Below are 57,301 nucleotides of genomic sequence, written 5' to 3' on the forward strand. Positions count from 1 at the left end.
ACTCCTTCCAAGCCAGGGGACCCGCTTAAGAGTTGGCGGTTTGAGCTGTCTTCTTTGCCTACTTTCTTTGCAGCAGCAAAGAAAGTAGGTGCCGCCCCGCACAGGGGCAACGCTAATAGACCGATAACAAAGCAAGGAAAGGCCAACCAAGCCAGAACAACGAAAAAAGCATAACCCCTGTCCACACCGGCCGCCGGCCGGCAAAAAACCTCGTCCAGCTATAATCAACCCTTCCCCGCCTCCAAAATCCTGCCTTTAACAGAAACATGAGCGACACCCCGAGCGACCCGACCTCGACGCTTGCAAAAAGCTTCGAACCCCACACCATCGAAGCCCACTGGGGCCCTGAATGGGAAAAGCGCGCCTACGCCGCGCCCTCCTTCGACGCGAACCGCAAGGATTTCTCGATCCAGCTGCCGCCGCCGAACGTCACGGGCACGCTGCACATGGGCCACGCGTTCAACCAGACCATCATGGACGGCCTGACCCGCTATCACCGCATGCTCGGCGAGAACACGCTGTGGGTGCCGGGCACCGACCACGCGGGCATCGCCACGCAGATCGTCGTCGAACGCCAGCTCGACGCGCAGGGCGTGTCGCGCCACGACCTCGGCCGCGAGAAGTTCGTCGAGCGCGTGTGGGAGTGGAAGCAGCAATCCGGCTCCACGATCACGAATCAGGTGCGTCGTCTCGGTGCATCGATCGACTGGTCGCGCGAATACTTCACGATGGACGACAAGACGTCGGCCACCGTGCGCGACGTGTTCGTGCGTCTGTATGAACAGGGCCTGATCTATCGCGGCAAGCGCCTCGTGAACTGGGACCCGGTGCTGCTCACCGCCGTATCCGACCTCGAAGTGGTCAGCGAAGAAGAAAACGGCCACCTGTGGCACATCCACTATCCGTTGACCGACGGCTCGGGCCATCTGACCGTCGCCACCACCCGTCCGGAAACCATGCTCGGCGACACCGCCGTGATGGTCCACCCGGAAGACGAACGCTACGCCCACCTGATCGGCAAGACCATCACGCTGCCGCTGTCGAACCGCGAAGTGCCGATCATCGCCGACGATTACGTCGACCGCGAATTCGGCACAGGCGTCGTCAAGGTCACGCCCGCGCATGATTTCAACGATTATCAGGTCGGCCTGCGCCACAAGCTGCCGCAAATCGAAATCCTCACGCTCGACGCGAAGATCAACGACAACGCGCCCGAAAAATACCGCGGCCTCGACCGTTTCGAAGCCCGCAAGCTGGTGGTCGCCGATCTCGAGGCGCTCGGTGCGCTCGAATCGGTCAAGCCGCACAAGCTGATGGTGCCGCGCGGCGACCGCACCGGCGTCGTGATCGAGCCGATGCTGACCGACCAGTGGTTCGTCGCGATGAGCAAGCCGGCGCCCGAAGGCACGTTCTATCCGGGCAAGTCGATCACCGAAACCGCGCTCGACGTCGTGCGCAACGGCCAGATCAAATTCGTGCCGGAAAACTGGACCACCACGTACTACCAGTGGCTCGAAAACATCCAGGACTGGTGCATCTCGCGTCAGCTGTGGTGGGGTCATCAGATTCCGGCGTGGTACGGCGAGAACGGCGAAGTGTTCGTCGCCAGGACCGAAGAGGACGCGCGCGCAAAGGCCGCCGCGGCCGGCTACACGGGGGCGTTGAAGCGCGACGAAGACGTGCTCGACACGTGGTTCTCGTCCGCTCTGGTGCCGTTCTCGTCGCTCGGCTGGCCGAACGAAACCGAAGAGCTCAAGCACTTCATGCCGTCGTCGGTGCTCGTCACCGGCTTCGACATCATCTTCTTCTGGGTCGCGCGCATGGTCATGATGACCACGCACTTCACGGGCAAGGTGCCGTTCGAAACGGTCTATATGCACGGTCTGGTGCGCGACGCCGAAGGCCAGAAGATGTCGAAGAGCAAGGGCAACACGCTCGACCCGATCGACATCGTCGATGGCATCGACCTCGACGCGCTCGTCGCGAAGCGCACCACCGGCCTGATGAATCCGAAGCTGGCCGCGTCGATCGAGAAGAAGACCCGCAAGGAGTTTCCGGACGGCATTGCGGCGTTCGGCACCGACGCGCTGCGCTTCACGATGGCGTCGATGGCCACGCTCGGCCGCAACGTCAATTTCGACCTCGCGCGCTGCGAAGGCTATCGCAACTTCTGCAACAAGCTGTGGAACGCCACGCGCTTCGTGCTGATGAACTGCGAAGGCCACGACTGCGGTTTCGGCCAGCCGGCGCAATGTGGCGAATGCGGGCCAGAAGGCAATCTGCATTTCTCGCAGGCCGACCGCTGGATCGTGTCGCAACTGCAGCGCGTGGAAGCGGAAGTCGTCAAGGGTTTTTCCGACTATCGTTTTGACAATGTGGCCAACGCCATATACAAGTTCGTATGGGACGAATATTGTGACTGGTACGTCGAACTCGCCAAAGTGCAGATCCAGACGGGGCAGCCGAACCAGCAGCGTGCCACGCGGCGGACGCTTTTGCGTGTGCTCGAAACGGTGCTGCGCCTCGCGCATCCGGTGATCCCGTTCATCACCGAAGCGCTGTGGCAGAAAGTGGCGCCGCTCGCGGGACGCTACCCGGAAGGCAAGGCCGAGGGCGAGGCGTCCATCATGGTGCAGCAGTACCCGGTCGCGGAGCCGTCGAAGCTCGATGAAGACGCCGAGCGGTGGGCGACCGATCTCAAAGCGGTGATCGATGCATGCCGTAATCTGCGCGGTGAAATGAACCTGTCGCCGGCGGTGAAGGTGCCGTTGCTCGCCACCGGCAATGCGGAGCGTCTTCGTACTTTCGCGCCTTACGCTCAGGCACTTGCGCGTCTGTCCGAGGTGCAGATCATCGCCGACGAGGCCGCGCTCGACGCCCAGGCGGATGGCGCGCCTATTGCTATCGTAGGAACGGACAAGCTCGTGTTGAAGGTCGAAATCGACGCAGCGGTCGAACGCGAACGCCTGTCGAAAGAGATCACGCGGTTGAGCGCCGAAATCGTCAAGTGCAACGGTAAGCTACAGAATCAGGCCTTCGTTGCGAAGGCGCCGGCGGCGGTCGTGGAACAGGAGCAGAAGCGGCTGGCCGATTTCGAAGCCACGGTCGGCAAGCTGAAAGCCCAACTGGCCCGCTTGCCGGCCTGACCGACGCGCCCGCCCCCCTCAACGGCGGGCAAGGATTTAACCAGAGGACTCAGGGTATTCACATGCTAAAAGTTACGAAGGCGGTCTTTCCGGTAGCCGGTCTTGGCACCCGCTTCCTCCCCGCCACGAAGGCTAGCCCGAAGGAGATGCTGCCGATCGTCGACAAGCCGCTGATTCAGTACGCGGTCGAAGAGGCGATGGCGGCCGGCATCACCGAAATGATCTTCGTCACGGGCCGCAGCAAGCGCGCGATCGAAGACCATTTCGACAAGTCCTATGAGATCGAGGCCGAACTCGAGGCGCGCGGCAAGGACAAGCTGCTCGAACTCGTGCGCAGCATCAAGCCGAGCCACGTCGACTGCTTCTACGTGCGCCAGGCCGAGGCGCTGGGCCTCGGCCACGCCGTGCTGTGCGCCGAGAAGCTGGTCGGCGACAACCCTTTCGCCGTGATTCTCGCGGACGACCTGTTGTACGGCACGCCGCCCGTGATGACGCAGATGATCGAGGTGTTCGATCACTATCACAGCTCGGTGATCGGCGTCGAAGAGATCCCGCCGCAAGATACAAAATCGTACGGCATCGTCGACGGCAAGGAATGGGAAGACTCGATCATCAAGATGTCGGGCATCGTCGAAAAGCCGGAGCCGGGCGTGGCGCCGTCGAACCTCGGCGTGGTGGGCCGTTATGTGCTGAAGCCGCGCATCTTCGATCACCTGCGCTCCATCAAGCCGGGCGCGGGCGGTGAATTGCAACTGACGGACGCGATCCAGTCGCTGCTCGCCGACGAACAGGTGCTCGCGTACAAGTATCACGGCACACGTTTCGACTGCGGCAGCAAGCTGGGCTACCTGAAGGCGACCGTCGAGTTCGCCCTGCGTCACCCGGAAGTAGCCGCCGATTTCGAAGAATATCTGCGTACCCGCTCGCCGGTTCTCGAAGGCTGACGTCGAAAGTCCGGCTGAAACGAAGAAGGCGCTGTACCCCGAATAATGGGGACAGCGCCTTCTTTTTTACATCGGACCGACAGTTTTACCGAATGCAGCTCATCGACGCCGCATCAGAAACGTAAACACCTTGTCATGCGCCGAGCTTTCGACGATCTCGTTGCCGGTCTGCTTCGCGAACGCGGCGAAATCGCGCTGCGAGCCGGGATCGGTGGCGAGCACCTTGAGAATCTGGCCGCTTTCCATGTCGGCGAGCGCCTTTTTGGCGCGCAGGATGGGCAGCGGGCACATGAGCCCGCGCGCATCGACTTCCTTGTGAATCTGAATTTGCATCGACGATGACCTTCGGGACGGGGCGTCGCTGACGACGCCGGACAGAGGGTCAAATTCTACAGCAGGCGGAGCGGCGGCGCCGGGCATCGCCACGACGCCCATTTCCACGCGCGAGCCGTGCCGCGCGCCGTTACAGCGTCACCGCCTCACCGCGTTGCAGCGACTCGCGCAGCGCCACGCCGATACGCGTCGCTTCGAGCGCATCGGCGAGCGTCGCGCCACTCTGTGCCGCATCGCCCTTCCCCGGCCCTTGTTGCACCGATGCGACGAACGCGCGTGCCTCGTGCAGAAACGCGTCCTCGAACCGGTCGAAAAAGTTCGGCGTGCACTCGTTGCGAATGCCGGTCGCGTCGTAGATCTCGACGCGGTTCGCGCGCGGATTGCGGCCGATCGTCAGCGCGCCCGCCGTGCCGATCACTTCGCTATGCGTATCGTTGCCGTGCGCCTGGGTGCGCGACGCGTAGAACATCGCGAGCTTGCCGCCCTCGAATTCGCAGATCGCGACACCGTTGTCGACGTCGCCGAATTCGCGCAGACCCTCGTGCAGCGCGACCGTGCCCGCCGCGAACACGCGCGTCGCGCGCGGCTTGCCGAGCAGCCAGCGGGCGACGTCGATGTCGTGCACCGTGCAGTCGAGAAAGATGCCGCCCGAGGTCGCCGCGAAGCGCACGAAGAAACCGTCGTCGTCGTTTTTATCGGTGGTTTGCGAGCGCACGAGGAACGGCCGGCCGATCTGGCCGGCGGCGATTTTATCGAACGCGTCGCGGTAGCTCGGATCGAAGCGGCGCATGAAGCCGATCGTCGCCTGCAGGTGCGGATAGCGCGCCGCTTCGGCCAGCACGCGCTCGCATTCGGCGACATCGAGCGACAGCGGCTTTTCGCAGAACACATGCTTGCCGGCGCGCAATGCGTCGACGATCTGCTGCGCGTGCAGCGACGACGGCGTGACGAGCCATACCGCGTCGACGTGCGGATCAACGAGCAGGTCCGCGTAATCGGTGTAGAGACGCGGCTCATGCAGCGACCCATGCATCGCATCACGCGCCCATGCGAGTTCATCTTCGAGCGGACTGCACGCGGCCGTGAGCGTCGCGCCCGGCACGCGATACGCGAGATTCTCCGCATGCCGCTTGCCGAGCCGCCCAAGGCCGACCACGCCAAGCCGCAAGCGCTCCGTGGCGGGCTTCATCACGCTGCCTCGCCGAGTTTGACCGCGCGGCCCTCGCGCCACGACCGCGTCGCGGCTTCCGCGAGTTCGAGCGCTTTCAGGCCATCCGCGACGGTCGTGCGCACCGGCTTGCCATGCGTGACCGCGTCGAAGAAATGCGCGATTTCGAGCGCGTAGGCCGCGCGATAGCGTTCGAGAAAAAACGCCTCGGGCACGTCGGTCGATACTTCCGTCTTCGAGTACGCGGTGACTTCGGTGGGCCGAACGTTGCCTGCTTGCAGCATGCCGGTGCTGCCGAGCACTTCGAAGCGCTGGTCGTAGCCGTAGGCAGCGCGCCGCGCGGTGTTGATCTGGCACAGCCGCCCGCGCTTCGTGCGGATCGTCACCGCGGTCGAATCGATGTCGCCCGCGTCGGCGATCGCGGGGTCGGTGAGGCAACTGCCGGTGGCGTGCAGCGTGTCGGCTTCGTCGTCGAGAATCCAGCGACAGATGTCGAAGTCGTGAATCAGCATGTCCTTGAAGATGCCGCCCGAGTGCCGGATGTACTCGAGCGGCGGCGCGCCCGGATCGCGGCTCGTGACGACGAGCATTTCCGGCGTGCCGATCTCGCCCGCGTCGAGACGCGTTTTCAACGCGGAAAACGTCGGATCGAAGCGCCGCTGAAAACCGATCATGCACACGACACCGGCGCGCTCCACCGCTTCTGCGCACATCCGCGCGCGCTCCAACGTGAGATCGACCGGCTTCTCGCAGAACACGTGCTTGTTCTGCGCGGCCGATTTGACGATCAGGTCCGCGTGCGTGTCGGTGCTCGAACAGATCACGGTCGCGCCGATCGATGCATCGCCGATCGCGCCGTCGCTATCCGCAACCTGCGCGCCATGCTGCGCGGCGAGCGCGGCGGCCGCCTCGCGATTCACGTCGACCACGTATTTGAGCCGCACGCCGGGCTGCCGCGCGAGATTCGCCGCATGGATCTTGCCGATGCGCCCCGCGCCGAATACGGCGACGTCGATCGTGTTTACCGCGTCAGTCATCGTAGCCTCCAGTGTCGTTGGATTCTTCAACGTTCAGTTCGAGCTTGTACGCGAGCGCGATGAAGAGCGCCTGGCACAGGCAGATCGTGCTGGTCAGCGAGCGGAACGCGAACGCGCTGCCCTCTTTCACGTACAGCTGCGTGCTGGCGTAGCGTGCGAGCGGCGATAGTTGGCTATCCGTAATGACGAGCGTCTTCGCCTGATGATGATGCGCGACGCGCAGACAGTACTGCGTCTCCTTGCCGTACGGCGCGAAGCTGATCGCAATCACCACGTCGCCCTTCCTCACACTGCGGATCTGCTCGCGATACATGCCGCCGAAGCCAGACACCAGATGCACGCGCTTGTGCGTGTGCTGCAACGCATAGACGATGTAGCTCGCGACCGGAAACGAGCGCCGCACCCCGATCACGTAGATGTTGTCGGCCTGCTGCAGCATCTTCACGGCGGCGTCGAACTGCTTGTCGTCGAGGCCCGCTTCGAGTTCTTCGAGGCCGCCGCGCGACGCGGCGATGAACTCGCGCGCGACCGCGCCGCCCGACAAGGTGCCGGGCTTCTCGTCGATCAGCTTGCGGATGCGCTGCTGATAGCTCGACGACGACACGCCCTGCCCCGTATACGCCTGACGAAACACCGCCTGCAGATCCGAAAACCCGGAAAAGCCGAAACGCTGCGCAAAGCGCACGACCGCCGACGGATGCACGCCGCAGCTCGCGGCGATATCGCTCGTGCGATCCATCATCACGCTCGCGCGATGCTGCTCGATGTACGTCGCGACGCTTTTCAACTGCCGCGGCAGCGACTCGTAGGTATCCGCGATGCGCTGCATCAATTCGTCGACGCTCGGCACCGCTTCTTCGGTGATCTGTTCCGCCATGACAGCCTCTCGGGGTTTCCTGCAATGCGGCAGACGCGCCCGCGGCCCGCCGCAACGTGCATCCGACGTTGCCGAGTATAGGCGGCCGCCCCGTCAAATGGAACGTATTTTCCATTTTTATTTCTTATGAAATTTTCTTTGCAAGGCTTCGGAAGATGACCTACTCTTGGTCGTGAGCGATGGCGCATCGGCCTCGTTGTGTGGGTCATCGGAATGGAAAGCCGCCCGCCAGTCGCTCCCTCAATAACGAACGACAGACCGAGAAAGGTGGAGACAATGAGACTTTGCAGAGGCAAGGCAACGCTCAGGATTCTGGTGACGGCGTTGACGTTGGCGACGGGATTCGGCGCGGCCCCGGCCGCCCGCGCGGCGGACGCCCACTTCGTGCTGATCAGCCACGCGCCGGATTCGGATTCGTGGTGGAACACGATCAAGAACGCGATCAAGCAGGCCGACGAGGACTTCAACGTTCAGACCGACTACCGCAACCCGCCGAACGGCGACATCGCCGACATGGCGCGTCTCGTCGAACAGGCGGCCGCGCGCAACTACGACGGCGTGATCGTGTCGATCGCCGACTTCGACGTGCTGAAGAGCTCGATCGCGAAGGTCACCGAGAAGCACATTCCGCTCGTCACGATCAATTCGGGCACCGAGGAGCAAAGCGCGAAGCTCGGCGCGATCATGCACGTCGGCCAGCCCGAGTTCGCGGCCGGCAAAGCCGCCGGAGAAAAGGCCAAGGCCGCCGGCATCAAGTCGTTCCTGTGCGTGAACCACTACGCGACGAACCCGGCTTCGTTCGAACGCTGCCGCGGTTTCGCCGAAGCGATCGGCGCCAACTTCAAAACCTCGACGCTCGACACGGGCCAGGACCCGACCGGCGTGCAGTCGAAGGTCAGCGCGTTCCTGCGCAATCATCCGGATACCCAGGCGGTGCTGACGCTCGGTCCGCTGTCGGCCGATCCGACGCTGAAGGCGCTGCAGCAGATGGGCCTCGCCGGCAAGATCTGGTTCGCGACGTTCGACTTCGACAGCGACATCGCGAAGGGCATCCAGGACGGCACGATCCAGTTCGCGATCGACCAGCAACCGTACTTGCAGGGCTATATCCCGGTTGCCGTACTCGCGATCGTGAAGAAGGACCACACCACCGATCCGGCCAAAATCCGCGAGATCCTGCAGGCGAATCCGAAGTTCAAGGAGCGTCTTGCCACTTATGGGCTCACGCCGTCCTACGGGCCGCGCAATATCGGCTCGGGCCCGGGCTTCATCACGAAGGCCAACGTCGACAAGGTGCTGAAGTACGCCGGCCAGTACCGCTGAACGCACGGCAACGCATCGCATCGCGCGCCTGAGCCGCCGCGCCGGCGGCAAGGTTGAAAAGACAGTGACCGGCGGGACGCATGGCGTCTTGCCGGCGCCCGCCCGCTCAGCGGATTCGCAAACGCCCACGGCATTGCGCCGACCCGCCGGTCGCGGGCGTATCAAGGAGAGCTTCAATGGGTGTCGCCGACCTGTTTCATCCCCATCACCGCAAGCAACCGCCGCCTGATCCGCAGGACCCGGCGAAGTCTGCTGCGACGACCGCCTCGCAATCCGCTGCCGTCGACGAACGCGTGCGCGAGGAATCCTGGTTCCGCCATCTGCTCGGCCGACCGGAATTCGCAGCGCTCGCCGGCACCGTGATGGTGTTCATCGTGTTCGGCGTGGCGGCCGGCAACTCGGGGATGTTCAACCTCGACGGCGTGATGAACTGGTCGCAGGTCGCCGCCTATCTCGGTCTGATCTCGGTCGGCGCGTGCCTGCTGATGATCGCCGGCGAGTTCGATCTGTCGATCGGTTCGATGATCGGCTTTGCCGGCATGATGGTCGCGCTGCCGACCATGTACTTCCACTGGCCGATCTGGCTGGCGATCGTGTTCGCGTTCGTCGGCTCGATGCTGCTCGGCGCGCTCAACGGCTATCTGGTGATCCGCACGCGCCTGCCGTCGTTCATCGTCACGCTCGCGTTCCTGTTCATACTGCGCGGTCTCACGCTCGCGCTATCGGTGATGTTCGCCGATCGCACCATCATTTCCGGTGTCGGCGACGTCGCGCGTCAGGACTGGTTCGCGCACACGCTCTTCCAGGGCGTCGCGTTCAGAGGCCTGTTCGTATGGCTCGGCCACCTCGGCCTCGTGAAGCTGCTCGACAACGGCACGCCGCTCGTGCCGGGCATTCCCAAGGTGCTGCTGTGGTGGCTCGTGCTCGCCGTGGTCTGCGCGTTCACGCTCGCCAAGACACGCTTCGGCAACTGGATTTTCGCGGTCGGCGGCGATGCCAACGCGGCCAAGAACGTCGGCGTGCCGGTGCGTCGCGTGAAGATTTCGCTGTTCGTGCTGACCGCGTTCTGCTCGGCCCTGTATGCAGTACTTCAGGTGTGCGACATCGGTTCGGCCGCGGCCGACCGCGGTTTGCAGGCGGAGTTCGAAGCGATCATCGCCGCGGTGATCGGCGGCACGCTGCTGACAGGCGGCTACGGCTCGGTGATCGGCGCATGCTTCGGTGCGCTGATCTTCGGCGTCGTGCAGATCGGCATCACGTACACCAACGTCGATTCCGACTGGTTCCGCGTGTTCCTCGGCGTGATGTTGCTGTTCGCCGTGCTGTTCAACCACTACGTGCGCGGCCGCGTCGCGGCATCGCGCTAGACGGAGGTTCACGATGAGCACCCCCGAACAGAACACCGACGACATCATTTTGTCGCTGGAAAACGTCAGCCGTTATTTCGGCAACATCATCGCGCTGAACGACATCACGCTGCGCCTCATACGCGGCGAAGTGCATTGCCTGCTCGGCGACAACGGCGCCGGCAAGTCGACGCTGATCAAGACGCTCGCGGGCGTGTATCAGCCGAGCAAAGGCACCTACCGGGTGGACGGCAAACCGGTGCACTTCACGTCGCCGAAAGACGCGCTCGATCTCGGTATCGCAACCGTCTACCAGGATCTCGCGCTGGTGCCGCTGCTATCGGTCGCGCGCAATTTTTTCATGGGCCGCGAGCCGCAGAAAAAGCTGTTCGGCATTCTGAACGTGATGGACCTCGAAACCTGCGCAACCACCGCGCGCGACAAGCTCGCCGAAATGGGCATCAACGTGCGCGACCCGCATCAGCCGATCGGCACGATGTCGGGCGGCGAGCGTCAATGTCTGGCGATTGCGCGTGCGATCCACTTCGGCGCGCGCGTGCTGATTCTCGACGAACCGACCGCCGCGCTCGGCGTCAAGCAGAGCTTCAACGTGCTGAAGCTGATCCACAAGGCGCGCGCCAAAGGCATCTCGGTGATCTTCATCACGCACAACGTGCACCACGCGTATCCGATCGGCGATTCGTTCACGCTGCTCAATCGCGGCCGCTCGCTCGGCACGTTCACCAAACAGACGATCAGCAAGAACGAAGTGCTCGACATGATGGCCGGCGGCGCCGAGATGCAGAAGTTGATCGGCGAACTCGAAGGCGCGACGATCTGACCGATTCGCGCGGCACGGCCAGCCTCGGCGCGTTTCGCCCGGCTGGCCGACGCGCACCCACCGCGCACTGCTACTCAGGACTATTCATGGCTCACTCCAGCACCTCCAGCGGTAACGCAGCGGACAGCCGGTTCGCGCCGGGGCGCGCCCGCGACATCGTGTGCCTCGGCCGGCTGGCCGTCGATCTGTACGCGCAGCAGGTCGGCGCACGGCTCGAAGACGTGTCGAGCTTCGCGAAGTATCTCGGCGGCTCGTCGGCGAACATCGCGTTCGGCTGCGCGCGGCTCGGGCTTGCCGCGGCCATGCTGGCACGCGTCGGCAACGATCACATGGGGCGCTTCCTGACGGAGACGCTCACGAAGGAAGGCTGCGACGTGAGTCGCGTGCGCATCGATCACGATCGGCTGACCGCGCTCGTGCTGCTCGGTCTGAAGGACCGTGACACCTTTCCGCTGATCTTCTACCGCGAGAACTGCGCGGACATGGCGGTCGACGAGGCCGACTTCGACGAGGCGTTCATCGCGTCGTCGAAAGCCCTGCTGATCACCGGCACGCATTTCTCGACCGAGCAGGTCAATCGCACGAGCCGTCGCGCGCTCGACTACGCGCGCCGCAACGACGTGCGCACCGTGCTCGACATCGACTACCGCCCGGTGCTGTGGGGACTCACGGGCAAGGCCGACGGCGAGACGCGTTTCGTCGCGAGCGAAGGCGTCAGCGCGCATTTGCAGCGGATTCTGCCGCTGTTCGATCTGGTGATCGGCACCGAGGAAGAGTTTCGCATCGCCGGCGGCAAGACCGACCTCGCCGACGCGCTCGCGATGGTGCGCGCGGTGACGCCGGCCACGCTCGTGCTGAAACGCGGGCCGCTCGGCTGTCAGATCATCGACGGCGAGGTGCCTGCGTCGCTCGACGATGCGCCGGTTCATGGCGGCGTCGAAGTCGACGTGCTGAACGTGCTCGGCGCGGGCGACGCGTTCGCTTCCGGCTTCCTGTCCGGCTGGCTGCGCGATCAGTCGCTCGTCGCCTGCGCGCGCGCCGCGAACGCGAGCGGCGCGCTGGTCGTATCGCGGCACGGCTGCGCCCCGGCGATGCCGACATCGGCCGAACTCGACTACTTCCTGCGCGAAGCGCAGGCCGATCCGCAACGCATGCGCCGCCCCGATCGCGATGCGAAGCTCGCAAGACTGCATCGCGTGTCGCCGGCACGCAAGGCGTGGCCCGAAGTGCTCGGCTTCGCGTTCGATCATCGCAACCCGTTCTTCGAACTCGCGCAGCAGACCGGTGCCGACGAAGCGCGCATTGCCCGGTTGAAGGGCTTGTTCGTCGAAGCGGTCGCGCAAACCGAACGTGCATTGAACCTGCAGGGACGCATCGGCGTACTGATCGACGACCGCTATGGTCAGGACGCGCTGAATGCCGCGACCGGTCGCGGCTGGTGGATCGGCCGCCCGGTCGAACTGCCCGGCTCCGTGCCGCTCGTGTTCGATCATGGTCGTTCGATCGGCACCACGTTGATCGCGTGGCCGCAGGAGCACGTCGTCAAATGCCTCGTGCAGTTTCATCCCGACGAGCCGATCGAGCAGCGGCTCGAACAGGAAGCGCAACTGCGTGCGCTGTACGACGCGACGCAGGCAAGCGGCCACGAATTGCTGCTCGAAGTGATTCCACCGAAGCAGGCGTCGCTGCCGCAGGGGCCGGATATCGTGTATCGCGCGTTAAAGCGCATCTACAACCTCGGCATCTACCCCGAGTGGTGGAAGCTCGAACCGATGGACGCCGCGCAATGGCAGGCCATCGACGCGCTGATCGCCGAGCGCGATCCGTATTGCCGCGGCGTCGTGCTGCTCGGTTTGTCGGCGGCGGTCGAGCAGTTGAGCGAAGGCTTTCGCGCGGCCGCGCAAGCGGCGACGTGCCGCGGCTTCACGGTCGGCCGCACGATCTTTCACGAACCGAGTCATGCGTGGCTCGCCGGTGAAATCGGCGACGACGAACTGATCGCGCGCGTGCGCCTCACGTTCGAAACGCTGATCGCCGCATGGCGCGGTGCGCGCGGCGAACCGGCGGCGCATGGCACACCTCATCACGCTCATCAGGAGCAGGCCGCATGAACGAGCGCATCATGGATGACGACACCCCATCCGCCAGCGGCGCGACGCAAGCGCACGCGCCTGCGCGCACCGGCGGCACGATTCGCCTGACGATGGCGCAGGCGCTCGTGCGCTATCTGGCCGCGCAACGCGTCGCCAGCGAAGACGGCACCAACGTCGAACCGCTGTTCGGCGGCGTGTTCGCGATTTTCGGTCACGGCAACGTCGCGGGCATCGGCGAGGCGCTGTATCAGCATCGCGACGTGCTGCCGACCTTGCGCGCGCACAACGAGCAGGCGATGGCGCACAGTGCGATCGCCTACGCGAAGGCGCACTTTCGCCGCCGCATGATGGCCGTGACGACGTCGATCGGCCCAGGCGCCACCAATCTGCTGACCGCGGCCGCGCTCGCGCACGTGAACCGTTTGCCGGTGCTGCTGTTGCCCGGCGACATCTTCGTGTCGCGCGCGCCCGATCCGGTCTTGCAGCAGGTCGAGGATTTCAACGATGGCGGCGTGTCCGCGAATGACGCGTTCAAGCCGCTGTCGCGCTACTTCGACCGCATCGTGCATCCTGCGCAATTGCTGAGCGCGCTGCCGCGCGCGATCCGCGTGCTCACCGATGCCGCGTTGTGCGGCCCCGTCACGCTGGCGCTGCCGCAGGACGTGCAGGCGCAGGCGTGGGACTTCCCGGAGGACTTTTTCACGCCGCATGTCGTGCGCTTTCATGCACCCGCGCCGCGTAGCGACGAGATCGACGCCGCGTGCGCGCGCTTGCGGCACGCGAAGCGTCCGCTGATCGTCGCGGGCGGCGGCGTGCTGTACAGCCGCGCGGCCGATGCGCTGCACCGCTTCGCGAGCGCACATGGCGTGCCGGTCGCGGAAACGCAGGCCGGCAAAAGCTCGCTCGCGTGGAACGATCCGCTGAATGCCGGCGCGCTCGGGGTGACCGGCTCAGCGGCTGCCAACGCGCTTGCGCATGACGCCGACTGCGTGCTCGCGCTCGGCACGCGGCTGCAAGACTTCACGACCGGCTCGAACACGCTGTTCACGCAAGCCGACGTGATCGCGATCAACGCGAACGGATTCGACGCGCTCAAGCATCGCGGCTTCGTCGTCGAAGCCGATGTGAAACTCGCGCTCGATGCGCTAACGGGGCCGCTGCATGGCTGGCACGCCGAGCGCAGCTGGACCGCGCGCGCGCACAAGCTCGCGGCGAGCTGGCGCGACACCGTGCAAACGCTCACCCATGCGCCCCAACGCGACGCGGTACTGCCCTATGAGGGCGACGTGATCGGCGCGGTGCAGCGTTCGAGCGCGCACTCGCCGACCGACGACATCGTCGTCTGCGCGGCCGGCACGCTGCCCGCCGATCTTCACAAGCTATGGCGCGCGGGCCGGCCCGGCGCGTTTCACGTCGAATACGGCTATTCGTGCATGGGCTACGAGATCGCGGGCGGCCTCGGCGTCAAGCTCGCGCGGCCCGAGCGCGAGGTGATCGTGATTCTCGGCGACGGCAGCTATCTGATGATGAACAGCGAGATCGCGAGCTCGGTGATGCTCGGCGCGAAGCTAATCGTCGTCGTGCTCGACAATCGCGGCTTCGGCTGCATCAATCGACTGCAACAGGCTTGCGGTGGCGCACCGTTCAACAATCTGCTCGACGATTGCGTGCACGCACCGGAAGGCGCGCCGCGCATCGACTTCGCCGCGCATGCGCGCGCGCTCGGCGCGCAAGCCGAGCATGCGCGCAATCTCGCCGAGCTCGAAGCGGCACTTCAACGCGCGCGCGCGGCGCGAGGCACGTACGTGATCAGCATCGACACCGACCCGGCTCGAACCACCGAAGACGGTGGCTGGTGGTGGGAAGTCGCGGTGCCCGAAGTGTCGACGCGCACCGAGGTGCGCGAGGCCCGCGCGAAGTACGACGCGCAGCTCGCCGCGCGCGCGGCGCCGCCCGCGACGCCTGCGCCGTCACAGGGCGCCGATCACGACTGAGAACCATGAGGACTCCGGCATGACTGCTTTCGACGTACGCATCGGCATCAACCCGCTGTCGTGGATGAACGACGACCTGCCGTCGCTCGGCGGCGAGACGCCGCTCGAAGTCGCGCTGACCGAGGGTCGCCAGATCGGCTATCAGGGCTTCGAACTCGGCAACAAGTTTCCTCGCGAGCCGCAGGCGCTGAAAACGCTGCTCGCGCAATACGACCTCGCGCTCGTGTCCGGCTGGTACTCGGGACAACTGGCCAGGCGCACCGTCGCCGAAGAAATCGACGCGGTCGGCCCGCATCTGGAGTTGCTCGCGCAGAACGGCGCGACCGTGATGGTGTATGGCGAGGTCGCCGATTCGATCCAGGGCGCGCCGCGCCCGCTGTATCAACGGCCGCGCTTTTTCGGCGACACGCAATGGGCCGGCTACGCGGCACGCGTCGATGAATTCGCGCGTTATACGCTGAGTCGCGGCGTGCGGCTCGCCTATCATCATCATATGGGCGCGTACGTCGAAACGCCTGCCGACGTCGATCAGTTGATGGCGCGCACAGGCGACGCGGTCGGCCTGCTGTTCGACGCCGGGCACATCACGTTGGCGGGCGGCGATCCGTTGGCCGTGCTCGACAAACACATCGCGCGCGTTTGCCATGTGCACTGCAAGGACGTGCGCCCCGCCGTGATGAAGCTCGCACGCAATCGCAACTGGAGTTTTCTGGATGCGGTGATCGCCGGTGCGTTCACGGTGCCCGGCGACGGCGCGGTCGATTTTCCGGCGCTGATCGACCGGTTGAAGCGGCACGGTTATTGCGGCTGGCTCGTCGTCGAGGCGGAGCAGGACCCGGTGGTCGCGCCGCCGTTCGACTATGCGCAGAAGGGATATGGAACTTTGCGGGCGCTCGTCGATGCGCCGCTCGGCAAGGAGGCAGCATGAGCTTATTAGTGAAGGCAGAGCGCGAAGGCCAGACGATCGCGCGCGTGACGCCGCAGTCGGCCTGCTGGCGCTATGTGGGATTCGCCGCGTACCGGCTCGGCGCGAACGAACTCGTCTACGTGTTCGAGCCCGCGCGTGAAGCCTGCATCGTCGTGCTGAGCGGCGCGGTCGATATCGAAACGCCGGGCACGACGTGGAGCTCGCTCGGTTCACGCGACAGCGTGTTCGAAGACGCGGCGCCGTACGCGGTGTATTTGCCGCCGAAGGTGCGCGCGACGGTGCGCGCATGCCGCGACGCGGAGATCGGTGTCGCGAGCGCGCCGGCCAAGGGCGAGTATCCGGCGCGGCTGATCGAGCCGGCGTCGATGAAGCGCTCGACGCGCGGTAAGTCGCTGAATACGCGTTACGTGTGCGACATTCTTCCGCACACCGAGCCGGCGGAATCGCTGCTGGTGGTCGAAGTGAGAACGCCGGGCGGTCACGCGTCGAGCTACCCGCCGCACAAGCACGACACCGACAATATCCCGCTCGAAAGCTCGCTCGAAGAAACCTATTACCACCGGCTCGATCCGCCGCAAGGCTTCGCATTCCAACGCGTGTACACCGACTCACGCGATATCGACGAATCGATGGCCGTCGAGGATCACGACGTCGTGATGGTGCCGCGCGGCTATCACCCGGTCATCGTGCCGTACGGCTACGACTCGTATTATCTGAACGTGATGGCGGGCAGCCAGCGGGTCTGGCATTTCCATAACGATCCGGCGCACGAATGGATCATCAACAAGGATGCTTGACTAACTTGTCCGTAGTCGCGCGTCAGCCAACCCCGAGCCATTCGCGCATCACGTCGTCGCGCGACATAAACGACGCCAGCGCGCCGTCGAACACGATCTCGCCGTGCCCCATCACCGCGACGCGGCACGCGATGTCCCGCGCGATCACGAGCCGCTGCTCGATCAGCAACATCGCGACGCCACGCTCGCGCAGCGTGTGCAGACAGGCGGCGACCTGCTGCATCACGAGACTCGCGAGCCCTTCGCCGGGCTCGTCGATCAACAGCAGATCGGGATCTCCGAGCAGCGCCCGCGCGAGCGCGAGCATCTGTTGCTCGCCGCCTGACAGCGCGCCGGCGCGCGTGCGCTTGCGCCCGGCGAGCACGGGAAAAAGCGCGTACGCGTCGTCGAGCGTGAAGCGCGGCGCGCGGCCGCGCGCACGCGATGCGGTAGCCGGCGCAATGCCGAGCAGCAGGTTTTCATGCACGCTCAGCGCGGCGAACACGTCGCGATGCTCGGCCACATAGCCGAGCCCGAGCCGCGCGATCTCGAACGTGCGCCGACCGGCGAGCGAACGCCCCGCGAAACGCAGTTCGCCCTCGCAGCGCACGAGGCCCATGATCGCGCGTGCGAGCGTCGAGCGGCCCGAGCCGTTGCGGCCGACCAGCGCGACCACTTCGCCGGGCTCGATGCTCAGCGTGACGCCGTGCAGCACCTGGCTCGCGCCATACCACGCATTCAGGTCGCAAATGTCGAGCAGCGCGCTCAACGGCCTGCTCCGTGGTCCGGTTCATCACCCGCCCGCGCGCCTGAGCCGACGTCGAAGCGCTCACCCAGATACGCGGCCCGTACCGCGGCGTCCGCGCGAATCGCGGCCGGCGATCCACTTGCGATGATGCGCCCTTGCACCAGCACCGAAATGCGATCGGCGATCGCGAACACCGCATCCATATCGTGCTCGACCATCAGCAGCGTGCGGCCCGCGGTGGTGTCGCGGATCAGCTCGATCGCGCGTGCCGCTTCCGCGCGGTTCATGCCCGCCGTCGGTTCGTCGAGCAGCAGCGTGTGCGCGCCGCCCGCGAGCGCGATGCCGAGGTCGAGCGCGCGCTGCTCCGCGTAGCTGAGCGTGCCGGCCGCGACGTCGCGGCGCGCGCCGAGGCCGACCGCGTCGAGCACGCCGGCCGCGCGCGCATCGACCGCGGCGGTGCCGGTCAGACGCTGCCACCAGCGCGTGCGATCGCGCTCGGCAAGCTGCGCCGCGCAGCGCAGGTTGTCGAACACGGACAGCCGCGCGAACACGCTGGTGCTCTGAAAGCTGCGCGCGAGGCCACGGCGCGCGATCGCGGCCGGCGCGAGCCGCGTGATGTCCGCGCCGAACAGGTGGATACGCCCCGCGCTCGGCCGCGCGCCGCCCCCGATCAGGTTGAACAGCGTGGACTTGCCCGCGCCGTTCGGGCCGATCAGCGCGTGCCGCTCGCCTGGCTCGATCGCGAGATCGACGCCGCGCAGGATTTGCGTCGATCCGAAACGCTTTTCGATGCCGTGGAGCGCGAGTGCGGGGATCATCGTGCGGCTCCGGGGAATCGCGCCGCGCGTGCGTGGCCCGTGACGCGCGCATGCGCGCGCAGCGCATGGCGCGTGGTCAGCGCAGCCAGAGCGGCGAGCGCAGCGAGCGCCAGCGCAAGAGGAAGCGGCGACAGCGGCGGCGCGACGGTGACATCGGTACCCGCACCTGCACCGGCGCCGAACCATGCGCCGAACAACCCACCTGAAACCGCACCTTCGTCCGCGCCGAACTGCGCCGCATAGGCCCACTGCACCGCGAACACGATGGCCGCGAGCCACAGCAACCCCGCCGCCGCGCTCCACCAATACGCGGCGCGGCAACGTCGCCAGCCGTTGGCGGCAATCCGCGCCGTCTGCCGCGAGGCAAAGCCGGCGAGCCCATCCGGCGCGGCCAGCACGACGACGACGAAGAACAGCCCGAGATAGAACAGCCACGCCCGCGTGACACTGGCGACCACCACGCTGAAAAACGTCAGCACGATTGCCCCCGCGACCGGCCCGAAGAACGCCGCCGTGCCGCCGATCACGGTCGCGATCAGCACCGCGCCCGAGCGCATCATGCCGACGCTCTCAGTCGATACGAGCTCGATATTGATCAGCCCGAGCGTGCCCGCGACGCCCGCGAAAAACGCCGACAGCACGACCACGCCATAGCGAATCCGCCGCGGATAGCAGCCGATCGCCGCCGCGCGCGCCGGGTTGTCGCGCACAGCGTTCGCGAGCCGCATGAACGGTGTGCGCGACAGCGCGAACAGCGCGACACTGGCGACGACGCTCCACACCGCGATCAGCGCATAGGCCTCGCGCGCCGGACCGAAGCTCCAGCCGCCGAAGAGTGGCCCGCTCGCGCGATCGATCGCGACGCCCGCCTCGCCGCCGAACCAGCCCGGCAGCGTCCACGCGGCCGCGACGACGAGCTCGCCGAGACCGAGCGTGATCATCGCGAATGCGGTGCCGGCACGGCGCGTCGCGATGAAGCCGAACAGCACGCCGCACAGCGCGCCGCCGATGCCGCCGAGCAACGGCAGCAGCACGAGCGGCATGCCGCCCGCGTTGAACACCCGCGCGGCGATCAACGCGCCGAGCCCCGCATAAGCGGCGTGCCCGAACGACAGCAGCCCGGTCCCGCCGAGCAGCAGGTTGTACGACAGCGCGAACACGATCATCGTCGCGCTTTGCGCGAGATAGCCGAGCAGCCAGCTGTGCGGCCAGATGAAAGGCGGTACGGCCAGAAAGGCGACGAGCGCGAGCCACGGCGCGAGCGCACGGCCGCCCCCGCGAGGCGGCACCTCGCTTTCCAGCGCGTTTGACGACCCGCTCCGCTTACGCATGATCGTCACGCCGTCCGAACAGCCCGCGCGGCTTCGTCGCCAGCACCGCGACGAGCAGCAGGTACGGCAGCAGCGGCGCCAGTTGCGCGAGCGTCAGCGCGTCCCATTCGGGCGGCAGCACGGCGCCGGCGAGCGACACCACGTCGCCCAACGAGAGATCGCTCGCGACCGCCAGCGTTTGCAGGCACCCCACCAGCAGCGACCCGACGAGCGCCCCGCTCAGCGACCCGAGCCCGCCGATCACGACCACGACGAACACGATCGAGCCGAGCGACTCCGCCATCGCCGGCTCGATGACGAACAGCGGCGCGCCGATCACGCCGGCCAGCGCGGCGAGCGCGGTGCCGGCCGCGAACACGCCGGTGAACACGCGCGGCACGTCGTGCCCGAGCGCTTCGACGGCCTGCGCATGCGTGAGCGCGGCGCGCACGATCAAGCCCGTCTTCGACACGCGCAGCATCGCGACGAGCGCCGCGAGCATCGCGAGCGACACCGCCATCATGAACGCGCGGTAGCGCGTGAAGACCGCGCCGTACAGCGAGAACAGCGGACCGTCGAGCACCGCCGGAATCCTCGCCGACAGCGGACCGAGCCCCCAGCCGAGCTTGACGAGTTCGCCGAGCAGATAGGCGGCGCCGAACGTCAGCAGCAGTTCGGGCAGATGCCCGTGCCCGCGCACGCGCCGCAGCAGCCAGCGTTCGAGCGCCGCGCCGAGCAGACCGACGAGGAGCGGCGCAACCACCAGCGCGCTCCAGAAGCCGGCGCGCGCCGCCACCGAAAAGCCGACGTACGCGCCGAGCATATAGAAGCTCGCATGCGCGAAGTTGAGCACGCCGAGCATGCTGAAGATCAGCGTCAGCCCGGCCGACAGCATGAACAGCAGCAACCCGTAGCTCAGGCCGTTGAGCAGAGTGATGATGAACGACTGCACGCGTCTAGTCCGCCGGCCCGACGACGCACAACGGTTCGAGCGCCGCGCGCAGCTCGGCGGGCAGGTTCACGGGACGGCGCGTCGCGCGATCCACGTAGACGTGCACGAAATGCCCTTGCGCGGCGGGTTCGGCGTCGCCGTCACGAAATAGCCCCACCTCGTAGCGCACGCTCGACGTGCCGAGCCGCGCGACGCGCAAGCCCGCGTCGATGCGATCGGGAAACACGAGCGGCGCGAAGTAGTTGCACTGCGTCTCGACGACCAGCCCGATCGTCGTGCCGTGCTCGAAATCGAGTACGCGCGCGCGGACCAGATACTCGTTCACGACGGTGTCGAAATAGCTGTAGTAGACGACGTTGTTCACGTGGCCGTAGACGTCGTTGTCCATCCAGCGCGTGGTGATCGGCAGGAAGTGCGGATACGCGGCGCGGCCGGCGGGGGCGGGTTTGTTCATCGGACGTGGCGGGGAGGCGAGGATCACAGCGACTCGGTCAGCATGCGGCGATAGTCGTCGGCGCTCGCCTCGCGCGGATTCGTGCGATGACAATGGTCGACCAGCGCGCCCTGCACGACCTTGTCGAACATGCTTTCGTCGACGCCCATTTGCCTGAGGCCGGTCGGCAGTCCAAGCCGCGCCGTCATGTCGAACAGCGCCTGCGCGAGATCCGCATGCTCGGGCACCCCCATCACGCGACGCATGCGCGCATAGCGCCGCTCGGCCACCACGCTCGGCGCGCGCTCGTTGAAGCGCAGCACCGCGGGCAGCACGACCGCGTTCAGCGTGCCGTGATGCAGCGACGTGCGGCCGTTCACCTTCAGGCCGCCCAGCGGATGCGACAGCGAGTGCACACAGCCGAGGCCCTTCTGGAACGCCATCCCGCCCTGCATCGACGCGCTCATCATGTTCAGGCGCGCCTCGCGATCGCGGCCGTCCGCGCACGCGCGCTCGATGTTGTGCCACGCGCGTTCGAGGCCGTCGAGCGCGATACCGTCGGCGGGCGGATTGAAGGCCGGCGCGAGGAAGGTCTCGATGCAATGCGCGATCGCGTCCATGCCGGTCGCGGCGGTCAGCCCCGGCGGCAGGCCGAGCGTGAGACCGGGATCGCACAGTGCCGATTTCGGCAGCAGATTCCACGAGTGAAAGCCGAGCTTGCGGCCGTCGTTCAGGATCACGATCGCGCCGCGCGCGACTTCGCTGCCAGTGCCGGCCGTGGTCGGAATCGCGATCAGCGGCGCGACGGCGTCGGTGATCTTCGCGCTGCCGCCTTCGATCGTCGCGTACTGCGTGAGCGGCCCCGGATGCGTGGCCGCGATCGCGACGCCCTTCGCGAGATCGATCGACGAACCGCCGCCCACCGCGATCAGCCCGTCGCAGCGCTCGTCGCGATACACCTGGGCGGCCGCGAGCACCATTTCCTCGGTCGGGTTCGACGGCGTGTCGTCGAACAGCGGCACGTCGCCGAGCTTCAGCGCGTCGAGTGCCTGCCGCGCAATGCCGGCCGCGACGACGCCCTTGTCGCTGATCACCAGAGGCCGCTCGATGCCGATGCGCGCGCACTCGGACGACAGTTGCGACAGTGCGTCGTAGCCCAGATGAATATGGGTCAGGTAGTAGATGTAGGCCATGCCGTTTTCTCCCTGAGCGTGCGCTCATTGAGCGCCGATTGACGTGGATGATCGGTTCGGTGATGCGTCGATGGATGTGCCGAGTCGTGTGGTGTCGCGTGCGTTGTGGGCTGTCTCCATGTTGGCTGTGATTTCTGCGTCGTCTGTGTGCTGGCTAATGTTGCGGCTCGATGGGCCGAACGCCTCACTGCCCCGGCCGCTCGACGAATTCGAACGGCAACCCGCGTCGCCGCATCCATTCGCCGAGCGCCTGGCCGGTGCCCGCGCGCCACGGCCGCAGCTTCGCGGGCTCGACGAGCCGGTATTCGAGCAGCTCGGGCGACAGCGCGATCGTCCCATGCGCCTTCACGTGATACGCGATGATCAGCTCGTTCTTGCGAATGAATTCGTACACGCCGATCAGCTCGACCGACCCGGCGTGCAGCGACGTCTCCTCCATCACTTCGCGCGCGATGCCCTGCTCCGGCGTCTCGCCGTTTTCGAGGAAGCCGGTGATCAGCGCGAACATGCCCTCGGGCCACGCGGCATTGCGCGCAAGCAGGATCTTGCCCTCGTACTCGACGATCGCCGCGACGACCGGCAGCGGATTATTCCAATGGACGTAGCCGCACTCGGTATCGGGACAGCTCTGACGGACACGGCCGCCCTCGTGGTCGGGGTCGGCGCGTTCGGTCAGGGGTTTCGCGCAGCGGGGACAGAATCGGTACTCGGTCATGGCGGGGAACGTCTCTTGGTTTCGTGTTTTCTGGCGGGGCGTAGTTGGGTGGCTTTGCGCGTGTGCCGAGTGGTGCATCGAGGCGCCGGTGGTAACTCGGGTTCCAGCAACCTCATGCGTCTTCCATCACGCGACGCACAGCTCACGCACGTCGGCGGCGAAACGCTCGACCGTGTCGGGCTGCGTGTCCCACGCGCACATCAGCCGGCAACCGCCCGCGCCGATGAACTCGTAGAACTTCCAGCCGCGCGCGCGCATCGCCTTCGCGGCATGCGGCGGCAACTGCGCGAACACCGCGTTCGATTCGCTCGCAAACATGATGCTCACGCCGGGGATTTCCTGCAACCGCGTCTCCAGCAGACGCGCCATCGCGTTCGCGTGACGCGCATTGCGCAGCCATACGTCGTTGTCGAGCAGGCCGAGCCACGGCGCGGAGATGAAGCGCATCTTCGATGCGAGCTGTCCCGCCTGCTTCAGCCGATAGGCGAAATCGTCGGCGAGCGCGCGGTCGAAGAACACCACCGCCTCGCCGACCGGCAAGCCGTTCTTGGTGCCGCCGAAACACAGCACGTCGACGCCCGCGCGCCATGTGATTTCCGACGGATGCACGTCGAGCGCGGCGACCGCGTTCGCGAAGCGCGCGCCGTCCATGTGCACCTTCAGATGACGACGCTTCGCGATCGCCGCGATGGCGCGCACTTCCTCGACGCTGTAGACGGTGCCGACCTCGGTCGACTGCGTCAGCGTGACGACCTTGGGCTTCGGATAATGGATATCGGCGCGCCGCGTGATGATGGACTCGATCGCATCGGGCGTGAGCTTGCCGGCGATGCCCGGCGCCGTCAGCAGTTTCGAGCCGCCCGAAAAGAACTCGGGACCGCCGCATTCGTCGGTCTCGATGTGCGCGAGTTCGTGGCAAATCACCGAGTGGTACGACTGGCACAGCGACGCGAGCGCGAGCGAATTGGCCGCCGTGCCGTTGAACACGAAGAACACTTCGCAATCGGTCTGAAACAGGCCGCGCAGACGGTCGCAGACCTGGTTGGTCCAGGAGTCGTCGCCGTAGGACGGCTCGTGGCCGCTGTTGTTGGCGGCGATCAGCGCGGCGAGCGCTTCGGGACAGATGCCGGCGTAGTTGTCGGACGCGAAATGTTGCATGGTCGAGCGACGCGCCCGGCGACAGGCGCGAGGGAATGACGGAAAGCGGTCATTTTAGTGCGCTCGTGCGAGATTTGTTTTCGCGTCTTAGCTGCAACCGCAATCCGGCATGCGGCCACGGCGCGGGCCACGCGGCACGCGCGTCACTGCGATCAGGCCCGCCGCCCCCGCCAGCAGCGCGCCCGCGGCAAGCCACAGCGCCAGCGAAAACGACCCCGTGTGCGCGGCAATCGGCGCGGCCACCAGCGGACCCGCGATCTGACCGATGCCATAGGCCGCCGTCGCATAACCCATCAGCCCGGCCGCGTCGTCGCCGCGCAGACGCCGCGCCTCGCGCATCGCGAATAGCGTGATCGCGGTGAACGGCAGGCCGATCAGGATGCTGCCGAGCGAGAACCCGCCCGCCGTCGGCCATATGATGCCCAGCGCGATGCCGAGCGCCTGCAGCACATACGAGCCCGCGAGCAGCGCGCGGTTGTCCCAATGCACGGGCAAACGCGCGGCGAGCAACGCGCCGACGATCAGCGCCGCACCTAACATCGGCCAGAACAGGTCCGGCCACGCCGAGCCCGGCAACGCGTGGCGCGCGATGACCGGCAGAAAGGTCGCGGTGATGATGTAGCCGAAGCCCGGGATACCGTAGAGCAGGACCAGCCAGAACGCGTCGGTACGGTGGACGGCATGGCTCGTCTGAATGCCGGCCGTACGAGGCGGCTGGTTTGCGCTGGCGCGCGATCCGGTGGCGGGCTTTGCGGTTGCGGAGCTTGCAGCGGCAGGCTTCGCTGTTCCCGCACGCTGCGCTTCGCCAAACACCGGCCACACCAGCACCGACAGCACCGCGCCGATCACCGCAAAGCCGATCCATCCGACCACCGCGCCATAGCCGCCCGCGACGCTGACCAGCAAGCCGGTGCCGACGATGCCCACGCCCGGCCCCGTATAGATGACGCCGCTCCACGCCTGCGCGCCGAGTTCGGCGAGCCGCCGCAAGCCCCACTGCGACGCGAACACGAAGGTCCATGCGCTGACCGCGCCGGCGACGAAGCGCACCAGCGCCCACGCCCAGAACTGGCCTGTGACGCCCATCGCGAGCGTCAGCAGCACGGTCGCGGCGAGTCCGACGCGCACCATGCGCGCGGGCTCGACCCGCAGCGCCGCGCACGTCATCGCACCGGCGAAATAGCCGGCGTAATTGAACGACGCGAGCCAGCCGCCATGCTGGATATCGATCTGCGGCTGGCCGAGCGCGGCGCCGTGCAGCATCAGCGGCAGCAGCGGCGTGAATGCGAAGCGCCCGATACCGAGCGCGACGGCCAGCGTGACCATGCAGGCGAGCGCCGCGCGCCGGGCGGCGTGCGGCTCGTGGAAGCGCGGGTGCGCGTGGGAAGCGAGATCGTTCATGATCGGACGGTCAAACGGCGATGGTATGAATTCATACTAGCTTGACCTTTGAATCACGAAAAATGAATAATTAGAATGTTATTCATCGCCAGGAGAGAATCATGGATCTGGCCGCTCTGACCATTTTTCGTGCGGTCGTGCGCGAAAACGGCGTGACGCGCGCCGCGGCGAAGCTCAATCGCGTGCAATCGAACGTGACCACGCGCATCAAGCAGCTCGAGGAGCAGCTCGGCACCGAGCTGTTCATCCGCGACGGCCGCCGCCTCGTGCTGACGCCGGCCGGCGAGACGCTGCTGCCCTACGCGGAACGGCTGCTCGCGCTCGCCGACGAGGCGCGGCACGCGGTACGCGACGATCGTCCGAGCGGGCGTCTGCGTCTCGGCACGATGGAAAGCGTCGCGGCGACGCGTCTGCCGGGCCTGCTCGCGCAATATCACCAGCAATGGCCGGCCGTCGAACTGGAACTGGAGACCGGTACGACCGGCAGGCTGATCGAGCGGGTGCGCGAGTTCGAGGTCGATGCGGCGCTGGTCGCGACGCCGCTAGATCCGGCCACGCTCGGCGATCTGTTCGAGACCGTGCCGATCTTCCGCGAGGAACTCGTGATGCTGACGCCGCGCGGTCATCGGCCGATCCGCGAAGTGCGCGACATCGCGCTATCGACGCTGATCGCGTTCGAGCGGGGCTGCGCGTATCGCGCGTATATCGAGAAGTGGTATCTGGAGCACGGCACGCGGCCGCAACGGGTGCTGGAGCTCGGCTCGTATCACGCGATCGTCGCGTGCGTAGCGGCCGGCGCGGGCGTCGCGGTCGCACCGCGCTCGGTGCTCGATCTGGCGACCGACACGAGCAATATCGCGGTGCACGAATTGCCCGATATCGGCATGATCGACACGCTGCTGGTGTGGCGACGCGGGCATTTTTCGTCGGCGCTCAATGCGCTGCGACGCACGCTGGTGGCGTCGCAGGAAGGGACGGCCGAGGTGGATGCGGTGGCGTCCGCGGATGCCAACGTGGTCTGATCGTCGAATCCGCCCCGGCAACAAGGTTCGCCGCAACCCGGTCGGCTTCAGCAAAAGCGAAGGGGCCACGCAACGCACCAATCCTGCTGGCGCACCGCGTGGCCCCTTCGTCGAACCCGGCTCGACTTCGCGCCGAGCCGGACTCAACCGACCATCAGAATCAAAGCTGTCCTTCGACCCAGCCCTTGACGCCCGCGAGCGCCGCCGGCAGGTTGGCCGGCTCGGTACCGCCGGCCTGCGCCATGTCCGGACGGCCGCCGCCCTTGCCGCCCACCTGCTGGGCCACGAAGTTGACCAGTTCGCCCGCCTTGACCTTCTTGCTGGCGTCGGCGGTCACACCCGCGATCAGGCTGACCTTGCCGCCTTCCACCGACGCGAGCACGATCGCCGCGCTCTTCAGCTTGTCCTTGAGCTTGTCGACCGTTTCGCGCAGCGTCTTCACGTCCGCGCCTTCGAGCGTCGCCGCGAGCACATGCACGCCGCCGATTTCGATCGCCTGGCCCGCGAGTTCGTCGCCCTGGCTCGACGCCATCTTCGACTTCAGCGCGCCCAGTTCCTTCTCGAGCGCCTTCACCTGGTCTTGCACCTGGCCGATGCGCTGCGTGAGTTCCGCCGGTTGTGCCTTCAGCGCGGCCGCGGCCGCGTTGACGCGCGCTTCGAGCTCCTGCACGTAGCGCACCGCGTTGTCGCCGGTGATCGCTTCGACGCGACGGATACCGGCCGCGACGCCGCCTTCCATCACGATCTTGAAGAAACCGATGTCGCCCGAGCGATTCACGTGCGTACCGCCGCACAGCTCACGCGAGAAGCCGAGGTCGAGCACGCGCACTTCGTCGCCGTACTTTTCGCCGAACAGCGCCATTGCGCCGCCCTTCACCGCCTCGTCGTACGACATCACACGCACGATGCCGGGCGCGTTCGCCAGCACTTCGGCGTTGACGATTTCCTCGACGCGGCGGATCTGCCCGTCCGTCATCGGCGCGTTGTGGGCGAAGTCGAAGCGGGTCTTGTCGGCGTCGACGAGCGAGCCCTTCTGCTGCACGTGCGAACCGAGCACTTCGCGCAACGCCTTGTGCATCAGGTGCGTGGCCGAGTGGTTGCGCGCCGTGCGGGCGCGGCGCACCGCGTCGATTTCGGCCTTGACGATGTCGCCGAGCTTCAGCGTGCCCTGCTCGAGCGTGCCGTGGTGGCCGACCACGTCGGCCTGAACCTTCAGCGTATCGACGACCGCAAAGCGCGTGCTGGCGTTGGCGAGCACGCCCTGGTCGCCGACCTGGCCGCCCGACTCCGCGTAGAACGGCGTGTGATCGAGCACGACGACCGCCTGCTGGCCGGCCTGCGCCTGCTGCACCGACGCGCCATCGACGTACAGCGCGACGACCTTCGCGTCGTCGAAGACGATCTCTTCGTAGCCGTGGAAGGTGGTCTTCGCGCCCGAGTATTCGAGGCCCTGCGCCATCTTGAACTTGCCCGCCGCGCGAGCCTGCTCGCGCTGACGCGCCATCGCGTCGTCGAACGCGGATTCGTCGACCGTCACTTCGCGCTCGCGGCAGACGTCCGCGGTCAGGTCGAGCGGGAAGCCGTAGGTGTCGTGCAGCTTGAACGCGAGTTCGCCGTCGAGCGTCTTGCCGCTGGTTTTGCCACCTGCGGCGTCGAGATCGGCCAAAGCGGCTTCGAGAATCGACATGCCGTGCTCGATCGTCTCGAAGAAGCGCTCTTCTTCCTGACGCAGCACGTCGGTCACGCGCTGCTCCGCCTGCTTCAGTTCAGGGTAAGCGCCGCCCATCTGCGCGACGAGGTCGGCGACGAGGCGATGGAAGAACGAACCCTTCTTGCCGAGCTTGTAGCCGTGGCGGATCGCGCGGCGCACGATACGGCGCAGCACGTAGCCGCGGCCTTCGTTGCCCGGGATCACGCCGTCGACGATCAGGAACGAGCACGCGCGGATGTGATCGGCGATCACCTTCAGCGAGTTGTTGCCCAGATCGGTCACGCCGGTTTCGCGGCCAGCGGCTTGAATGAGCGCCTGGAACAGGTCGATCTCGTAGTTGCTGTGCACGTGCTGCAGCACCGCGGCGATGCGCTCGAGGCCCATGCCGGTGTCCACGCATTGCTTCGGCAGCGGCGTCATGTTGCCCTGCGCGTCGCGGTTGAACTGCATGAACACGAGGTTCCAGATTTCGATGTAGCGGTCGCCGTCTTCGTCGGGCGATCCCGGCGGCCCGCCCCACACGTCCGCGCCGTGGTCGTAGAAGATTTCCGAGCACGGGCCGCACGGGCCGGTGTCGGCCATCTGCCAGAAGTTGTCCGATGCGTAGCGCGCGCCCTTGTTGTCGCCGATGCGGACGATGCGCTCGACCGGCACGCCCACTTCCTTCGCCCAGATGTCGTGCGCTTCGTCGTCTTCCTGGTAGACGGTGACCCAGAGCTTGTCTTTGGGCAGCTGGTAGACGCCGGTCAGCAGTTCCCACGCGTAGTGGATCGCGTCGCGCTTGAAGTAGTCGCCGAACGAGAAGTTGCCGAGCATCTCGAAGAACGTGTGGTGACGCGCGGTGTAGCCGACGTTCTCGAGGTCGTTGTGCTTGCCGCCGGCGCGCACGCTGCGCTGCGCTGTCGTGGCCCGCGAATACGGACGCGATTCCGCGCCGAGGAACACATCTTTGAACTGCACCATCCCCGAATTGGTGAAGAGCAGTGTCGGGTCGTTGCCGGGCACGAGGCTCGACGAACGGACGATCGTATGGCCCTTCGATTCGAAGAACTTGAGGAATTTCTCGCGGATTTCAGCGGCTTTCATAGCGGGCGGGGGACGGTCCTGACGGTTCCTGACGGAGACTGGCGGTCGGTGGGATGCGCCAACTGTCGGTTTCTTTAAACGACTGATTATACGGGATCGGCAAGCGCGCGCGGCGCTGCGCGCCGCCTGGTTGGCGCTCGCGTGTCCGATCGTCCGATCCGCGCCATGACGTTCGGCTGACTGCGCCCGCGAGCGCGAATCGCTTAAGATGACTTCCGCGAAACTACGCGCGAAATAACGCATGGCAACTCGCCGCGCGGCCTGCAACCATCAGGAGACATTCAGGAACATGGGCGCTCTCAGTCACATCCGCGTGCTGGATCTCACCCGCGTGCTCGCGGGTCCGTGGTGCACGCAGACGCTCGCCGATTTCGGCGCCGACGTCATCAAGATCGAACGCCCCGAGGTCGGCGACGACACGCGCCACTGGGGACCTCCCTATCTGAAAACGCCGGACGGCGCGGACACGCGCGAGGCCGCCTACTATCTCGCGGCGAACCGCAACAAGCGCTCGGTCACGCTCGACATCGCGTCGCCCGAGGGTCAGCGGATCGTGCGCGAACTGGCCGCGCAAAGCGACGTCGTGCTCGAGAACTACAAGGTCGGCCAGTTGAAGAAGTACGGCCTCGACTATGACTCGCTCAAAGAGGTCAAGCCCGACCTGATCTACTGCTCGGTCACGGGCTTCGGGCAGACCGGCCCGTATGCGCAGCGCGCCGGTTACGACTTCATCGTGCAGGGGATCGGCGGCTTCATGAGCATCACCGGCGAGCGTGACGGTCAGCCGGGCGGCGGCCCGCAGAAGGCCGGCGTCGCGATCGCCGACCTGATGACCGGCATGTACTCGACCATCGCGGTGCTGACCGCGCTCACGCACCGCGACCGCACGGGCGTTGGCCAATACATCGACATGGCGCTGCTCGACGTGCAGGTCGCGATGCTCGCCAACATGAACTCGAACTACCTCGCGAGCGGCCAGCCGCCGGCGCGCTGGGGCAATGCGCATCCGAACATCGTGCCCTACCAGACCTTCCAGACCAGCGACGGCTGGATCATCGTCGCGGTCGGCAACGACGGACAGTTCCGCAAGTTCGTCGAAGTGGGCGGCCGCCCGGAACTCGCCGACGACGAGCGTTTCGCAACCAACCCCGCGCGCGTGCGCAACCGCGAACTGCTCGTGCCGATGCTCGCGGACATGGTCCGCCTGCAGGGCAAGCAGCAATGGATCGCGGCGCTCGAAGCGGCCGGCGTGCCGTGCGGGCCGATCAACAACCTCGACGAAGTGTTCGACAACGAGCAGGTGGTCGCGCGCGGTCTGCAGGTCGATCTGCCGCATCCGTCGGGCGGCACGGTCAAGCTCGTGCGCAATCCGATCACCATGACCGGCACGCCGCCGCAGGCGCTGAGCCATCCGCCGCTGCTCGGCGAGCATACCGAGCGGGTGCTGAGCGACGTGCTCGGATACGACGCGCAGACGATTGCCGAGTTGAAGCGCAAAGCGGTGATCTGATCGAGGAGGCGGCGAGACTCAGCGCATCGCCGTTAGCGAAGCCAGCCAGCCCCGCCCCTCGTCCCAATCGTCGAGACCGCTGTCGGCGTTGATGTGGCCGCGCGCGCCGATCCCGATCCAGCGGCTGCCCCACGCGTTCGCGCAGGTTCGTGAAAACGGCACGCCGCCATAAGGATCGTCGCTGCTCGCCACCACGATCGTCGCAAACGGCAGGCGGGTGAGCGGCACCGGCGCAAAGCCGCCCGCGTCCCTCGGGAAGTGCGCTTCGTCCGGATCGGGCACGGCGACCAGCAGCGCGCCGGCCACCTTCGCGAGCTGCGCCGCGCTTGCGCACTGCGAGGCCCAGAACGCCGTGGTCAGACAGCCGAGGCTGTGAGCGGCGAACACGACCGGCGCGTCCACGGCGTCAAGCGCGGCGGCAAGAGTACGGCACCAGGCGTCGCGCGAAGGGTGGTCCCAGTCCGGCATCTGCACGCGGACGACCGCGGGATCGAGCGCTTCCCAGCGCGTTTGCCAGTGGCCTGGGCCGGAGTCCAGATAGCCCGGCAGTACGAGTGTGGTTGGTTGGTGTTCGCTCATCGTGCTTCCCCGTGTTCGGCTTATCGCCCGCTCGCGCGATAGCGCGGCGGGCCGTCTACCGTATCACGCGTGCCACGCCGCCACCACGGGGATCGCTCGCGGGCTCGGGTGTCGTGCCGTCCACGCGGATCATCTGCACGTCGCCGTTGAACGACTGCTGCTCGACCGTAAAGCCGAGCGCCTTCAATTGCGTGGCGAGCTCATCCGGCGCGGGACGATACGGCTCGAAGTAGACCGTCTTTTGCGGCAGCAGTTGATGATGGAAACGCATCGCGGCGAGCGCGTCCGTCGGTGACATGTCGAAGTCGTACAGATTCGTCATCACCTGGAAGATCGTCGTCAGGATGCGAGAGCCGCCGGGCGTGCCGATCGCTAGCGCGATCTTGCCGTCCTTCAGCAGCAGCGTAGGCATCATCGACGAAATCGGGCGGCGGCCCGGCGCGATCGCATCCGGCTCGGCATCGGCGGCGCCGGGTGTCGACGCCGCGCCCGTCGCGCCAGCGACGGCTGGCTTGATCACGAAATCGTCCATCGCATCGTTCAGCAGGAACCCGCCGCCGTCCACCACGACGCCCGAGCCGAAATCGCCGTTCAGCGTGTAGGTGTTCGACACCGCGTTGCCCCATTTGTCGACCACCGAGAAATGCGTGGTTTGCGCCTTCTCCGTCGCCGCGCCGCCGTCGACACCGGGTTTCACCGTCGCGGCGGCCGGCGCTTCGTCGGCTTTGACTTCGGCCGCGCGCTGCGCGAGGTAGGCGTCGTCGATCAGCTTCGCGACCGGCACCGGCGATGCGTCCGGATCGCCGATATGGCGCTGCCGGTCCGCGAACACGCGATCCTCGATCTGCGCGATCAGATGGATGTACGGCGCTGAATTCAACGCAAGGCCGTCGAACGCCGGCTGCAGATCGGCCCGCATCTTCAGCATCTGGATCAGCCCGAGGCCGCCCGAGCTCGGCGGCGGCGCGGTGATCACGCGGTAGCCGTGCCAGTCGGCCGCGAGCGGCTCGCGCCACAGAGCCTTGTACTGGCTCAGATCCTGGCTCGTGATCAGGCCGTGGCCGTACATCTGCGCGGCGATCATTTGAGCGGTGCGGCCCTCGTAAAACTCGCGGCCGCCGTCGCTCGCGATCCGCCCCAGCGTCTGCGCGAGTTCCGGTTGGCGCAGCATCGCGCCCGCCTTCAGGTTCGCGAAGTAGGCGTCGAAATTGGTTTTGCCGGCGAAACTCTTCGCGGCCGCGTCGCGTCGCTGCTGCAGCCGCGGGTCGACCTGGAAGCCGTCGGTCGCGTAATGGATCGCGGGCGCGAGCACCTGCTTCCATTTGAGCTTGCCGAAGCGCCGCTGCGCTTCCCACATGCCATCGACAGTGCCCGGCACGGCCGCCGCGCGATGCCCGACCGTGCTCATGCCCGGCGCCACGTTGCCCTTGTCGTCGAGGTACATGTCGCGGGTCGCCTGCTGCGGCGCGCGCTCGCGATAGTCGAGAAAATACGGCTTGCCGTCGACCAGCAGCGTCATGAAACCGCCGCCGCCGAGGTTGCCCGCATCGGGCCGCGTGACGGCGAGCGTGAAGGCCATCGCGACCGCGGCATCGACCGCGTTGCCGCCTGCGGCGAAGATCTGCTGCGCGGTGTCAGCGCTGTAGCTATCCGGCGCGGCGACTGCCGACGCATCGAGCGCCGGCTTCGGCGCCGGTGTTTTCGCGGCGGCGGACAGCGGCGCGGCCACGTTCACGGCAAGCGCGGCAAACCAGGCCGAAGCGAGCACACGACGGTTACGGCAAGAAAATCGGGCGCTAGCCAAAGCGCGGGCAAAGGGCGCGCGAAACGCGCCGTGCGTCGGGACAGACATCCGAGAAAACTCCGGCAACGAGGCGAGCATGGCGCACGAGCAGCGGAGCCTCGTGCAGCAAGATGAAGGACAGCGTGGACGGCTCGGGCAAGCCCGCCCGCGCGAAGGCCCAGCACAGGCGCGCGGGCCGCGCGCAGCAGCGCATCCTAAGTCGGCGCGGCGCGCGTCGCCAACCCGTTTTACCTCCTGTTACAGCCCCGCGCGCCGGCTTTCCTGACTCCGGCAGCCGCGCCAAACCCACTGCGCCGTTGGCTGCGCGCCGCAACCACCTGCCGCGAACGGGCTCGTCAGGTAGAATTGACGGCTACACGGGCGCATTGCGCGCCCCCATGGACTCTCATCTTCTCGCATGAATACCGAACGCAACGACGCGCCCGCGGCATCCAATTTCATCCGCAACATCATCGACGACGACAACCGCACCGGCAAATGGAGCCAGCGCGTCGAAACGCGCTTCCCGCCGGAGCCGAACGGCTATCTGCACATCGGTCACGCAAAGAGCATCTGCCTGAACTTCGGCGTCGCGCGCAGCTACGGCGGCGTGTGCCATCTGCGCTTCGACGACACCAATCCGGAGAAGGAAAGCGTCGAGTACGTCGAGTCGATCATCGACTCGGTGCGCTGGCTCGGCTTCGAATGGGAAAAGGACCGCACCGAGCATCTGTACTTCGCGAGCGACTACTACGACAAGCTGTACGAGTTCGCGGAGCTGCTGATCCAGCGCGGCAAGGCTTACGTGGATAGCCAGTCGGCCGAGGAAATCCGCGCGAACCGCGGCTCGGCCGCCGAAGTCGGCACGCCGTCGCGCTTCCGCGAGCGTTCGGTCGCGGAAAACCTCGACCTGTTCCGCCGCATGAAGGCGGGCGAGTTCAAGGAAGGCGAGCACGTGCTGCGCGCGAAGATCGACATGTCGTCGCCGAACTTCAACATGCGCGACCCGGTCATCTATCGCATCCGCTTCGCGCATCACTACCGTACCGGCGACACCTGGTGCGTGTACCCGATGTACGACTACACGCACTGCATCTCGGACGCGCTCGAAAACATCACGCATTCGCTGTGCACGCTCGAATTCGAAGACCATCGGCCGCTGTACGACTGGATCCTGAACGAACTCGCCGAGGCCGGTGTCTTCGGGCGTCCGCTGCCGCAGCAAATCGAGTTTTCGCGCCTGAACCTGACCTATGCGATCACCAGCAAGCGCAAGCTGCTGCAACTCGTCAACGAAGGCCATGTGGAAGGCTGGGACGACCCACGCATGCCGACCATCGTCGGCCTGCGCCGGCGTGGCTTCACGCCCGAGTCGATCCAGCTGTTCTGCGAGCGCATCGGCGTGACCAAGGTCGACTCGTGGATCGACATGAGCGTGTTCGAAGGCGCGCTGCGCGACGATCTCGACGAGAAGGCGCCGCGCATCGCCGCCGTGCTCGATCCGGTCAAGCTGATCATCGACAACTTCCCCGAACGCCTCACCGAGCCGTGCCACGCACCGGTGCATCCGCATCATCCGGAACAGGGCATGCGCGAGTTTCCGATTTCGCGCGAGCTGTGGATCGAGCGCGAGGACTTCACGCAGACGCCGCCGAAGGGCTACTTCCGCCTGTTCCCGGGCAACAAGGTGCGGCTGCGCTACGGCTACGTGGTCGAATGCACGCACGCGGACAAGGACGAAAACGGCAATATCGTCGCGGTGCACTGCAACTACTTCCCGGACAGCAAATCGGGCACCGAAGGCGCGAACAATTACAAGGTCAAGGGCAACATCCACTGGGTCAGCGCGGCGGCCGCATGCCCGGCCGAAGTGCGCATCTACGACCGGCTGTTCAAGGAACCGCAACCGGACGCCGGCGGCCGCGACTTCCTCGAAGCGCTGAATCCGGACTCGAAACGCGTGGTCCAGGCCTACCTCGAAACCGGCGCGCGCCATGCGCTGCCGGAGCAGCGCTACCAGTTCGAGCGCCACGGCTACTTCGTCGCCGACCGCGTCGATTCGAAGCCGGGTAAGCCCGTATTCAACCGCATCGTCAGTCTGCGCGACAGTTGGGGCAAGCCGGCCTGAGCCCGCGCCAGCGAGGGCCCGGCGTTGCGGGCCCATCCGGGTTGCCGGATGTTTCGATCGACACTCACTGCGCGCTCGCCCGAGCGCGCCGGTCCGGGAGGTCCGATGAAGGTTGCAGACCGCCACGGGGAAGGGTCTGAAGGCAGGGTTCGCGTCGCACGGAGCGCGTGCGGCTCACGCTTCCCGCGTCTGCTGCGCGGCATGCACAGCGTGCTGCTTACGCTGGCCGCCTGCGGCGTGCTCGCGTTCACCGGCCCCGCCCGCGCGGATGAACTGACCGGCACGCTGAGAAAGATCCACGACGACGGCGTCGTCATGCTCGGCGTGCGAGAGGCGTCGATCCCGTTCTCGTACTTCGACGGCAAGCGCACGGTCGGCTACTCGCAGGCGATCGCGATGCAGATCGTCGATGAAATCAGGAAAACGCTCGGCATGGCGCAACTGCGGGTTCACGAAGTCACGGTCACGTCGTCGAACCGCATGCCGATGCTGCTGAACAACCAGATCGATCTCGAATGCGGCTCGACCACGCACACGGTCGAGCGCGAAAACGTCGCCGCGTTTTCAGACAGCTTTTTCCAGTACGCGGTGCGCATGATCACGCGCAGGAACAGCGGCATCACCGATTTCCCCGATCTGGCCGGCAAGCCGGTCGTGACGACCGCCGGCACGTCCGACGAGCGCCTGCTGCGCAGCCTCAACACCGACAAGCAGCTGAACATGCGCATCATGAGCGTGCGCGACCATCAGGACGCCTTCAACAAGATGAAGGACGGTCACGCGGTGGCGTTCGTGATGGACGAGCCGATCGTCTACGGTTTCAAGGCGACCGACCCGCATCCCGACGATTTCATCGTGACGGGCACGCCGCTTGGCTACGAGGTTTATGCGTGCATGTTCCGCAAGGGCGACGAGCCGTTCCGCGCGCTCGTGAATCGCGTGATCGTGCGCTCGCAGACGTCCGGCGACGCCGAGCGTCTGTATCGGCAGTGGTTCACGCAGCCGATTCCGCCGCATGGCATCAACGTCAATTTCCCGCTGTCGGAGCAGAACCGCGCGTTGTTCGCGCATCCGAACGACCACGCGCTCGATTGAAGGCGGCGTGCGCCGTCTATAGCGACCGGTGCAACTCCGTGAGCGACAGCGTCGTCTCGAAGAGCCGCGTCAGACTACGGCTCGCATAGCGCGGCACCTCTTCGATCGACGCCCAGCGGTAATCATCCATTTCGGGGATCAGCGTGCCGTCCGAGCGGCGCGGAAACAGCGACGTGCAGGTGCACGTGCTCAGATCGAGCTCGCCGGCACCCGCGCGGGCCGCGAACAGATGCAGGTCCTTGTCGCGCCGGTAGACGAACAAGCCGAGATCCTTCAGCCGATCGGCCTCGAGCGCGATGCCGGTTTCCTCGACCATCTCGCGCAGCGCCGTCACGTGCGGCGCCTCGCCGTCCTCGCCCTGGCCTTTCGGGATGTCCCAGTGCGTCGTTTCGGTGGCATGCGCGAGCAGCACGCGTCCGTCGGGATCGAGCAGCACGATCCCGCACGAGACGATTCGCGGGCTCATCGCGCAGCCTCACTGCATCCACCTCTCGCGCCGCGCTCACGCATGCTCAACGCTTCTGCAGCTGCCAGGCGCCACCTTCCTTGCAGAAGTTCGGACGCAGGTTCATCGATTGCCCTTTCGCATTGAGTACGACCCCGAGGGTGCGGCACGTGCGTGCGCCTTCGGTCGAGGTGCTGTCCATCGAGATGGTCGCGTCGATCTTCACGCTATTGCCGGTGCCGTCGTTGACCCACGTGAAGCTCTCGCCGTCCTTCCTGTCATTGAGCGCGCTCATGACCGCATGCTTGATCGAGTCGTTGTCACGCTGTCTCATATAGGTGATCGGCGTGTCGCCCAGAAAGCCGAGGTTCGCCGCTTGCGCGCCGATCGCCGCGCCGAGCAGGAGGCTCGCGGCACTGAGGTGGAACAGCACACGGGTTCGCGTCGACATGTAGGACTCTCCTCGAAGTGTGCACGGCGCGCACGGGCGCACGGCGGCTTTTGATCCTGACCTCAAAAGCATAGCATGCACACTTCGGCAGGCAGCGCGCCATCGACGCGGCCATCAACGCGCGGCGGCCGTCCCCTGCAGGCGGAACGCGTTGACGACGTCGCGCAGCATCTGCGCCTGCTCCTGCATCGACTGCGCGGCGGCCGCCGCCTGTTCGACCATCGCCGCGTTCTGCTGGGTGGTCTCGTCCATCTGCGCAATCGCGAGATTGACCTGCTCGATGCCGCGGCTCTGCTCGTCGGACGCGGCGGAAATCTCGCTGATGATGTCGGTCACACGCTTCACCGCATCGACGAGCGACTCCATCGTGCCGCCCGCCTTCTCGACGAGCGTCTTGCCGCTGCCGACGCGCGCGACCGAATCCTCGATCAACGTCTTGATCTCCTTGGCCGCGTCGGCGCTGCGGCGCGCGAGGTTGCGCACCTCGCCCGCGACGACCGCGAAGCCGCGGCCCTCCTCGCCGGCGCGCGCGGCTTCGACGGCCGCGTTCAGCGCGAGGATGTTGGTCTGAAACGCGATGCTTTCGATCACGCCGATGATATCGACCACCCGCGCCGAGCTCGCCGCGATGCTCTGCATGTTCGCGACGACGTGCTGCACGGCCTCGCCGCCCTCGCCCGCGAGCTGCGACGCCGAGCGCGCCATGCGATTGGCCTGCAGCGCGTTGTCGGCGTTCTGCTTGACGGTCGCCGTCAGCTGCTCCATGCTCGCGGCCGTTTCGCCGAGCGACGACGCCTGCTGTTCCGTTCGCGCCGACAGATCGAGATTGCCCGCGGCGATCTCTTCGGCCGCGACCGTGATCGTTTCGGTGCCGCCGCGAATGCGCCGGATCGCGTCGGCGAGGCGGCTTTGCATGCGCTGCATCGCGAACAGCATGCTTTCCTGATCGTCGCCGGCCAGCGTGACCGGGCACGACAGATCGCCGTCGGCGATCGTCTCCGCGACGCTCGCCGCATAGGCGGGCTCGCCGCCGAGACTGCGCTTCACGTTGCGGATGATCAGCACGAGCGCGACGGTGCTGAAGCTGCCGATCACCAGGATCGTCAGCAGATAGCGCAGCAGGTCGGCGCGGAACGCCGCGTCGATGTCGTTGACGTAGACACCCGAAATCAGAAACCAGTCCCACGCGGCAAAGCGCTTGACGAAGCTGATCTTCGGCACGCGCTCGTTGTTGCCGGCGAGGCGGCCCATGTAATCGACGAAGCCCTGCCCGTGCGCCTGCGCGACCTTGACCATTTCGACGAACAGCAGCTTGCCGTCGCTGTCCGCGTAGTGCGACACGTCCTTGTTGCGCAGATCGGCGAGCATCGGATGCATGATCACGACCGGCGTGGCAGTCGACACGATCATGTAGCCGCTGCCGGGGTAGCGCATCGCGGAGAGCCGCGCCAGCGCCTGCTGCCGCGCCTGTTCGGGCGTCAGCTCGTGCTGGTCGGCGCGCTGCGCGTAGTCGGCGACGATGCCGTACGCGCTTTCCACGACGTTCTGCACCGCCGACTTGCGCTCGGCCAGCATCGTCGCGCGCGACTGCCATGCGGCCCAGCCGCCGAGGCCGAGCAGGCCGAGCCACGTAATCAGCAGCGCGAGCCAGAGTTTGGTGTTGAGGCTAAGTCGGTTCACGCTGATTCCTCCATCGCGGTGCGTCACACGGTTCTGTTGAATTAACGGCGCCGCGCGCGATTTCCTGAGTCGGGAAACACCCGAAGCGAGCCGTACGAACACGCGACAGCCTGGCAGCCACCGGGCGCGCAACATTGCACAAAAACAAAAAAGGGTTACAGGCGCGAAACCTGTAACCCTTCGATGATTCTGGTACGGCAGGAGGGGCTCGAACCCCCGACCCTCGGCTTAGAAGGCCGATGCTCTATCCAGCTGAGCTACTGCCGTATGGATCGATATCTGCATGAAACCGGCACTCGCGGCGAGCCGCCCGAATTCCCACAAACTAAAATTCTAACTGACCTGCAACCAACCGGGCCCGGATTATAACCGATCGCCCGGCGCGCTCAGACCGGCTGCGGATGCAGCATGAACCAGCCGAGGAACAGGATCCCCGCGATCGCGCAGTACGCGCCGAACGACGCGAGACGTCCGCGGCCTTCGAAATAGCGCATCAGGAAACGCACGCTCAGGTACGCTGCGATCGCGGTCAGCACGCCGCCGAGCACCGCGTCGGCAAGCTGGCTCGGCGCGTGAAGCAGCTTCGGCAGTTCGAGTACGCCAGCCGCGAAAATGATCGGCGTGCCGAGCAAGAACGAAAACTCGGCGGCTTTCTCGGTGGTGAGGCCGGCCGCATTGCCGGCGATCATCGTCAGGCCACTGCGCGAGAAGCCCGGAATCAGCGCGCCGATCTGCGCGAGGCCGACGAAGAACGCCTGGCGGAACGTCAGCTTTTCCGGCGGTTGATGCGCGCGCGCGCGTTGCAGACGATCGCCGAACCACAGCAGCGCGCCATTCACGATCAACGCAATCGCGACGATCCGCAAATCATGAAAAAGCGCCTCGAGGCGCTTTTCCAGCACGAGACCGACAAGGCCCGCCGGAATCGTACCGATGATCAGCGCCCACATCATGTGACCGTCGTCGTTGCGGCGGCCGCCGAGCGACGCGAAGAAACCGCGCACCAGCGCGTACCAGCGCGCGCGGAAGTACCACAGCAGCGCGAACGCGGTGCCGAGATGCAGGGCGACGAGGAACGGCAGCAGTTGCGGCGCATGCTTGTCGATATGCATGTCGAACAGGGCTGGCACGAGCAGCGTGTGGCCAAGGCTGCTCACCGGAAACAGTTCGGTAACGCCTTGCAGCACGCTCAGAAAAATGAGAAACGACAGGTTCACGCGGCGGTCCTTGTAAGCAAAGTGTCGGGAACTGCGCGCCGCACAAAAGGGGGAGCCGGCGCGTCAAAGGCGCACCGATTATGCCTGGCTGCACACCCAGCGCCAAGCGGTTAGGCCACATTCGGAGAGATATTGACGCGCCGCGTCACAACTCGACACCGTTGTTACGCGAGAGCAAGAAAGCGGGCGGCGGATTCGTCGCGCGCGTGCTGCGAAAGCAGGGAATGAAACCAGCGGATCAGCGCTTGAGAGAGTGGAAGAAATAGTACGTGCTGGCGGTGAATATTCCGAATAAGCCCACCGCCATTGCCATTGCGAGATCCATGATGCCTCCTGAGCCGATTCGCCCGGGAGTCGGATGGACCGGACGCTCCGACGGATTATCAATAGGATTCGCCCTTTTCCGACACCCGCAATTTCCCGGGAAGGGTTTCCCCGTAGCGCAAAGCAGCGCAAAATCGCGGTTTCGCCGCGCGAGACGCTGTCGCCGCGAATGGCGCAAAACGCCGCTTCGATGCAGATGCAACGGCCGACCCACGCGGCCGCTTTGCGCGACCCTCAACCTCTATCTGGCTAGCTATTGACCATGCCCCTCTCCCCGGAACAGGACATTCTCGAGATCGCCCAGGACGCCTCGGTGCTCCGTTTTTCGCCGCAAGCCGGCGGCCGTCTGCTGTCGTGGACGATCGACGGCGAAGAGGTGATTCACTGGCCCGAGCACGCCGACTGGAGCGTGCCCGCGCGGATTCGCGGCGGCAATCCGCTGCTGTTTCCATTTCTCGGCCGTCATCGCGTCGACGGCAAGATCGGCTATTGGCGTGACGCGCGGGGCACCGTGCGCGAGCTGCCGATGCACGGCTTCGCGCGCGACCTGCCGTTCGAGCCTCACGCCGACGTGCATGGCGCCGGCCTGCGGATGGTTCTGACCGACAGTGAAGCGACCCGCGGCTCCTATCCGTTCGGCTTCCGCTTCGAGGCCGCCTACGAGCTCATCGATCCGCGCACGCTCGACGTGACGCTGACCACCACCAATACCGGCGACGCGCGCCTGCCTTACTACGCCGGCCATCACTTCTACTTCACGCTGCCGCACACGCAGCGCGCGCAAACGATGATCGAACTGCCGCGCACCGAGCGGTGCCGTCAGCTCGAGGACGGCTCGATCAGCCCCGCCGAGCCGGGCGAAGCGAGCTACACGCTCGACGAAGACCGGATCTACGATCGCTTCCATTGCCTGACCGGCACGCCCGATCGACCGGTGAGGGTCGAGGCGCCGGGCATCGATCGCGTGATCACGATCGATCTGCAGCGGCCCGGCTCGGTGCCCTGGTACGCGGTGACGACGTGGACTGAAACGCCGCAGTCGGACTTTTACTGCGTGGAGCCGTGGCTGGGGTTGCCCGATGCGATCCACAACGGCCGAGGTTTGCGCTGGCTCGAGCCGGGACAAACCGAAACGGCGGCACTGCGCATTACCGTCGAGAAGACCAGCTGATACGCCGGCGCCGGCGGCGAGCCGCTCGAAGCGGCGCCCGCCACTTCGCCCCCCTCGCCGGGGGGCGCAACACAAAACCGTTAGAATCGAACGCTTTGTCTGTCTATCCCGCGTGATCGGGATCAGCGCGCGGCAGTGCTTTGCGAGGTCCAATGCTGGAAACAACAAGAATCAAACGACTCGGCTGCGCGGCATTGCTCGCGCTGCTCACCGCGTGCGGGTCGGCGCCGGTGGGGCCGGGCTACTACCGGGTCGAACGGGGCGACACGCTGTCGAAAATCGCGCGCGGCAACCGGCAATCGGTGCAGAACATCGCACGCTGGAACAACCTGACCAATCCCGACCGCATCGAGGTCGGCCAGGTGCTGCGCGTCGCGCCGCCAGGCGGCGCGGCGTCGACGAGTGGCGCGATCCGCAGCGGCGGTGGCGATAGCAGCAGTGGCAGCGCGAGCGTGGCGGTCGCGCCGCGTCCTGCGCCCGCGGACACTGCGCCGGCGACCGCGCCCGCGCCGATCTCGCTGGTATGGCCGGCCGACGGTACGGTGTTCCGCCGTTTCGACGGCGGCAACTCGAAGGGTATCGATATTGCCGCGGCGGCCGGCACGCCCATCGTCGCGGCGGCGCCTGGCACCGTCGTCTATGCGGGCAACGGTCTGCGCGGCTACGGCAATCTGCTGATCCTCAAGCACAACGCCGACTATCTGACCGCTTACGCGCATAACCGCGCGCTGTTGGTGAAGGAAGGCGAATCGGTCAAGCGCGGCCAGAAAATCGCCGAAATGGGCGACACCGATACCGATCGCGTGATGCTGCATTTCGAACTGCGCTACCAGGGCCGCTCGATCGATCCGTCGAAAGAACTGCCACCGCGCTAGGCGGCGGGCGCGGGAACCCGCCGTGCTATAAACGCTCAATTCGAAGCGGCGTGGCTGCGCGCCACGCCCTTCCGTTATTCGCAAGGAATCTGAAATGAAAAGCCCATTGGCGCGCGTCGCGACGGCTGCAACGATCAGTCTTGGCCTCCTGACGCTCGGCGGCCTCGGCGGCTGCTCGACCACGACCACGATGACCTATCTGCCGAGCGGCGACACCGGCTTCGCGATCAACTGCAGCGGCAGCGATGCCAGCACGAGCTGGGCCGAGTGCTACAAGCGCGCGGGCGAAACCTGCGGCAACTACGGGTACGACGTGGTTTCGAAAGACGTCGACAACGGCGCGACGTCGGGCGGCACGATCGGTGGGATTTTCGGCGCGAATGTGAAAAACCGTTCGATGGTCATCCGCTGCAAGCAGTAAAAGGCAGCGCGCCGTGCGGCACGCACGGCCGCCGAGCGTCACCGCTTAGCGGCGTCGCCAGCGCCCGGAGCGCGGATCGATGCGCGCGGCGAAGCGCACCAGCAACGCGAGCGCGATTAGCCACACGCCGACAAAAATGATCACCCCAGTCATGAGTCTCGCGCCGAAAAAAATAATCCGCCATCATCGGCCGCACATGTGAATTCGCGGTGAAGATCGCTGCGGCAGGTTAAACATCCGCGTAAATCCATTAAAAAAAAAGCCCGGCACGAGGCCGGGCTAACGGGGGTTCGGCGCATATCGGCAAAGGACCGGTTCACCATGCGCCAGAACGAAATCTAACAATCCGCATTTCCAAGCGCAATGGATTAATTTTGCAGCCAATGTTACACGGCGTACGGATTCCGCAATCCGTGAATCGGAAATGTCGGAATCAGACCGGCTTAATGCGCCGCAGCTGGGATACTCCACACGCCAAATCATTCAAACCAGGAATGTCGGAGTATCGCACCGGCTAATGCTCCCGGGCTATCGGCGGAAAGTCCCGCCAAACCAGCAGAGGAAAGACGTCTGGCCGAATAACACTAACTCATCCGGCAATAACGCCGCTTTCGCTTGCGAATATTAACTTGGTGCGGAAACGCACGTAACGCATCGATTAGTCGCGGAAACGCCTTCCGAATAAGCGTCGATACTTCTTCACAACAAATTCGCGAATAGTGAAATATTTAACATTGACAATTCCGCCGACAATATTGAAACCGCATTCAAACTCGTTTCAGTTTTGAATATTCGGACGATTAATAGCCGGTGCTGATAGGCGGCACGCCTCGTGTGCCGCCGTCGTTGAATCCGCCGGCATCCAGGTTCAGAATCCGATTCAGTCCGCGCTGCGTAAAAGGCCGTCCGGCGCGTTGCGCAAGGCCGCCACGCGGCCCGCCGGTCCTTGCCAATAGTTTATAGTGACGGCCCCGTCCGACCCTGTCCACGATGACTTCCAACGACGCCTCCCAAAGCCCCCTTTATGCGAAGCTGCTCGGCGAAACCGCCAAGATCGGCTGGAGCGAACTCGAACGTTTCTTTGCGCGCGGCATACTGCTGCACGTCGCGCGCGACCTCGATCTCGTGAGCGTCGCCGAAGCGATCGCCAACGACGACACCACCCGGGTCGCCCAATGGTTGTCCTCCGGCCTCGTCGTGCGCGTGCAGTCGGAGACGGCCGCCGATTTCGCCGCGCGCGACCCCGAGTTGTGGGCCGTCGTCGTCTCTCCTTGGGTGTGCGTGCAGGAGCGCTCTTGAACGACGCGAGGACGCCCGATGCCGGTATGCCCCCCGCCGCGCGATCCGAAACCGCCGCACACCCAGCCAGCGCGCCCGCGCTGCCGGTGTGCTGGCATCGCCGGGTGCTCGCGCTCGCGTTGCCGATCGTCCTCGCGAATCTGACGCAACCGATCCTCGGCGCGGTCGACACCGCCGTCGCTGGTCATCTGGACAGCGCCTCTTACCTCGGCGGCGTCGCGCTCGGCGGGCTCTTCTTCAACTTCGTGTTCTGGGGCTTCGGCTTCCTGCGCATGGGCACGACCGGCCTCGTCGCGCAGGCGCACGGCGCGGGCCGCAGCGACGAGTTGCGCAACACCGTCGTGCGCGCACTGCTGATGGCGGCCGCGATCGGCGCGCTGGTGCTGCTCGTGCAGCAACCGCTGATCGACTATGCGCTGCGGGCGATCGGCGGCAGCGACGCCGTGCAGCGGCACGCGCAGGCTTATTGCCACGCGCGCGTCTGGGCCGCGCCGCTCGCGCTCGGCAACTACGTGATACTCGGCTGGCTGCTCGGCACGCAGCAGGTGCGGCTTGCATTGCTGTCGCAGGTCTTCATCAACAGCGTGAACATCGCCGCGGTGCTGCTGTACGTGTACGCGTTTCATTGGGGCGTGGCCGGCATCGGCGCGGCTACCGCGACCGCCGACGCGCTCGGCTTCGTGCTCGGGCTCGCCCTGCTATGGCACGGCAGGCCGCGCGGCCTGCCCGCGCTGAATCGCGCCGCCTTGTTCGACGCCGCCGCGCTGAAGCGGCTCGTCGTGCTCAATCGCGACATCTTCGTGCGCACGCTGTGCCTGCTGTCGTCGTTCGGCTGGTTCGCGCATCTCGGCGCGCGGCAAGGCGACGCGACGCTCGCCGCGAACGCATTGCTACTCAATTTCCAGACCTTCATGGCGTACGGGCTCGACGGTTTCGCGCACGCGGCCGAGGCGCTGGTCGGCGCGGCGATCGGTGCGCGCGATCGTCACGCGTTCGCGCAGGCAGTCAAGGTCACCGCGCTGTGGTCGGCGCTCGGCGCGATCGGCTTCTCGTGCGTGTACTGGGGCGCGGGCGCGTGGATCATCGAGCGGCTGACCGATCAGGCCGCCGTGCGTGCCGCGGCCGAAACCTATCTGCCGTGGGCGGCGCTGTCGCCGGTCATTTCGGTGTGGGGCTTCCTGCTCGACGGCGTGTTCATCGGCGCGACGCGAACGCGCGAGCTGATGATGTCGATGGTGGTGTCGCTTGCGGTGTTCGTGGCAGCGTCGTCGGCATTGCTCGCGTGGCACGGCAATCACGGGCTGTGGATCGCGCTGCTGATCTTCATGGCCACGCGTGGCGCAACGCTCGCGCGTTACCTGCCGGGCGTGTCGCCGGGGATTGCGGCCGCCTAGCGCGGTGCGCTGGGCACCGTTGGCATTCGGCGGACGACAGACCGTTACGGCTTGAAACAAGCGCATACCTATCGCATAACGAGCGCGTTCTGGAATGCTCTCAGCCCGTGCTCTCCGCGCGAACAGTCGGCGCGGGTCAGAAGTGCCGGCGTGCCCGCGCCGGTGCTTCGCTTTCCCCGCCCTTTCCCGATCGTTTTCGCTTCAACGAGCGCTCACTGTGCGACGGGCGCGGGCACCATCGCCGGCGGCCGATCGTCGGTGGGCACGCCGTGGTAGTCGGCGGGATCATGTGGTGGGCTGCCGCGATGCGCGGACGGATTGTCCGCACAGCCGGCGACGCCGGCGCACAACAGCAAGGCAAGAGTCAGAACGCGGGTCATTTTGCAATCGTCTCCGGGACAAAGCGATGGCGGACGTCCGCCGGCGCGCCGAGAGTCTAACCGCAAAGCGCGTTCGGCGACGCCATCACACACCTTGAGCGTCGCTCGTTCCATTTCGTGAGATTTCGCCGGACCTGCGCTACTATGGGTTCATGGCTGAACCTACCGGGAGACTGCCATGGACGGTGAATCGATCGCGGGCCTGATCGGGCTCGCAATAGGCCTGATCGTGCTGGTGGCGTTGTCGATTTTCGAATCGCGGGCCTACCGGCGTGAACACGATGGCGAGGGCATGCTGCACCACTGGACGCATCAGCATCTACATATGCCGCATTGGAGGCGTCCAAGGCATTGATGCGGGTGATCTTCGACTCTGACCGAATGACCTCTGGCCGCGGCACCGGCATGTCACGGTGCCTCAGTCGTGCGTCCGCTCGATGACGCGTTGACCGGCGTTGCGGCGCCTGCGCGCATCGAGGTCCGCTGGACGTGCGCAACGCCTTTCCGGTTCTTTGGGCATACCTACATCGAACGACGACGCTTCATGCGTCGCTCTCTCCTTCTGCGCTTTCGTCCAAGGCCTCACTGCATCGAGCTTGACGGGTGATGGGCACATGCCTTGCTGGTTCCGATCCAGCAACAGACGCGCGACACGCGCGTCTGCTGTCGCGGCGCGCGCGCCAAACCAGCGTGAAGATGCGGCCAGCGATTTCGCGGCCCCCTCAAAAAGGAGAACGCCATGACCGTCGGAACCATCCTGCTAATCGTGCTCATCCTGCTGCTGATCGGCGCGTTGCCAAGCTGGCCGTATAGCAGCGGCTGGGGCTATCGGCCGACTGGACTGGTCGGCGTCGTGCTGATCATCGTGATCGTTCTGCTGTTGATGGGGCGTATATAGCCCACCGCGAGGCCGGCGCGAGCCCGCTACGGTGAACGTCGTTGCCCGTGCGGTTGGTGCCGCCAAGGGATTGACGCTCCTGCCCGCACCCCCTATAATCCCGGATTCGTCGGAGCGTAGCGCAGCCTGGTAGCGCATCTGATTTGGGATCAGAGGGTCGTAGGTTCGAATCCTATCGCTCCGACCACGAAAAGCAGGTCGAAACCCGCGAAGCCTCCGGCTTCGCGGGTTTTTGCTTTTTTGGCTCGCGTTCACGTGGACGCCGACAGCCGACCCGTCAGGCACTCGCCTTGCAAATCATCACCTGCGCATGCGACAGTGCTCGAGGCAGGTACCTCGCCGCGAAGACGCGCAAGCCCGCCGCAACGCCATCCCAAGCCGCTCAAAAAGGAGACTCCCATGGACCTGATCCTCTGGCGTCACGCCGAAGCAGAAGATGTCGCCGCGAGCGATCTCTCCCGCGCGCTCACCACGCGCGGCCGCAAGCAGGCGCAGAACGCCGCGAAATGGCTGCGCGCCCGTTTGCCCGACGACGCGGTCATACTCGCGAGCCCCGCCGTGCGCACCATCCAGACCGCCGAGACATTGAGCGACCAGTACCGCGTCGTGCGCGAACTCGCGCCGAACGCGAGCGCGAACGACGTCCTGGAAGCGGCTGGCTGGCCCGGCGGCATCGCGCAAACCGTGGTGATCGTCGGCCATCAACCGACGCTCGGCCACGTCGCCGCGCAACTGCTCGGCGACAGCCGCGCGAGCTGGCCACTGAAAAAAGCCGGCATCTGGTGGATCGAGAGCCGCGAGCGCAACGGCGAAGATGAGGCGGTGTTGCGCGCCGCCATCAGCCCCGATCTGATCTAAGCGCGCGTGTCGCGCGACACCTCCGACATTACAGGCACCCACGCGAGGGCTTACGGGCAGTCATCCAATCGTCACGGCTTTGCCATGCGAGCGTCACCGCGCGTTACTACATTGGCGAAAAAAGAAATCCTCACTCTTTTCGACCAGGACAGCCAATGCGAGAACTGCCGACGCCCACCCTGCCCTTCGCCTCGCTTTTCGAACCGCGCCGTCTGCCGCGCGCCGAGGAAACGGTCACCGCGCAGCATCGCCTGCAAGTGTCGTGGGCGCGTACCGACGAAGAGCTGCGTGAAGCGCAGCGTCTACGCTATCGCGTCTTCGCCGACGAAATGGGCGCACGCCTCAGCGGCCCCGCGGGCCTCGACGTCGATGCCTTCGATTCGTACTGCGACCATTTGCTGGTACGCGATCTCGACACGTTGAAAGTAGTCGGCACGTATCGCGCTCTGCCGCCGCATCAGGCCGCGCGCATCGGCCGTCTATATGCGGAAAGCGAGTTCGACGTGTCGCGTCTCACGCATCTGCGCGCGAAGATGGTCGAGGTCGGCCGCTCGTGCGTGCATCCGGACTATCGCAGCGGCTCGGTGATCATGTCGCTATGGGCTGGGCTCGCCGCGTACATGAAGCACAACGGCTACGAGACGATGCTCGGCTGCGCGAGCGTCGCGATGGCCGACGGCGGCCACTATGCGGCGAACCTGTATTGCTCGCTGCGCGACAACGCACTGACCGCGCCCGAATATCGCGCGTTCCCGCATACGCCGCTGCCGGTCGACGAACTGCAGACGGGTGCCGCCGTCGCGCCGCCCCCGCTCGTGAAGGGCTACTTGCGTCTCGGCGCGAAGATTTGCGGCGCACCGGCGTGGGACCCCGACTTCAATACCGCGGATTTCCTGACGCTGTTCCGTCTGTCCGATATCAACGCGCGCTATGCGCGGCACTTCCTCGGCGATGCGTTGCCGCGATAAGAGGCGCCGAGATACGAAAAAGCCCTGCATTTGCAGGGCTTTTTTTGTTCGTGCACACGCCGCGAATCGACGCGTGCGTCGATCCGCATCGCGTCAATCGTCCGTATAAACGACCCGGTACGGAATCCCGACTTTCTCCCACTCCGCCGCCTCCTGGATCAGGCTGTAATCCGTCAACGGATTGTTGGCGACCCACTCGTTCGGCAAACGCACCTCGTAACCGCCGTTCGCCTGGGCAACCGTGATGCCCGGCAGGCCGACGTCCGCGCGTCGACGGCACAGCAACGCCGCGAGCCGCAGACAGAACAGCAGCGGCCATTCGACGTCGCGCGTCTGCGACAGCTTGCCGAGCTTGCCCGCGTGGCCGAGCACGAGCGCGGCGAGGCGCGCCTGGTCGGTACGCGAAAAGCCCGGCATGTCGGCATTGCTCGCGATATAAGCCGAGTGTTTGTGATACGCGCTATGCGAGATCGACAGCCCGATTTCGTGTAGCGACGCCGCCCAGCCGATGAACATGCGGTTTTCCGCGCGGCGTTCCTCGTCCGGTTCGACGAACTGGTCGTAGAAGCTCGTCGACAGATCGCCGATGCGCCCCGCCTGCGGGCGATCGACGCCATAGCGGCGCATGAAGCCCCCGACCGTCACCGTACGCATGTCCTCGTGCTGCGAACGGCCGAGCAGGTCGTACATGACGCCGAGGCGCAGCGCGCCGTCGGTGGTGTCGACATAGTCGACGCCCAGTTCGTCGAACACCGCGATCATGATCGACAGCCCGCCCGCGAGCACCGGCACGCGGTCGCTCTTCAGCGCAATCAGTTTCAGCCGGTTGACGTTTTCGGCCTTGATCAGCGCGCGCTTGAGCCGCTCGAGGCCGCCGCGCGAAATGCCGTGGGTGACGCCCGCATCGTTGAAATTGTTCGCCTCGACCAGTTCGGCGAGAGCGCGCGCGGTGCCCGACGAGCCGATCGCCTGCTCCCAGCCGGTCTTCTTGTATTCGGCGGAAATGATCTGGATTTCGCGGCGCGCGGCGAGCTCGGCCTGGCGCATCGTGTACTCGTCGACGTTCCCGGCCGGGAAAAACGCGCGGCTATGGCTCACGCAGCCGATATACAAGCTCTCCATCATGATCGGCGTGTAGTGCGAGCCGATGATGAATTCCGTCGAGCCACCGCCGATATCGACGACGAGCCGCTTGCCCGCGCTCGCCGGCACCGAGTGCGCGGCGCCCGCATAAATCAGGCGCGCTTCCTCGCGCCCGGCGATCACTTCGATCGGAAAACCGAGCGCGGCCTGCGCTTCGCCGAGAAATTCGCTCGCATTCTTCGCGATGCGCAGCGTATTGGTCGCGACCGCGCGCACGTGGTCCGGATGAAAATCGCGCAACCGCTCGCCGAAGCGCTTCAGCGCATCCCAGCCACGCACCTGCGATGCGCGATCGAGCATCTTGTCGCTCGATAGCCCGGCCGCGAGCCGCACCGGCTCGCGCAAGGCGTCGACCTGATAGATCTGGCTGCCCGCGTCGGTTTCCTCGACCCGGCCCACGATGAGCCGGAAGCTGTTCGAACCGAGATCGACGGCGGCGAGGAGATGAGGAAGATTGACCATCGGGTAAGCGTACTCCATGCGCGCGAGCGCCGCGGCTGCGGCCGAGGGCGTGACGGCGGACTCCGGCAGCGCCACGCGCCTGCCCGGCGCCTTCGGCGCATGGTGCGCGTCGCGGCCAGCCGCACTGTTCAAAGACGCCATTCTAAGCGTAGCAGCCTTCACGGTGTCACCTCGCGGCGCAGGGAGTTCGGTATCGTCGCATAGGTAGCGCGTCATATTGACGACAGACGACGATTGCGGCATAAAATGTTAAAAACATCGCCGATGTCATCAGGACGTCATCAAACCGTGAGATTTTCCGAGCGTCTTTCCGTCTCCATTTCAGACATTCCAATCTCGCCGCCGATGTCCGTCCGCTATCCCCTATTGAATCGCGAGCTGGGCATTCTGGGTTTCAACGAGCGTGTGCTGGCGCAAGCCGCCGATCCCGCCGTCCCCTTGCTCGAACGTCTCCGCTTTATCTGCATCACCAGTAGCAACCTCGACGAATTCTTCGAAGTCCGCATGGCCGGGCTTCAGGAACAGATGGGCGACAACCCCGGCGCATTGTCGCCCGACGGCATGTCGCTGCTTCACATGTACGACCTCGTCGTCGAACGTGCGCAGAAGCTCGTGCATCGCCAGTACACGATGCTGCACGACACGGTGCTCACCGCGCTCGAACAGGAAGGCATCTATTTCCACGGCAACGAAGCCTGGAGCGACGCGCAGACCGAATGGGCGCGCAACTACTTCTTCAACGAACTGCTGCCGGTGCTCACGCCGATCGGTCTCGACCCCGCGCATCCGTTTCCGCGCGTGCTGAACAAGAGCCTGAACTTCGTCGTCGAGCTCGAGGGCAAGGACGCGTTCGGCCGTCAGGCGATGATGGGCATCGTGCAGGCGCCGCGCGCGCTGCCGCGACTCGTGCGCATGCCGCAGGAGCTGTCGGGTTATCCGCATGGCTTCGTGCTGCTGAGCTCGCTGCTTCAACACTTTGTCGGCGAGCTGTTTCCGAATCTCTTCGTGCGCAGCTGCAATCAGTTTCGCATCACGCGCAACAGCGAGCTGTTCGTCGACGAAGACGAAATCACCAATCTGCGCGTCGCGTTGCAGGGCGAACTGCCGGCGCGGCATCTGGGCAATGCGGTGCGGCTCGAAGTGTCGGCGGAAACGCCCACGCATGTGGTGCGGCGCCTGCTCGACGAAAGCGGTCTGTCGAACAAGGACTGCTATTACGTGAACGGCCCCGTCAATCTGGTGCGTCTGATGCAGCTGCCCGAGATGGTCGACCGGCCCGATCTGAAGTTCGTGCCGCACATTCCGTCGACGCCGAGGCAGATCGCCAACAGCGCGAGCATGTTCGACGTGATCGATCAGGGCGACGTGCTGCTGCATCATCCGTACGAGAGCTTCCAGCCGGTGCTCGAGCTGCTGTTGCAGGCGGCCAAGGACCCGAACGTGGTGGCGATCAAGCAGACCATCTATCGGACCGGCACCGACTCGCCGCTGATGGATGCGCTGATGCAGGCCGCGCGCAACGGCAAGGAAGTCACGGTGGTCGTCGAGCTGCTCGCGCGCTTCGACGAGGAAACCAACATCAACTGGGCCTCGCAGCTCGAAGCGGTCGGCGCGCACGTGGTCTACGGCGTAGTCGGCCACAAATGCCACGCGAAGATGATGCTGATCGTGCGACGCGTGTCGGCGGGCGGCAAGGCGAGCCTGAAGCGCTACGTGCACCTCGGCACGGGCAACTATCACCCGCGCACCGCGCGCCTCTATACCGATTTCGGTCTGATGACCGCCGATCAGAAGATCTGCGAGGACGTGCACCATGTGTTCCAGCAGCTCACCGGCATCGGCGGCGAGCTGAAGCTGCACGAGCTGTGGCAGTCGCCGTTCACGCTGCATCCGAAGCTCGTCGACGCGATCCGCAAGGAAGCCGAGCATGCGCGCGCGGGCAAGAAGGCGCGCATCGTCGCGAAGATGAATGCGCTGCTCGAGCCGACGGTGATCGCCGAGCTGTACGAAGCATCGCAGGCCGGCGTGAAGATCGATCTGATCGTGCGCGGCGTGTGCTCGCTGCAGCCGGGTGTGCAAGGGCTCTCCGAGAACATCACGGTGCGCTCGATCGTCGGGCGCTTTCTCGAACACCATCGCATCTACTACTTCTACGACGGCGGCAAGGAACAGGTCTATCTGTCGAGCGCGGACTGGATGGATCGCAATCTGTTCCGGCGCGTCGAAGTCGCATTCCCGGTCAACAACCGGCGACTGAAGCGGCGCGTGATCGCGGAAGGGCTGTCGGCGTTTCTCGGCGACAACCAGTCGGCCTGGTTGATGCAGAGCGACGGTCACTATCGCCGGCGCCGGCCTGGCAAGGCGTCGCGCAATGCTCAGATGAGTCTGCTCGGCAAGTTCTGTTCGTAGTCGCCCGCGTTTCGGGTGACTGCCGCGTTCAAACCTGTGCGGTTTGACAGCGCGCCGTCCGATACACCGGAAAGCGCACCGTGAACGTGCTGCCGCGCCCTTCTTCGCTCTTCACGTCGAGTTGCGCATCGTGCCGTTGCAGTACGTGCTTGACGATCGCGAGACCGAGCCCGGTGCCGCCCGTGTCGCGCGAACGGCTGCGATCGACGCGATAAAAGCGCTCGGTGAGCCGCGGGATATCGGCGGCCGGAATGCCGAAGCCGCTATCGGTGACCGAGAATACCGCATGGCCACCCTGCGCACGCCAGTTAACCTTGATCGAGCCGCCGTCCGGCGTGTAGCGGATCGCGTTCGTCACCAGATTGCCGAATGCGCTGAAAATCTCGGTTTCGACGCCGGTGACGGTCAGCGCTTCGTCGGCATCGAAGACGATCTTGTGATGATCGCTGGACAGGCTCTGCGCGTCGTCATGCAGATGCCGCAACACCGCGCGCATGTCGATCATCTGATCGCTCGGCGGCTTGTTGTCGCCTTCGAGCGTCGCGAGCACGAGCAGATCGCTGACGATATGACGCATGCGCGACGCCTGCTGCTCCATCAGCTCGAGATAACGCGCGCGCTCGGCTTCGCCCAACGGCAGCTCGCGCATCGTCTCGAGAAAGCCGGACAACACGGTCAGCGGCGTTTTCAATTCGTGCGACACGTTGGCGACGAAGTCACGCCGCATCGCATCGGTGCGCTCGAGCTCGGTGATGTCCTGCGACAGTACGAGCTTGCGATTGTCGCCGTAAGGAAACACCTGCACCGACAGCACGTTCTGGCGCTTGTCGCCCATGCCGCGCATGATCAGCATTTCTTCGTACCGATGCGAATTCAGATAGCGCACGAAATCCGGATGACGCACCAGATGCGTGATGTGCTGACGCAGATCGCGCTTCGCATCGAGTCCAAAGTGGCTTTCGGAAATCGCGTTGCACCACTCGATCTGATCATGATCGTCGAGCATCGCGACACCGTTAGGCGACGCCTGGATCGCCTGGATGAAACGCGAATGCTGCTGCTCGACCTGGCGCACCTGGGCATGCCAGCGCTTCGCGAGCTTGTGCAGACGGTAATAGATTTCGCCCCAGATGCCGGGGGCGCTCGGCACTTCGCCGTACACCGGCGCGTCGAGCAGACGCCACAGACGCTGCTTGTGGAAGGTACTGAAGACACTCTGTGCGAGCAGCAGGACGATGGCGAGAGCGAGCCCTGCCTTGACGTTCAGCAGTGCGCCGACCACCGCGCACAGAACAGCAAGCAGCACGACCGACACGATGGAGCGCGCCCAGATGATGTTCATGGTCTAGCGATCGAAGAGAAAATACAGCGCAGGAGGAGGTACGGCGGCACAGCGCCGTGCAATGCAGCGCGCCGCCGACGGCTATCAGGCGCTCTTCGCCAGCCGGTAACCGCTGCCGCGTACCGTTTCAATCATAGCATCGCACCCGGCCGGCTTGAGTGCCGCGCGCAGACGCTTGATATGCACATCGACGGTCCGCTCTTCGACGAACACGTGATCGCCCCACACCTGATCGAGCAGTTGCGTGCGGCTGTGCACGCGCTCCGGGTGAGTCATGAAGAAGTGCAGCAGACGGAATTCGGTCGGGCCGAGATCGAGCTTGATCTCGCTGCCTTCCGCATGCGCGGCGACGCGGTGCGTGGCCGGATCGAGCTTCAGGCCGTTGATTGCGACCACGTCTTCGGTCAGCTGCGGCGCGCGGCGGCGCAGCACCGCCTTGATGCGCGCCATCAGTTCCTTCGGCGAGAACGGCTTCGTCACGTAGTCGTCGGCGCCGATCTCGAGGCCGAGCACCTTGTCCTGCTCGTCGCCTCGCGCGGTCAGCATGATGATCGGGATATGCTTCGTACGCTCGTTGTTGCGCAGATCGCGCGCGAACGAAATACCCGATTTACCCGGCAACATCCAGTCGAGCAGCACGAGATCGGGCAGTACGTCGCTGATCAGGTTGTGCGCCTGCTCCGCGTTGTACGCGCGAATCGGGCAGTGCCCGGCGTGTTGAAGATTGACCGAAATCAGTTCGGAAATGGCGGGCTCATCTTCAATGACGAGAATGCTGCTGGGCATCGGCACCTCTGTTCCTTATCTCTGGATTAGCTGAGCGCTTCGCGTTCGAGCGTGTCGCGCGACTGGTGCCGCACGTCGGTACCCTTGACGATGTAGATGATGAATTCCGCGATGTTCTTCGCGTGGTCGCCGATCCGCTCGATTGCCTTGGCGATGAACAGGAAGTCGAGGCCCACCGAGATCGAACGCGGATCTTCCGTCATATACGAAATCAGCTTGCGCACGAACGCGCGGAATTCCTCGTCGATCGCCTTGTCGTCGCGCACGATCTGCGCGGCGGCGACCGTGTCCAGACGCGCGAACGCGTCCAGCGCACGGCGCAGGATCGACACGGCCATTTCGCCCGACAGCTTGATCTCGGCGATGTTGATGGTGCGCGATGCGCCGTCTTCCATCAGACGCTTGGTGCGCTTCGCGATCTTTTCGGCTTCGTCGCCGGCGCGCTCGAGGTTCGTGATGGTCTTCGAGATCGCGATCAGCAGGCGCAGATCGCGCGCGGCCGGCTGACGGCGCGCGATGATGTTGCTGCACTCTTCGTCGATCTCGACTTCCATCTTGTTCAGACGGTCTTCGGCGACGATCACCTGCTCGGCGATGTCGAGGTCGAATTCGTTGAGCGCCTGCATCGCGTTGACGATCTGCGATTCGACGAGACCGCCCATTTCGAGCACCTTCGACGAAACGAGGTTCAGGTCGGCGTCGAACTGGCTGGACAGATGTTTATCGGACATGTCGTACTCCGTTGTATTGCCCGGCGGATTAGCCGAAGCGGCCAGTGATGTAGTCCTCGGTTTCCTTGCGGACCGGCTTGATGAAGATCTTTTCGGTGTCGCCGAATTCGATCAGTTCGCCGAGGTACATATAGGCAGTGTAGTCCGAACAGCGGGCCGCCTGCTGCATGTTGTGCGTGACGATCACCACCGTGTAGTCGCTCTTGAGTTCAGCGATCAGCTCTTCGATACGGCCCGTCGAAATCGGGTCGAGCGCCGAGCAGGGCTCGTCGAGCAGCAGCACTTCGGGGCGAATTGCAATACCGCGCGCGATGCACAGACGCTGCTGCTGGCCGCCCGACAAACCGTAGCCGCTCTGGCCGAGCTTGTCCTTCACTTCGTTCCACAGCGCCGCCTTGGTCAGCGCCCATTCGACGCGGTCGTCCATTTCCGAGCGTGACAGCTTCTCGAACATCTTCACGCCGAACGCGATGTTGTCGTAGATCGACATCGGGAACGGGGTCGGCTTCTGGAACACCATGCCGATGCGCGCGCGCAGCAGCGAAATGTCCTGGCGCATGGTCAGCAGGTTTTCGCCGTCCATCACGATCTCGCCTTCCGCGCGCTGCTCCGGATAGAGCGCGTACATCTTGTTGAAGGTACGCAGCAGCGTGGACTTGCCGCAGCCCGACGGGCCGATGAACGCGGTCACCTTGCCTTCGGGAATCTGCAGATTGATGTTCTTCAGCGCGTGATACTTGCCGTAGAAGAAGTTGAGGTCCTTGACCTCGATCTTCGGACGCGACGGGGTTTGCGCTTGAGCGCTGTGTTCGGGGTCGGAGCCCGCGGGCGCGGCTGCGTGCCCGATCGGATTGAGTTGGGTTTCTGCCATGTTCATCGGATTCACTCCGCCCTTACTTGTTCGAGAAGATCGTGCGCGCGAGGACGTTCAGTCCCAGCACCGCGAGCGTGATCAGAAAGACGCCGGCCCACGCGAGCGATTGCCACTGCGCGAACGGGCTCATCGCAAACTTGTAGATCGTGACCGGCAGGTTCGCGACCGGCTGGCCCATATCGACCGAGAAGAACTGGTTCGACAAAGCGGTGAAGAGCAGCGGTGCGGTTTCGCCGGCAATTCGCGCGACACCGAGCAGCACACCGGTGACGATGCCCGCGATCGACGCCTTCAGCGTGATCGACAGCACCATCTTCCACTTCGGCGTGCCGAGCGCGAACGCGGCTTCACGCATCGCATTCGGCACGAGTTTCAGCATGTTTTCGGTCGTGCGAATCACGATCGGAATCTGCAGCAGCGCCAGCGAGAGCACGCCGGCCCAGCCGCTGAAGTGGCCCATCTTCACGACGACGAGCGCGTAGACGAACAGACCGATGACGATCGACGGCGCCGACAGCAGGATGTCGTTGATGAAGCGCGTGAGGTTCGCGAGCCAGCCTTTCTGGCCGTATTCGGCGAGATAGACGCCCGCCATGATGCCGATCGGCGTGCCGACGAAGGTCGCGAGCCCGACCAGCAACAGGCTGCCGACGATCGCGTTGGCGAGACCGCCGCCATCGGTGTTCGGCGGCGGCGTCGACTGCGTGAACAGCTCGACCGACAGA

The 57,301-nt window shown here is 65.5% G+C and carries 50 protein-coding genes and 2 tRNA genes (1 of these 52 cut by a window edge); 24 read left to right on the forward strand and 28 right to left on the reverse strand.

The window, feature by feature from the left end; translation table 11 throughout:
- Positions 1–266 precede the first annotated feature (266 nt).
- Together F6X39_RS12900 and galU are read left to right on the forward strand one after the other, a co-directional pair.
- Complete coding sequence (locus F6X39_RS12900) at positions 267–3,146, forward strand: valine--tRNA ligase (RefSeq protein ID WP_187616887.1); 2,880 nt, start codon at positions 267–269, stop codon at positions 3,144–3,146.
- A 62-nt stretch (positions 3,147–3,208) separates the two neighbouring features.
- Positions 3,209–4,090, forward strand: coding sequence for a UTP--glucose-1-phosphate uridylyltransferase GalU (galU, locus tag F6X39_RS12905; RefSeq protein ID WP_090801031.1), 882 nt, complete (start codon positions 3,209–3,211; stop codon positions 4,088–4,090).
- A 99-nt stretch (positions 4,091–4,189) separates the two neighbouring features.
- On the opposite strand, the gene F6X39_RS12910 is transcribed toward galU, so the two are convergent.
- From F6X39_RS12910 to F6X39_RS12925, 4 genes are all read right to left on the reverse strand, one after another.
- Positions 4,190–4,417, reverse strand: a complete 228-nt coding sequence (locus F6X39_RS12910; RefSeq protein ID WP_026225937.1) for a sulfurtransferase TusA family protein — start codon at positions 4,415–4,417, stop codon at positions 4,190–4,192.
- Between the two features lie 136 nt (positions 4,418–4,553).
- Positions 4,554–5,612: a Gfo/Idh/MocA family oxidoreductase gene (locus F6X39_RS12915; RefSeq protein WP_187616888.1), complete on the reverse strand. Its 1,059-nt coding sequence runs from the start codon at positions 5,610–5,612 to the stop codon at positions 4,554–4,556.
- Positions 5,612–6,628, reverse strand: a complete 1,017-nt coding sequence (gene iolG, locus F6X39_RS12920) for an inositol 2-dehydrogenase (protein WP_187616889.1) — start codon at positions 6,626–6,628, stop codon at positions 5,612–5,614. The genes F6X39_RS12915 and iolG overlap by 1 nt, the downstream gene beginning before the upstream one ends.
- Positions 6,621–7,505: a MurR/RpiR family transcriptional regulator gene (locus F6X39_RS12925; RefSeq protein WP_187616890.1), complete on the reverse strand. Its 885-nt coding sequence runs from the start codon at positions 7,503–7,505 to the stop codon at positions 6,621–6,623. Before F6X39_RS12925 ends, iolG begins: the two co-directional genes overlap by 8 nt.
- 276 nt (positions 7,506–7,781) lie before the next feature.
- Here F6X39_RS12925 and F6X39_RS12930 point away from each other — a divergent pair, with 276 nt between their 5' ends.
- From F6X39_RS12930 to iolB, 7 genes are all read left to right on the forward strand, one after another.
- On the forward strand, positions 7,782–8,828 hold the full coding sequence (locus F6X39_RS12930; protein WP_187616891.1) for a sugar ABC transporter substrate-binding protein: 1,047 nt from the start codon (positions 7,782–7,784) through the stop codon (positions 8,826–8,828).
- Between the two features lie 176 nt (positions 8,829–9,004).
- Positions 9,005–10,195 carry an ABC transporter permease gene (locus tag F6X39_RS12935; protein WP_187616892.1) on the forward strand — a complete coding sequence of 397 codons (1,191 nt, stop codon included), beginning with the start codon at positions 9,005–9,007 and terminating at the stop codon, positions 10,193–10,195.
- 13 nt (positions 10,196–10,208) lie between these two features.
- The gene (locus F6X39_RS12940; protein WP_187616893.1) at positions 10,209–11,015 is read left to right on the forward strand and encodes an ATP-binding cassette domain-containing protein; all 807 of its coding nucleotides are present in this window, start codon (positions 10,209–10,211) and stop codon (positions 11,013–11,015) included.
- An 86-nt stretch (positions 11,016–11,101) separates the two neighbouring features.
- On the forward strand, positions 11,102–13,126 hold the full coding sequence (iolC, locus tag F6X39_RS12945; RefSeq protein ID WP_187616894.1) for a bifunctional 5-dehydro-2-deoxygluconokinase/5-dehydro-2-deoxyphosphogluconate aldolase: 2,025 nt from the start codon (positions 11,102–11,104) through the stop codon (positions 13,124–13,126).
- Positions 13,123–15,102 (forward strand): 3D-(3,5/4)-trihydroxycyclohexane-1,2-dione acylhydrolase (decyclizing), encoded by a 1,980-nt coding sequence (gene iolD, locus F6X39_RS12950; protein WP_187616895.1) that lies wholly within the window; start codon positions 13,123–13,125, stop codon positions 15,100–15,102. Before iolC ends, iolD begins: the two co-directional genes overlap by 4 nt.
- 19 nt (positions 15,103–15,121) lie before the next feature.
- Entirely contained in the window at positions 15,122–16,030 is a 909-nt protein-coding gene (iolE, locus tag F6X39_RS12955) for a myo-inosose-2 dehydratase (RefSeq protein WP_187616896.1), read from the forward strand.
- The gene (iolB, locus tag F6X39_RS12960; protein WP_187616897.1) at positions 16,027–16,827 is read left to right on the forward strand and encodes a 5-deoxy-glucuronate isomerase; all 801 of its coding nucleotides are present in this window, start codon (positions 16,027–16,029) and stop codon (positions 16,825–16,827) included. Before iolE ends, iolB begins: the two co-directional genes overlap by 4 nt.
- A 22-nt stretch (positions 16,828–16,849) precedes the next feature.
- Here iolB and F6X39_RS12965 read toward each other — a convergent pair whose 3' ends face one another.
- From F6X39_RS12965 to F6X39_RS13005, 9 genes are all read right to left on the reverse strand, one after another.
- Complete coding sequence (locus tag F6X39_RS12965) at positions 16,850–17,575, reverse strand: ABC transporter ATP-binding protein (protein WP_187616898.1); 726 nt, start codon at positions 17,573–17,575, stop codon at positions 16,850–16,852.
- Positions 17,572–18,372 carry an ABC transporter ATP-binding protein gene (locus F6X39_RS12970; protein ID WP_187616899.1) on the reverse strand — a complete coding sequence of 267 codons (801 nt, stop codon included), beginning with the start codon at positions 18,370–18,372 and terminating at the stop codon, positions 17,572–17,574. The genes F6X39_RS12965 and F6X39_RS12970 overlap by 4 nt, the downstream gene beginning before the upstream one ends.
- The gene (locus tag F6X39_RS12975) at positions 18,369–19,703 is read right to left on the reverse strand and encodes a branched-chain amino acid ABC transporter permease (RefSeq protein WP_262414693.1); all 1,335 of its coding nucleotides are present in this window, start codon (positions 19,701–19,703) and stop codon (positions 18,369–18,371) included. Before F6X39_RS12975 ends, F6X39_RS12970 begins: the two co-directional genes overlap by 4 nt.
- Entirely contained in the window at positions 19,696–20,634 is a 939-nt protein-coding gene (locus F6X39_RS12980; protein ID WP_187616900.1) for a branched-chain amino acid ABC transporter permease, read from the reverse strand. The genes F6X39_RS12975 and F6X39_RS12980 overlap by 8 nt, the downstream gene beginning before the upstream one ends.
- 4 nt (positions 20,635–20,638) lie before the next feature.
- Positions 20,639–21,088 carry an acyl-CoA thioesterase gene (locus tag F6X39_RS12985; protein WP_090801058.1) on the reverse strand — a complete coding sequence of 150 codons (450 nt, stop codon included), beginning with the start codon at positions 21,086–21,088 and terminating at the stop codon, positions 20,639–20,641.
- A 23-nt stretch (positions 21,089–21,111) separates the two neighbouring features.
- Entirely contained in the window at positions 21,112–22,260 is a 1,149-nt protein-coding gene (locus tag F6X39_RS12990; protein ID WP_187616901.1) for an iron-containing alcohol dehydrogenase, read from the reverse strand.
- 184 nt (positions 22,261–22,444) lie between these two features.
- Positions 22,445–22,975, reverse strand: coding sequence for an NUDIX domain-containing protein (locus F6X39_RS12995; RefSeq protein WP_090801064.1), 531 nt, complete (start codon positions 22,973–22,975; stop codon positions 22,445–22,447).
- Positions 22,976–23,101: 126 nt separating this feature from the next.
- The gene (locus tag F6X39_RS13000) at positions 23,102–24,133 is read right to left on the reverse strand and encodes a threonine aldolase family protein (RefSeq protein ID WP_187616902.1); all 1,032 of its coding nucleotides are present in this window, start codon (positions 24,131–24,133) and stop codon (positions 23,102–23,104) included.
- A gap of 87 nt (positions 24,134–24,220) precedes the next feature.
- Entirely contained in the window at positions 24,221–25,534 is a 1,314-nt protein-coding gene (locus F6X39_RS13005) for a YbfB/YjiJ family MFS transporter (protein WP_187616903.1), read from the reverse strand.
- Positions 25,535–25,635: 101 nt separating this feature from the next.
- Between F6X39_RS13005 and F6X39_RS13010 the strand changes: the two genes are divergently transcribed.
- Positions 25,636–26,556 (forward strand): LysR family transcriptional regulator, encoded by a 921-nt coding sequence (locus F6X39_RS13010; RefSeq protein ID WP_187616904.1) that lies wholly within the window; start codon positions 25,636–25,638, stop codon positions 26,554–26,556.
- A gap of 160 nt (positions 26,557–26,716) precedes the next feature.
- On the opposite strand, the gene alaS is transcribed toward F6X39_RS13010, so the two are convergent.
- Positions 26,717–29,353, reverse strand: a complete 2,637-nt coding sequence (gene alaS, locus F6X39_RS13015; RefSeq protein ID WP_187616905.1) for an alanine--tRNA ligase — start codon at positions 29,351–29,353, stop codon at positions 26,717–26,719.
- Positions 29,354–29,642: 289 nt separating this feature from the next.
- Here alaS and F6X39_RS13020 point away from each other — a divergent pair, with 289 nt between their 5' ends.
- Positions 29,643–30,863: a CaiB/BaiF CoA transferase family protein gene (locus F6X39_RS13020; protein WP_187616906.1), complete on the forward strand. Its 1,221-nt coding sequence runs from the start codon at positions 29,643–29,645 to the stop codon at positions 30,861–30,863.
- Between the two features lie 18 nt (positions 30,864–30,881).
- On the opposite strand, the gene F6X39_RS13025 is transcribed toward F6X39_RS13020, so the two are convergent.
- Positions 30,882–31,442 carry an RBBP9/YdeN family alpha/beta hydrolase gene (locus F6X39_RS13025; protein WP_187616907.1) on the reverse strand — a complete coding sequence of 187 codons (561 nt, stop codon included), beginning with the start codon at positions 31,440–31,442 and terminating at the stop codon, positions 30,882–30,884.
- 55 nt (positions 31,443–31,497) lie between these two features.
- Positions 31,498–33,294 carry a gamma-glutamyltransferase gene (ggt, locus tag F6X39_RS13030; protein WP_187616908.1) on the reverse strand — a complete coding sequence of 599 codons (1,797 nt, stop codon included), beginning with the start codon at positions 33,292–33,294 and terminating at the stop codon, positions 31,498–31,500.
- Between the two features lie 349 nt (positions 33,295–33,643).
- On the opposite strand from ggt, the gene F6X39_RS13035 reads away from it, so the two are divergent.
- Together F6X39_RS13035 and F6X39_RS13040 are read left to right on the forward strand one after the other, a co-directional pair.
- The gene (locus F6X39_RS13035) at positions 33,644–35,353 is read left to right on the forward strand and encodes a glutamine--tRNA ligase/YqeY domain fusion protein (protein ID WP_187616909.1); all 1,710 of its coding nucleotides are present in this window, start codon (positions 33,644–33,646) and stop codon (positions 35,351–35,353) included.
- Between the two features lie 201 nt (positions 35,354–35,554).
- Positions 35,555–36,448 carry a transporter substrate-binding domain-containing protein gene (locus F6X39_RS13040; protein ID WP_187616973.1) on the forward strand — a complete coding sequence of 298 codons (894 nt, stop codon included), beginning with the start codon at positions 35,555–35,557 and terminating at the stop codon, positions 36,446–36,448.
- Between the two features lie 16 nt (positions 36,449–36,464).
- Here the strand turns inward: F6X39_RS13040 and F6X39_RS13045 are convergent, their stop codons facing one another.
- The 5 genes from F6X39_RS13045 to F6X39_RS13065 form a co-directional block, all read right to left on the reverse strand.
- On the reverse strand, positions 36,465–36,914 hold the full coding sequence (locus F6X39_RS13045; protein WP_184028381.1) for an NUDIX hydrolase: 450 nt from the start codon (positions 36,912–36,914) through the stop codon (positions 36,465–36,467).
- Positions 36,915–36,960: 46 nt separating this feature from the next.
- Complete coding sequence (locus F6X39_RS13050) at positions 36,961–37,344, reverse strand: hypothetical protein (protein ID WP_184071694.1); 384 nt, start codon at positions 37,342–37,344, stop codon at positions 36,961–36,963.
- A 114-nt stretch (positions 37,345–37,458) separates the two neighbouring features.
- On the reverse strand, positions 37,459–39,024 hold the full coding sequence (locus F6X39_RS13055; RefSeq protein ID WP_187616910.1) for a methyl-accepting chemotaxis protein: 1,566 nt from the start codon (positions 39,022–39,024) through the stop codon (positions 37,459–37,461).
- Between the two features lie 190 nt (positions 39,025–39,214).
- A tRNA-Arg gene (locus F6X39_RS13060) sits at positions 39,215–39,291 on the reverse strand.
- 119 nt (positions 39,292–39,410) lie between these two features.
- Positions 39,411–40,241 (reverse strand): undecaprenyl-diphosphate phosphatase, encoded by an 831-nt coding sequence (locus F6X39_RS13065; RefSeq protein WP_187616911.1) that lies wholly within the window; start codon positions 40,239–40,241, stop codon positions 39,411–39,413.
- A 586-nt stretch (positions 40,242–40,827) separates the two neighbouring features.
- Here F6X39_RS13065 and F6X39_RS13070 point away from each other — a divergent pair.
- From F6X39_RS13070 to F6X39_RS13090, 5 genes are all read left to right on the forward strand, one after another.
- Positions 40,828–41,736, forward strand: coding sequence for an aldose epimerase (locus F6X39_RS13070; protein ID WP_187616912.1), 909 nt, complete (start codon positions 40,828–40,830; stop codon positions 41,734–41,736).
- Between the two features lie 152 nt (positions 41,737–41,888).
- Entirely contained in the window at positions 41,889–42,611 is a 723-nt protein-coding gene (locus F6X39_RS13075; protein ID WP_187616913.1) for a peptidoglycan DD-metalloendopeptidase family protein, read from the forward strand.
- A 94-nt stretch (positions 42,612–42,705) separates the two neighbouring features.
- Positions 42,706–43,032: a hypothetical protein gene (locus tag F6X39_RS13080; protein WP_018433468.1), complete on the forward strand. Its 327-nt coding sequence runs from the start codon at positions 42,706–42,708 to the stop codon at positions 43,030–43,032.
- A 990-nt stretch (positions 43,033–44,022) separates the two neighbouring features.
- A complete protein-coding gene (locus F6X39_RS13085; RefSeq protein ID WP_090801091.1) occupies positions 44,023–44,331 on the forward strand; it encodes a DUF2288 domain-containing protein in 309 nt (102 codons plus the stop codon).
- Positions 44,332–44,357: 26 nt separating this feature from the next.
- A complete protein-coding gene (locus F6X39_RS13090) occupies positions 44,358–45,725 on the forward strand; it encodes an MATE family efflux transporter (RefSeq protein WP_187616974.1) in 1,368 nt (455 codons plus the stop codon).
- A gap of 212 nt (positions 45,726–45,937) precedes the next feature.
- Here the strand turns inward: F6X39_RS13090 and F6X39_RS13095 are convergent, their stop codons facing one another.
- Positions 45,938–46,105 carry a hypothetical protein gene (locus F6X39_RS13095; protein WP_167368601.1) on the reverse strand — a complete coding sequence of 56 codons (168 nt, stop codon included), beginning with the start codon at positions 46,103–46,105 and terminating at the stop codon, positions 45,938–45,940.
- Between the two features lie 178 nt (positions 46,106–46,283).
- Between F6X39_RS13095 and F6X39_RS13100 the strand changes: the two genes are divergently transcribed.
- The 5 genes from F6X39_RS13100 to F6X39_RS13120 all read left to right on the forward strand — a co-directional run bounded on the left by F6X39_RS13100 (position 46,284) and on the right by F6X39_RS13120 (position 48,829).
- Complete coding sequence (locus tag F6X39_RS13100) at positions 46,284–46,460, forward strand: hypothetical protein (protein ID WP_018421224.1); 177 nt, start codon at positions 46,284–46,286, stop codon at positions 46,458–46,460.
- Between the two features lie 384 nt (positions 46,461–46,844).
- Positions 46,845–47,003, forward strand: coding sequence for a DUF3309 family protein (locus F6X39_RS13105; protein ID WP_090801093.1), 159 nt, complete (start codon positions 46,845–46,847; stop codon positions 47,001–47,003).
- Between the two features lie 110 nt (positions 47,004–47,113).
- A tRNA-Pro gene (locus F6X39_RS13110) sits at positions 47,114–47,190 on the forward strand.
- 212 nt (positions 47,191–47,402) lie between these two features.
- Positions 47,403–47,861 carry a SixA phosphatase family protein gene (locus tag F6X39_RS13115; RefSeq protein ID WP_018421227.1) on the forward strand — a complete coding sequence of 153 codons (459 nt, stop codon included), beginning with the start codon at positions 47,403–47,405 and terminating at the stop codon, positions 47,859–47,861.
- A gap of 155 nt (positions 47,862–48,016) precedes the next feature.
- Positions 48,017–48,829, forward strand: coding sequence for a GNAT family N-acetyltransferase (locus F6X39_RS13120; RefSeq protein WP_184028352.1), 813 nt, complete (start codon positions 48,017–48,019; stop codon positions 48,827–48,829).
- Positions 48,830–48,922: 93 nt separating this feature from the next.
- Here the strand turns inward: F6X39_RS13120 and ppx are convergent, their stop codons facing one another.
- Positions 48,923–50,575: an exopolyphosphatase gene (gene ppx / locus F6X39_RS13125; protein ID WP_187616914.1), complete on the reverse strand. Its 1,653-nt coding sequence runs from the start codon at positions 50,573–50,575 to the stop codon at positions 48,923–48,925.
- A 204-nt stretch (positions 50,576–50,779) separates the two neighbouring features.
- Here ppx and ppk1 point away from each other — a divergent pair, with 204 nt between their 5' ends.
- A complete protein-coding gene (ppk1, locus tag F6X39_RS13130) occupies positions 50,780–52,843 on the forward strand; it encodes a polyphosphate kinase 1 (RefSeq protein ID WP_090801097.1) in 2,064 nt (687 codons plus the stop codon).
- A 28-nt stretch (positions 52,844–52,871) separates the two neighbouring features.
- Here ppk1 and phoR read toward each other — a convergent pair whose 3' ends face one another.
- From phoR to pstA, 5 genes are all read right to left on the reverse strand, one after another.
- A complete protein-coding gene (phoR, locus tag F6X39_RS13135) occupies positions 52,872–54,185 on the reverse strand; it encodes a phosphate regulon sensor histidine kinase PhoR (protein ID WP_187616915.1) in 1,314 nt (437 codons plus the stop codon).
- Positions 54,186–54,269: 84 nt separating this feature from the next.
- Complete coding sequence (phoB, locus tag F6X39_RS13140) at positions 54,270–54,971, reverse strand: phosphate regulon transcriptional regulator PhoB (protein ID WP_008922879.1); 702 nt, start codon at positions 54,969–54,971, stop codon at positions 54,270–54,272.
- Between the two features lie 26 nt (positions 54,972–54,997).
- On the reverse strand, positions 54,998–55,702 hold the full coding sequence (phoU, locus tag F6X39_RS13145) for a phosphate signaling complex protein PhoU (RefSeq protein ID WP_184028343.1): 705 nt from the start codon (positions 55,700–55,702) through the stop codon (positions 54,998–55,000).
- Positions 55,703–55,730: 28 nt separating this feature from the next.
- A complete protein-coding gene (pstB, locus tag F6X39_RS13150) occupies positions 55,731–56,579 on the reverse strand; it encodes a phosphate ABC transporter ATP-binding protein PstB (protein WP_184061444.1) in 849 nt (282 codons plus the stop codon).
- A gap of 16 nt (positions 56,580–56,595) precedes the next feature.
- Positions 56,596–57,301, reverse strand: the 3' portion of a protein-coding gene (gene pstA, locus F6X39_RS13155; RefSeq protein WP_187616916.1) for a phosphate ABC transporter permease PstA. Its footprint extends 191 nt past the window's final position; 706 of the gene's 897 nt are visible here — the last part of the coding sequence; the start codon falls outside the window, past its right edge; its stop codon occupies positions 56,596–56,598.

It is taken from the genome of Paraburkholderia sp. UCT2, from assembly GCF_014397665.1.
Taxonomy (GTDB): domain Bacteria; phylum Pseudomonadota; class Gammaproteobacteria; order Burkholderiales; family Burkholderiaceae; genus Paraburkholderia; species Paraburkholderia tuberum.

Bases quoted from the DNA above. Each gene is read 5' to 3' on its own strand.
- F6X39_RS12900 (WP_187616887.1), top strand. From the start codon at position 267: ATGAGCGACACCCCGAGCGACCCGACCTCGACGCTTGCAAAAAGCTTC.
- galU (WP_090801031.1), top strand. From the start codon at position 3,209: ATGCTAAAAGTTACGAAGGCGGTCTTTCCGGTAGCCGGTCTTGGCACC.
- F6X39_RS12915 (WP_187616888.1), bottom strand. From the start codon at position 5,612: ATGAAGCCCGCCACGGAGCGCTTGCGGCTTGGCGTGGTCGGCCTTGGG.
- iolG (WP_187616889.1), bottom strand. From the start codon at position 6,628: ATGACTGACGCGGTAAACACGATCGACGTCGCCGTATTCGGCGCGGGG.
- F6X39_RS12925 (WP_187616890.1), bottom strand. From the start codon at position 7,505: ATGGCGGAACAGATCACCGAAGAAGCGGTGCCGAGCGTCGACGAATTG.
- F6X39_RS12930 (WP_187616891.1), top strand. From the start codon at position 7,782: ATGAGACTTTGCAGAGGCAAGGCAACGCTCAGGATTCTGGTGACGGCG.
- F6X39_RS12935 (WP_187616892.1), top strand. From the start codon at position 9,005: ATGGGTGTCGCCGACCTGTTTCATCCCCATCACCGCAAGCAACCGCCG.
- F6X39_RS12940 (WP_187616893.1), top strand. From the start codon at position 10,209: ATGAGCACCCCCGAACAGAACACCGACGACATCATTTTGTCGCTGGAA.
- iolC (WP_187616894.1), top strand. From the start codon at position 11,102: ATGGCTCACTCCAGCACCTCCAGCGGTAACGCAGCGGACAGCCGGTTC.
- iolD (WP_187616895.1), top strand. From the start codon at position 13,123: ATGAACGAGCGCATCATGGATGACGACACCCCATCCGCCAGCGGCGCG.
- iolE (WP_187616896.1), top strand. From the start codon at position 15,122: ATGACTGCTTTCGACGTACGCATCGGCATCAACCCGCTGTCGTGGATG.
- iolB (WP_187616897.1), top strand. From the start codon at position 16,027: ATGAGCTTATTAGTGAAGGCAGAGCGCGAAGGCCAGACGATCGCGCGC.
- F6X39_RS12970 (WP_187616899.1), bottom strand. From the start codon at position 18,372: ATGATCCCCGCACTCGCGCTCCACGGCATCGAAAAGCGTTTCGGATCG.
- F6X39_RS12975 (WP_262414693.1), bottom strand. From the start codon at position 19,703: ATGCGTAAGCGGAGCGGGTCGTCAAACGCGCTGGAAAGCGAGGTGCCG.
- F6X39_RS12985 (WP_090801058.1), bottom strand. From the start codon at position 21,088: ATGAACAAACCCGCCCCCGCCGGCCGCGCCGCGTATCCGCACTTCCTG.
- F6X39_RS12990 (WP_187616901.1), bottom strand. From the start codon at position 22,260: ATGGCCTACATCTACTACCTGACCCATATTCATCTGGGCTACGACGCA.
- F6X39_RS12995 (WP_090801064.1), bottom strand. From the start codon at position 22,975: ATGACCGAGTACCGATTCTGTCCCCGCTGCGCGAAACCCCTGACCGAA.
- F6X39_RS13000 (WP_187616902.1), bottom strand. From the start codon at position 24,133: ATGCAACATTTCGCGTCCGACAACTACGCCGGCATCTGTCCCGAAGCG.
- F6X39_RS13005 (WP_187616903.1), bottom strand. From the start codon at position 25,534: ATGAACGATCTCGCTTCCCACGCGCACCCGCGCTTCCACGAGCCGCAC.
- F6X39_RS13010 (WP_187616904.1), top strand. From the start codon at position 25,636: ATGGATCTGGCCGCTCTGACCATTTTTCGTGCGGTCGTGCGCGAAAAC.
- alaS (WP_187616905.1), bottom strand. From the start codon at position 29,353: ATGAAAGCCGCTGAAATCCGCGAGAAATTCCTCAAGTTCTTCGAATCG.
- F6X39_RS13020 (WP_187616906.1), top strand. From the start codon at position 29,643: ATGGGCGCTCTCAGTCACATCCGCGTGCTGGATCTCACCCGCGTGCTC.
- F6X39_RS13025 (WP_187616907.1), bottom strand. From the start codon at position 31,442: ATGAGCGAACACCAACCAACCACACTCGTACTGCCGGGCTATCTGGAC.
- ggt (WP_187616908.1), bottom strand. From the start codon at position 33,294: ATGTCTGTCCCGACGCACGGCGCGTTTCGCGCGCCCTTTGCCCGCGCT.
- F6X39_RS13035 (WP_187616909.1), top strand. From the start codon at position 33,644: ATGAATACCGAACGCAACGACGCGCCCGCGGCATCCAATTTCATCCGC.
- F6X39_RS13040 (WP_187616973.1), top strand. From the start codon at position 35,555: ATGCACAGCGTGCTGCTTACGCTGGCCGCCTGCGGCGTGCTCGCGTTC.
- F6X39_RS13045 (WP_184028381.1), bottom strand. From the start codon at position 36,914: ATGAGCCCGCGAATCGTCTCGTGCGGGATCGTGCTGCTCGATCCCGAC.
- F6X39_RS13050 (WP_184071694.1), bottom strand. From the start codon at position 37,344: ATGTCGACGCGAACCCGTGTGCTGTTCCACCTCAGTGCCGCGAGCCTC.
- F6X39_RS13070 (WP_187616912.1), top strand. From the start codon at position 40,828: ATGCCCCTCTCCCCGGAACAGGACATTCTCGAGATCGCCCAGGACGCC.
- F6X39_RS13075 (WP_187616913.1), top strand. From the start codon at position 41,889: ATGCTGGAAACAACAAGAATCAAACGACTCGGCTGCGCGGCATTGCTC.
- F6X39_RS13080 (WP_018433468.1), top strand. From the start codon at position 42,706: ATGAAAAGCCCATTGGCGCGCGTCGCGACGGCTGCAACGATCAGTCTT.
- F6X39_RS13085 (WP_090801091.1), top strand. From the start codon at position 44,023: ATGACTTCCAACGACGCCTCCCAAAGCCCCCTTTATGCGAAGCTGCTC.
- F6X39_RS13090 (WP_187616974.1), top strand. From the start codon at position 44,358: ATGCCCCCCGCCGCGCGATCCGAAACCGCCGCACACCCAGCCAGCGCG.
- F6X39_RS13095 (WP_167368601.1), bottom strand. From the start codon at position 46,105: ATGACCCGCGTTCTGACTCTTGCCTTGCTGTTGTGCGCCGGCGTCGCC.
- F6X39_RS13100 (WP_018421224.1), top strand. From the start codon at position 46,284: ATGGACGGTGAATCGATCGCGGGCCTGATCGGGCTCGCAATAGGCCTG.
- F6X39_RS13105 (WP_090801093.1), top strand. From the start codon at position 46,845: ATGACCGTCGGAACCATCCTGCTAATCGTGCTCATCCTGCTGCTGATC.
- F6X39_RS13115 (WP_018421227.1), top strand. From the start codon at position 47,403: ATGGACCTGATCCTCTGGCGTCACGCCGAAGCAGAAGATGTCGCCGCG.
- F6X39_RS13120 (WP_184028352.1), top strand. From the start codon at position 48,017: ATGCGAGAACTGCCGACGCCCACCCTGCCCTTCGCCTCGCTTTTCGAA.
- ppx (WP_187616914.1), bottom strand. From the start codon at position 50,575: ATGGCGTCTTTGAACAGTGCGGCTGGCCGCGACGCGCACCATGCGCCG.
- ppk1 (WP_090801097.1), top strand. From the start codon at position 50,780: ATGTCCGTCCGCTATCCCCTATTGAATCGCGAGCTGGGCATTCTGGGT.
- phoR (WP_187616915.1), bottom strand. From the start codon at position 54,185: ATGAACATCATCTGGGCGCGCTCCATCGTGTCGGTCGTGCTGCTTGCT.
- phoB (WP_008922879.1), bottom strand. From the start codon at position 54,971: ATGCCCAGCAGCATTCTCGTCATTGAAGATGAGCCCGCCATTTCCGAA.
- phoU (WP_184028343.1), bottom strand. From the start codon at position 55,702: ATGTCCGATAAACATCTGTCCAGCCAGTTCGACGCCGACCTGAACCTC.
- pstB (WP_184061444.1), bottom strand. From the start codon at position 56,579: ATGAACATGGCAGAAACCCAACTCAATCCGATCGGGCACGCAGCCGCG.